Annotated in this window: 56 protein-coding genes and 1 tRNA gene (2 of these 57 cut by a window edge); 37 read left to right on the plus strand and 20 right to left on the minus strand. The window is 40.8% G+C overall.

Annotated elements, in window-relative coordinates:
- Together SY85_RS23950 and SY85_RS23955 are read right to left on the minus strand one after the other, a co-directional pair.
- A protein-coding gene (locus tag SY85_RS23950; RefSeq protein ID WP_066410113.1) for a Crp/Fnr family transcriptional regulator crosses the window boundary here: on the minus strand, positions 1 to 380 show its 5' portion. The gene continues 202 nt to the left of window position 1, outside the view; 380 of the gene's 582 nt are visible here — the first part of the coding sequence; it begins with the start codon at positions 378 to 380; its stop codon lies off the left edge, out of view.
- A 337-nt stretch (positions 381 to 717) separates the two neighbouring features.
- Positions 718 to 1,956 carry a M20 metallopeptidase family protein gene (locus tag SY85_RS23955; RefSeq protein ID WP_082886674.1) on the minus strand — a complete coding sequence of 413 codons (1,239 nt, stop codon included), beginning with the start codon at positions 1,954 to 1,956 and terminating at the stop codon, positions 718 to 720.
- Positions 1,957 to 2,637: 681 nt separating this feature from the next.
- Here SY85_RS23955 and SY85_RS23960 point away from each other — a divergent pair.
- The 11 genes from SY85_RS23960 (at position 2,638) to SY85_RS24015 (ending at position 11,725) form a co-directional block, all read left to right on the plus strand.
- On the plus strand, positions 2,638 to 3,231 hold the full coding sequence (locus SY85_RS23960) for an ester cyclase (protein ID WP_066408655.1): 594 nt from the start codon (positions 2,638 to 2,640) through the stop codon (positions 3,229 to 3,231).
- Between the two features lie 244 nt (positions 3,232 to 3,475).
- A complete protein-coding gene (locus SY85_RS23965; protein WP_082886675.1) occupies positions 3,476 to 3,826 on the plus strand; it encodes a carboxymuconolactone decarboxylase family protein in 351 nt (116 codons plus the stop codon).
- 80 nt (positions 3,827 to 3,906) lie between these two features.
- The gene (locus SY85_RS23970; protein ID WP_066408659.1) at positions 3,907 to 4,212 is read left to right on the plus strand and encodes a phosphoribosylpyrophosphate synthetase; all 306 of its coding nucleotides are present in this window, start codon (positions 3,907 to 3,909) and stop codon (positions 4,210 to 4,212) included.
- 541 nt (positions 4,213 to 4,753) lie between these two features.
- Positions 4,754 to 5,938: a DJ-1/PfpI family protein gene (locus SY85_RS23980; protein ID WP_066408667.1), complete on the plus strand. Its 1,185-nt coding sequence runs from the start codon at positions 4,754 to 4,756 to the stop codon at positions 5,936 to 5,938.
- A gap of 61 nt (positions 5,939 to 5,999) precedes the next feature.
- A complete protein-coding gene (locus SY85_RS23985) occupies positions 6,000 to 6,425 on the plus strand; it encodes a DUF6010 family protein (protein WP_335583207.1) in 426 nt (141 codons plus the stop codon).
- A gap of 140 nt (positions 6,426 to 6,565) precedes the next feature.
- The gene (locus tag SY85_RS23990; RefSeq protein WP_066408673.1) at positions 6,566 to 7,480 is read left to right on the plus strand and encodes a GlxA family transcriptional regulator; all 915 of its coding nucleotides are present in this window, start codon (positions 6,566 to 6,568) and stop codon (positions 7,478 to 7,480) included.
- 990 nt (positions 7,481 to 8,470) lie between these two features.
- On the plus strand, positions 8,471 to 8,815 hold the full coding sequence (locus SY85_RS23995) for a hypothetical protein (RefSeq protein WP_066408675.1): 345 nt from the start codon (positions 8,471 to 8,473) through the stop codon (positions 8,813 to 8,815).
- A 98-nt stretch (positions 8,816 to 8,913) separates the two neighbouring features.
- Entirely contained in the window at positions 8,914 to 9,342 is a 429-nt protein-coding gene (locus SY85_RS24000; RefSeq protein WP_066408677.1) for a DUF2147 domain-containing protein, read from the plus strand.
- A gap of 64 nt (positions 9,343 to 9,406) precedes the next feature.
- Positions 9,407 to 9,895, plus strand: coding sequence for a heavy-metal-associated domain-containing protein (locus SY85_RS24005; protein ID WP_158513029.1), 489 nt, complete (start codon positions 9,407 to 9,409; stop codon positions 9,893 to 9,895).
- Between the two features lie 31 nt (positions 9,896 to 9,926).
- Positions 9,927 to 10,736, plus strand: coding sequence for a hypothetical protein (locus tag SY85_RS24010; RefSeq protein ID WP_066408681.1), 810 nt, complete (start codon positions 9,927 to 9,929; stop codon positions 10,734 to 10,736).
- A gap of 143 nt (positions 10,737 to 10,879) precedes the next feature.
- Entirely contained in the window at positions 10,880 to 11,725 is an 846-nt protein-coding gene (locus SY85_RS24015) for an alpha/beta fold hydrolase (RefSeq protein ID WP_226998945.1), read from the plus strand.
- A gap of 407 nt (positions 11,726 to 12,132) precedes the next feature.
- Here SY85_RS24015 and SY85_RS24020 read toward each other — a convergent pair.
- From SY85_RS24020 to SY85_RS24030, 3 genes are all read right to left on the minus strand, one after another.
- Positions 12,133 to 12,214: transfer RNA gene (locus SY85_RS24020), tRNA-Leu, on the minus strand.
- A 51-nt stretch (positions 12,215 to 12,265) separates the two neighbouring features.
- The gene (locus SY85_RS24025; RefSeq protein WP_066408683.1) at positions 12,266 to 13,183 is read right to left on the minus strand and encodes a DMT family transporter; all 918 of its coding nucleotides are present in this window, start codon (positions 13,181 to 13,183) and stop codon (positions 12,266 to 12,268) included.
- Between the two features lie 38 nt (positions 13,184 to 13,221).
- Positions 13,222 to 14,034: a 2,3,4,5-tetrahydropyridine-2,6-dicarboxylate N-succinyltransferase gene (locus tag SY85_RS24030; RefSeq protein WP_066408688.1), complete on the minus strand. Its 813-nt coding sequence runs from the start codon at positions 14,032 to 14,034 to the stop codon at positions 13,222 to 13,224.
- A gap of 68 nt (positions 14,035 to 14,102) precedes the next feature.
- Here SY85_RS24030 and SY85_RS24035 point away from each other — a divergent pair, with 68 nt between their 5' ends.
- The 7 genes from SY85_RS24035 to SY85_RS24065 all read left to right on the plus strand — a co-directional run bounded on the left by SY85_RS24035 (position 14,103) and on the right by SY85_RS24065 (position 20,842).
- Positions 14,103 to 15,263, plus strand: a complete 1,161-nt coding sequence (locus SY85_RS24035; RefSeq protein WP_066408691.1) for a glycosyltransferase family 4 protein — start codon at positions 14,103 to 14,105, stop codon at positions 15,261 to 15,263.
- Entirely contained in the window at positions 15,256 to 15,831 is a 576-nt protein-coding gene (locus tag SY85_RS24040; RefSeq protein ID WP_066408693.1) for an L-threonylcarbamoyladenylate synthase, read from the plus strand. Before SY85_RS24035 ends, SY85_RS24040 begins: the two co-directional genes overlap by 8 nt.
- A 495-nt stretch (positions 15,832 to 16,326) precedes the next feature.
- Positions 16,327 to 17,856 carry a CCA tRNA nucleotidyltransferase gene (locus SY85_RS24045; RefSeq protein ID WP_226998946.1) on the plus strand — a complete coding sequence of 510 codons (1,530 nt, stop codon included), beginning with the start codon at positions 16,327 to 16,329 and terminating at the stop codon, positions 17,854 to 17,856.
- A 48-nt stretch (positions 17,857 to 17,904) separates the two neighbouring features.
- A complete protein-coding gene (locus SY85_RS24050) occupies positions 17,905 to 18,468 on the plus strand; it encodes an IS1096 element passenger TnpR family protein (RefSeq protein WP_066408697.1) in 564 nt (187 codons plus the stop codon).
- Positions 18,469 to 18,527: 59 nt separating this feature from the next.
- On the plus strand, positions 18,528 to 19,436 hold the full coding sequence (gene miaA / locus SY85_RS24055) for a tRNA (adenosine(37)-N6)-dimethylallyltransferase MiaA (protein ID WP_066408699.1): 909 nt from the start codon (positions 18,528 to 18,530) through the stop codon (positions 19,434 to 19,436).
- A gap of 54 nt (positions 19,437 to 19,490) precedes the next feature.
- On the plus strand, positions 19,491 to 19,946 hold the full coding sequence (locus tag SY85_RS24060; protein WP_066408701.1) for a lipocalin family protein: 456 nt from the start codon (positions 19,491 to 19,493) through the stop codon (positions 19,944 to 19,946).
- 125 nt (positions 19,947 to 20,071) lie between these two features.
- Entirely contained in the window at positions 20,072 to 20,842 is a 771-nt protein-coding gene (locus tag SY85_RS24065; RefSeq protein ID WP_066408704.1) for a prolipoprotein diacylglyceryl transferase, read from the plus strand.
- A 550-nt stretch (positions 20,843 to 21,392) separates the two neighbouring features.
- Here SY85_RS24065 and SY85_RS24070 read toward each other — a convergent pair.
- Positions 21,393 to 22,958: an OmpP1/FadL family transporter gene (locus SY85_RS24070; RefSeq protein ID WP_066408706.1), complete on the minus strand. Its 1,566-nt coding sequence runs from the start codon at positions 22,956 to 22,958 to the stop codon at positions 21,393 to 21,395.
- Between the two features lie 97 nt (positions 22,959 to 23,055).
- Positions 23,056 to 23,772: a hypothetical protein gene (locus SY85_RS24075; RefSeq protein WP_066408708.1), complete on the minus strand. Its 717-nt coding sequence runs from the start codon at positions 23,770 to 23,772 to the stop codon at positions 23,056 to 23,058.
- A gap of 273 nt (positions 23,773 to 24,045) precedes the next feature.
- Here SY85_RS24075 and SY85_RS26265 point away from each other — a divergent pair, with 273 nt between their 5' ends.
- The 3 genes from SY85_RS26265 (at position 24,046) to SY85_RS24085 (ending at position 26,061) form a co-directional block, all read left to right on the plus strand.
- The gene (locus SY85_RS26265; protein ID WP_335583197.1) at positions 24,046 to 24,867 is read left to right on the plus strand and encodes an aminoacyl--tRNA ligase-related protein; all 822 of its coding nucleotides are present in this window, start codon (positions 24,046 to 24,048) and stop codon (positions 24,865 to 24,867) included.
- Positions 24,846 to 25,523 (plus strand): proline--tRNA ligase anticodon binding domain-containing protein, encoded by a 678-nt coding sequence (locus tag SY85_RS26270; RefSeq protein ID WP_335583198.1) that lies wholly within the window; start codon positions 24,846 to 24,848, stop codon positions 25,521 to 25,523. The genes SY85_RS26265 and SY85_RS26270 overlap by 22 nt, the downstream gene beginning before the upstream one ends.
- A gap of 82 nt (positions 25,524 to 25,605) precedes the next feature.
- Positions 25,606 to 26,061 carry a DUF5362 family protein gene (locus SY85_RS24085; protein ID WP_148661283.1) on the plus strand — a complete coding sequence of 152 codons (456 nt, stop codon included), beginning with the start codon at positions 25,606 to 25,608 and terminating at the stop codon, positions 26,059 to 26,061.
- Between the two features lie 45 nt (positions 26,062 to 26,106).
- On the opposite strand, the gene SY85_RS24090 is transcribed toward SY85_RS24085, so the two are convergent.
- A complete protein-coding gene (locus tag SY85_RS24090; RefSeq protein ID WP_066408711.1) occupies positions 26,107 to 26,904 on the minus strand; it encodes an RDD family protein in 798 nt (265 codons plus the stop codon).
- A 91-nt stretch (positions 26,905 to 26,995) separates the two neighbouring features.
- On the opposite strand from SY85_RS24090, the gene SY85_RS24095 reads away from it, so the two are divergent.
- Genes SY85_RS24095 through truB form a run of 6 tightly spaced genes read left to right on the plus strand, consistent with a single transcriptional unit; the run spans position 26,996 to position 33,029 of the window.
- Complete coding sequence (locus SY85_RS24095; protein ID WP_066408713.1) at positions 26,996 to 27,979, plus strand: stage II sporulation protein M; 984 nt, start codon at positions 26,996 to 26,998, stop codon at positions 27,977 to 27,979.
- Entirely contained in the window at positions 27,972 to 28,784 is an 813-nt protein-coding gene (locus SY85_RS24100) for a hypothetical protein (RefSeq protein WP_066408718.1), read from the plus strand. Before SY85_RS24095 ends, SY85_RS24100 begins: the two co-directional genes overlap by 8 nt.
- On the plus strand, positions 28,781 to 29,992 hold the full coding sequence (locus tag SY85_RS24105; protein WP_066408726.1) for a DUF4350 domain-containing protein: 1,212 nt from the start codon (positions 28,781 to 28,783) through the stop codon (positions 29,990 to 29,992). The genes SY85_RS24100 and SY85_RS24105 overlap by 4 nt, the downstream gene beginning before the upstream one ends.
- A gap of 1 nt (position 29,993) precedes the next feature.
- Positions 29,994 to 30,971: an AAA family ATPase gene (locus tag SY85_RS24110; protein ID WP_066408729.1), complete on the plus strand. Its 978-nt coding sequence runs from the start codon at positions 29,994 to 29,996 to the stop codon at positions 30,969 to 30,971.
- Between the two features lie 10 nt (positions 30,972 to 30,981).
- The gene (locus SY85_RS24115) at positions 30,982 to 32,307 is read left to right on the plus strand and encodes a DUF58 domain-containing protein (protein ID WP_099459458.1); all 1,326 of its coding nucleotides are present in this window, start codon (positions 30,982 to 30,984) and stop codon (positions 32,305 to 32,307) included.
- 26 nt (positions 32,308 to 32,333) lie between these two features.
- Positions 32,334 to 33,029: a tRNA pseudouridine(55) synthase TruB gene (truB, locus tag SY85_RS24120; protein WP_066408733.1), complete on the plus strand. Its 696-nt coding sequence runs from the start codon at positions 32,334 to 32,336 to the stop codon at positions 33,027 to 33,029.
- On the opposite strand, the gene SY85_RS24125 is transcribed toward truB, so the two are convergent.
- A complete protein-coding gene (locus tag SY85_RS24125; protein ID WP_082886677.1) occupies positions 33,013 to 35,379 on the minus strand; it encodes a BamA/TamA family outer membrane protein in 2,367 nt (788 codons plus the stop codon). The two genes, truB and SY85_RS24125, sit on opposite strands and share 17 nt — an antisense overlap.
- Before the next feature lie 17 nt (positions 35,380 to 35,396).
- Between SY85_RS24125 and SY85_RS24130 the strand changes: the two genes are divergently transcribed.
- Complete coding sequence (locus SY85_RS24130; RefSeq protein WP_066408737.1) at positions 35,397 to 36,128, plus strand: TrmH family RNA methyltransferase; 732 nt, start codon at positions 35,397 to 35,399, stop codon at positions 36,126 to 36,128.
- Between the two features lie 68 nt (positions 36,129 to 36,196).
- On the opposite strand, the gene SY85_RS24135 is transcribed toward SY85_RS24130, so the two are convergent.
- Entirely contained in the window at positions 36,197 to 37,432 is a 1,236-nt protein-coding gene (locus SY85_RS24135) for an ABC transporter permease (RefSeq protein WP_066408738.1), read from the minus strand.
- A gap of 160 nt (positions 37,433 to 37,592) precedes the next feature.
- Here SY85_RS24135 and SY85_RS24140 point away from each other — a divergent pair, with 160 nt between their 5' ends.
- Both SY85_RS24140 and SY85_RS24145 read left to right on the plus strand, forming a co-directional pair.
- Entirely contained in the window at positions 37,593 to 38,921 is a 1,329-nt protein-coding gene (locus tag SY85_RS24140; protein WP_082886678.1) for a type IX secretion system plug protein, read from the plus strand.
- Between the two features lie 352 nt (positions 38,922 to 39,273).
- Positions 39,274 to 40,380, plus strand: a complete 1,107-nt coding sequence (locus SY85_RS24145; protein ID WP_066408741.1) for an MBL fold metallo-hydrolase — start codon at positions 39,274 to 39,276, stop codon at positions 40,378 to 40,380.
- 600 nt (positions 40,381 to 40,980) lie between these two features.
- On the opposite strand, the gene SY85_RS24150 is transcribed toward SY85_RS24145, so the two are convergent.
- From SY85_RS24150 to SY85_RS25755, 3 genes are all read right to left on the minus strand, one after another.
- Entirely contained in the window at positions 40,981 to 41,697 is a 717-nt protein-coding gene (locus SY85_RS24150; RefSeq protein ID WP_066408745.1) for a pyridoxine 5'-phosphate synthase, read from the minus strand.
- A gap of 26 nt (positions 41,698 to 41,723) precedes the next feature.
- Positions 41,724 to 42,518, minus strand: coding sequence for a DUF2452 domain-containing protein (locus SY85_RS26015; protein WP_226998947.1), 795 nt, complete (start codon positions 42,516 to 42,518; stop codon positions 41,724 to 41,726).
- 291 nt (positions 42,519 to 42,809) lie between these two features.
- A complete protein-coding gene (locus tag SY85_RS25755) occupies positions 42,810 to 42,956 on the minus strand; it encodes a hypothetical protein (RefSeq protein WP_158513030.1) in 147 nt (48 codons plus the stop codon).
- 217 nt (positions 42,957 to 43,173) lie between these two features.
- Here SY85_RS25755 and SY85_RS24160 point away from each other — a divergent pair, with 217 nt between their 5' ends.
- Positions 43,174 to 43,635, plus strand: coding sequence for a DUF4268 domain-containing protein (locus tag SY85_RS24160; RefSeq protein ID WP_066408748.1), 462 nt, complete (start codon positions 43,174 to 43,176; stop codon positions 43,633 to 43,635).
- A 5-nt stretch (positions 43,636 to 43,640) separates the two neighbouring features.
- Here SY85_RS24160 and SY85_RS24165 read toward each other — a convergent pair whose 3' ends face one another.
- The gene (locus SY85_RS24165) at positions 43,641 to 44,627 is read right to left on the minus strand and encodes a DUF1028 domain-containing protein (protein ID WP_066408751.1); all 987 of its coding nucleotides are present in this window, start codon (positions 44,625 to 44,627) and stop codon (positions 43,641 to 43,643) included.
- A gap of 101 nt (positions 44,628 to 44,728) precedes the next feature.
- On the opposite strand from SY85_RS24165, the gene SY85_RS24170 reads away from it, so the two are divergent.
- Positions 44,729 to 44,968, plus strand: coding sequence for a hypothetical protein (locus tag SY85_RS24170; protein WP_066408753.1), 240 nt, complete (start codon positions 44,729 to 44,731; stop codon positions 44,966 to 44,968).
- A 1-nt stretch (position 44,969) separates the two neighbouring features.
- On the opposite strand, the gene SY85_RS24175 is transcribed toward SY85_RS24170, so the two are convergent.
- Entirely contained in the window at positions 44,970 to 47,588 is a 2,619-nt protein-coding gene (locus SY85_RS24175) for a T9SS type B sorting domain-containing protein (RefSeq protein WP_066408756.1), read from the minus strand.
- Positions 47,589 to 47,719: 131 nt separating this feature from the next.
- On the opposite strand from SY85_RS24175, the gene SY85_RS24180 reads away from it, so the two are divergent.
- Both SY85_RS24180 and SY85_RS24185 read left to right on the plus strand, forming a co-directional pair.
- A complete protein-coding gene (locus SY85_RS24180; RefSeq protein WP_158513031.1) occupies positions 47,720 to 48,139 on the plus strand; it encodes an ASCH domain-containing protein in 420 nt (139 codons plus the stop codon).
- A gap of 44 nt (positions 48,140 to 48,183) precedes the next feature.
- A complete protein-coding gene (locus tag SY85_RS24185; protein ID WP_066408768.1) occupies positions 48,184 to 49,464 on the plus strand; it encodes a metal-dependent hydrolase family protein in 1,281 nt (426 codons plus the stop codon).
- A 65-nt stretch (positions 49,465 to 49,529) separates the two neighbouring features.
- Here the strand turns inward: SY85_RS24185 and SY85_RS24190 are convergent, their stop codons facing one another.
- The gene (locus tag SY85_RS24190) at positions 49,530 to 50,270 is read right to left on the minus strand and encodes a metallophosphoesterase family protein (RefSeq protein WP_066408771.1); all 741 of its coding nucleotides are present in this window, start codon (positions 50,268 to 50,270) and stop codon (positions 49,530 to 49,532) included.
- Between the two features lie 4 nt (positions 50,271 to 50,274).
- The gene (locus tag SY85_RS24195) at positions 50,275 to 51,018 is read right to left on the minus strand and encodes a nucleotidyltransferase (protein WP_066408773.1); all 744 of its coding nucleotides are present in this window, start codon (positions 51,016 to 51,018) and stop codon (positions 50,275 to 50,277) included.
- A gap of 103 nt (positions 51,019 to 51,121) precedes the next feature.
- Between SY85_RS24195 and SY85_RS25760 the strand changes: the two genes are divergently transcribed.
- Entirely contained in the window at positions 51,122 to 51,262 is a 141-nt protein-coding gene (locus SY85_RS25760; RefSeq protein WP_158513032.1) for a hypothetical protein, read from the plus strand.
- Between the two features lie 248 nt (positions 51,263 to 51,510).
- Here the strand turns inward: SY85_RS25760 and ahcY are convergent, their stop codons facing one another.
- Positions 51,511 to 52,839 (minus strand): adenosylhomocysteinase, encoded by a 1,329-nt coding sequence (gene ahcY / locus SY85_RS24200; RefSeq protein ID WP_066408775.1) that lies wholly within the window; start codon positions 52,837 to 52,839, stop codon positions 51,511 to 51,513.
- A gap of 115 nt (positions 52,840 to 52,954) precedes the next feature.
- On the opposite strand from ahcY, the gene SY85_RS24205 reads away from it, so the two are divergent.
- On the plus strand, positions 52,955 to 53,443 hold the full coding sequence (locus tag SY85_RS24205; RefSeq protein WP_066408778.1) for an Lrp/AsnC family transcriptional regulator: 489 nt from the start codon (positions 52,955 to 52,957) through the stop codon (positions 53,441 to 53,443).
- Between the two features lie 44 nt (positions 53,444 to 53,487).
- On the opposite strand, the gene SY85_RS24210 is transcribed toward SY85_RS24205, so the two are convergent.
- Complete coding sequence (locus SY85_RS24210; protein ID WP_082886679.1) at positions 53,488 to 54,153, minus strand: GNAT family N-acetyltransferase; 666 nt, start codon at positions 54,151 to 54,153, stop codon at positions 53,488 to 53,490.
- A gap of 364 nt (positions 54,154 to 54,517) precedes the next feature.
- Between SY85_RS24210 and SY85_RS24215 the strand changes: the two genes are divergently transcribed.
- Positions 54,518 to 57,286, plus strand: a complete 2,769-nt coding sequence (locus tag SY85_RS24215) for a hypothetical protein (protein WP_066408780.1) — start codon at positions 54,518 to 54,520, stop codon at positions 57,284 to 57,286.
- 262 nt (positions 57,287 to 57,548) lie between these two features.
- Here the strand turns inward: SY85_RS24215 and SY85_RS24220 are convergent, their stop codons facing one another.
- Positions 57,549 to 57,671 carry the 3' portion of a valine--tRNA ligase gene (locus tag SY85_RS24220; protein WP_066408781.1) on the minus strand. 2,508 nt of this gene lie beyond the right edge of the window, so only the last 123 of its 2,631 coding nucleotides appear in the window; its start codon lies off the right edge, out of view; its stop codon occupies positions 57,549 to 57,551.

The raw sequence follows: 57,671 nt of genomic DNA on the forward strand, positions 1-57,671 counted from the left end.
AAGCGAATCCAGCTTTCATATTTGGGCAGTGTTTTTAATAATTCTTCATGTGCGCTTTTGCTGATCAGAACCAGCTCACAATCTTCAATGGCATCTATTGTGTAGGTGGCCGGTTCCATGGTTAAGAAACTATACAGATCAGCGATGAGCCATCCCTCCAATGCAAATTGAATGATATGTTCTATACCTTTTTCATCAATGGAGTAGGATCTTAATACGCCTTTCTCTACAAAGGCAACAAATTTGCAAACATCGCCTTCCTGTAGTAGGTATTGTTTTTTGCGCAGCTTTTTGGGGGTGAGATGATTTTTAATAACGACAATATCTTCCTCGCTAAAATCTACGGTGTTTTTTAGTGTTTGAAAAAATGCATTGTACATCGGATTCAAATTATGAATTCTATAAAAAGGTGAACAGTAATGTTCATTTTTCTTTTTTGTAAAAACATAGCACATTGCGGCTGAATCATATCAAGGTTACAGCATTGCCGGTACTGATCAGCGATTGGTTTTGATAATACTGAAGGACTTATAGTTCTAATATGGCCAATGCATACTAAAGCATTTTTGGAAAAAGACCGGCTTTCCCATTGTAGCTAAAACTACAAACCTGGCATCTTTGATATTGGCGTGAGTGTCGTCATTCAGCATTTTTGAAACCAATATTATAGCTTGCTTGTACTATGCATTTGAACTGTATTTGGCCCCAAACACTTACTTACTGGTTCAGGTAATCTAAAATAATCTGTACCTGTACTTTCACACCGTTTTGCAAAGCCTTCTCGTCCAGATTGAATGCCGGATTATGGTTTGCAACGCCATTGCCTACACCCAGCGTGAGAAAAACTTCTGGTGCTATTTGTTTATAATAAGAAAAGTCTTCACTGGCCGTCATCATGGGCGCGTCAAATACATTACTTTTCCCAACTGCTGAAACCGCGCTATTCTTTGCCATTTTATTTAAGGCTGGATCATTTTGAACAGCAGGATAGTTGTTCTTGTAATCCAAGTTGTAAGTTGCACCATATCCCTTTGTAATATTATCAATCAAAGATTTAATCCTGGTTTCTACTAACTTTCTGGTAGCATCTGAGGTTGTGCGGATAGTGGCGCCTAATTCAGCCTTATCCGCAATCACATTGGGCGCATTTCCAGCCTGGAACTTACCAATGGTAACAACCGCCATTTCACCGGGCGGTACATTTCTTGAAACAATCGTTTGCAATGCATTGACAATTTCAGCAGCTATTACAATAGGATCAATACCAAGGTGAGGCATTGAACCATGTGAACCTTTTCCGATAACTGTCAAACTGAATTCGTCAGACATTGTTGAAGCGGCACCATCTGGCAAGATACCAATATGACCTGCCGGGAAATTAGGTAAAACGTGCATTCCGAAAAAAGCATTGACATCTTTTAGCGCGCCGGATTTGATGATATCTTTAGCTCCCCCGGGTGCTTGCTCTTCTGCATGTTGAAAAATAAAGTAAACCGTTCCTTTGATTTGGTCTTTCATTTTTGATAATGTAGCTGCAGTAGCCAGTAACATGGCGGTATGCGCATCGTGACCACAGGCATGGCTTATGTTTTCGTTTTTGGAAGCAAATGCCAAACCCGTTTCCTCTTGTACAGGTAAGGCGTCCATATCGGCTCTGAAGGCAACTGTCTTTCCTGGTTTTGCTCCCTTTAGAATACCAACTACACTTGTTTTAGCAGGTTTTAGAATTTTAATATTATTGAATCCTTTTAAAATGCTTTCAACATATTCACTTGTGCTCTCTTCTTTAAATGAAACTTCCGCATTTTCATGAATATGTCGCCGCCATTTAATCAGGTCATCGGTTGGAATGTTTTTGACCCATGCCGGTCCAGTAGCATTCGTAACTTGATTTCCTTGTGCGTGCAGGAGAAAAAACGTTGTCGTCAGAAGAAGTGTACTAAGTATCCTGGTCATAAATCATAATTTGGTGTCGAAAAAATCTTGACTGATTGAGCGTTGATTTGCCAAATAATTAGCTTCTCTTTCTTTGGAATTTGGGGTGGTTTCGTGCAGATGCCAGCATTGTTACCTTTTCTTATTTCTAAAGGGAACAACCTTGTTGTAGCGTATAGGACAGCTGCCATTTAAATTACAAATCTGCGGCCAGAAAGTAACGTTGTGTTAGTTATTAGTGAAAGATTCAGGCTCAGCAAACACCAACAGTGGTTTGCGCCCTCTTGTAACTATTGCTTTGAACTCCTCGCTGAATAAGAGGTAGTACGTTTTGCATTGAAAACTAACCTAATCTACACAGTTTATTTCTCCTTCGCGTCGGTTTACTTACCATTATGTAATAAGTTGTTGGCGCATCTATTGCATATAAAACAAAATGTACATTACCGGCAGAAAAGTACAGTAGCATGAAATAAATGAAGAGTAAAAAATCACTGAACATTTAATTCAGTGTAATGACGAAAACAGTAAAGTTTTATTTATAACTGCTTTTACAGCAAATGGTGTTCAGCATTTAAATGCCACCACCTCATCAAGCCAAAGATTATATATCCGGATTTTGAAGACGATGGCTATAATCCTATCAAATATGGCATAGTTGATACCTATTCATCTAAGTTCGATTACTTAATACCTCGCATTATGAAAAAGGAAAAAACAGTTGCTAAAGTCTTTGAAGTATCAATAGGCTTTGTAACACTATTGGCTTGCACAGGTTGTAGTAACAATAGGACCGATAATACCTCTGCTACCACAGATAGCAACCGAATGAATAAACCAGCCTCAACAGCGGGCGTAAACGATGAAACAGTTGTAAAAAATCTTGCAAAGTTTGACACGTTAGACTATATTGTTTTCTCGCGTCGCGATTGGGACAGGTTTCATGAAAGCCATAGCCCAAACATTAAAGTTTATTTTCCCGATGGTCATATGACAAAGGGTTTTGATGTGCATATCAAAGACATGGACGCTATGTTTGTGTATGCACCAGATACCCGAATTACAGCACACCCTATTAAAATAGGCAGTGGAAATATTACGGCTGTTACAGGCGTTATGGAAGGCACTTTTACTAAGCCAATGCCGATGGGTAATGGAAAATTTATTCAACCAGCGGGTAAGGCCTTTAAAATTCCAATGTCATCTTTTGGAGTTTGGCAGAATGGTGTGATGGTGGAAGAGTATTTATACTGGGACAACAAGACATACATGCAACAAATGGGCATTGGCCAATAATTGGATATTTGCTCTTTTGCATATTTGCCAGGAGAATGCAAACAGAGATGCCAATAGAGCCCGGTTTTCAGCGAATGGCAAGAAACATGACTTCAATAAAAGATTTACTAGCTACGCTTGCTCTGATTAAAGATGTTAAATCGCTGAAATCATATATAGGTCTTCTACCGGTAACATTTAAGCTCCCGTCATAGATGAGAGATATCCAAATGCTTTAAAGACGTTAACCTTAAAACAATATATCATGATGCTTAATTGGACCGAATACCAGAAACAAATAGCTGCAAACAATGCACAGATCGGAAGGATCAATCATGAAATTTTAAAAGGGTACCGGGGATTGAGCGAAGCCGGAAACGCTACAAACCTATTGGGGGCAAAAGTGCGTGAACTGATTGCCCTGGCTGTGGCCGTAACCCGGCAATGTGATGGTTGTATTATCACTCATACGGATGCTGCTATAAAGCAAGGCGCTACAAGTGAAGAGATTGTAGAAGCATTAAGTGTTGCCGTGGCTGTAAACGCCGGAGCAGCTCTAATATTTTCATCCCGGGTAATGGATGCCTTCAATGCAAAGGCAACAGATAATAAGTAAGCACTGTGGGAGCAAGTTCTTGTGACCTTGTTTATTACAAATTTTGCTTTATCATTCAATTGATGTTTAAAAGTATAGATATGAAACCCTACACTACACTTTCTGAAACCATGAATGCTCTTCGCCAGCAGGGATATACAGAAGATTTTAACCTGCTACAAAACTGTCTGGAGTGTCGTAACGGACAGTTCAAAGTATTTGCAGAAGATTTCAAGGTAGACAATTACTTCCGGTTTGAAGGCGAAAGCAATCCTGATGACTCAGCCATACTCTATGCCATTTCATCTGACCGTTACGGGTTAAAAGGTGTACTGGTAAATGCTTATGGTATTTATAGCGAACCGTTGACAGATGAAATGCTGGAGAAGCTGGATGTAAGAAAGTAAACTGCCGGTGTGTGGCCTTTTCAATAGTTTCAATAAAGCTTGTCACTTACACAATTAAAATAACATTTCTAAAAGACTTCATGAACATTTTTAACTGTGAAGTACTGTAGTGCATAAGAAAAGAGCTATAGATTGAATCCTTATAAAAATAATTACGCCGGAATAATAGTATTCCGGCATAATGTTTTGTGCCCATGACTGGATTATTAAAACTGATCCAGATATTCCCACGAGGGACTTATCCAAAGGCTCTTGCCGCTATTGCGGCTTTACCTATTTATTTTATTCGTATTGTTCCTAAAAAAGCCCTCCGATTTTATCGGAAGGCCTTTGTGCCCAGGACTAGCCTCAGTTCGAACTTTTGGCTGGAAGACTTGAAAGCGATTGCTGAGTATCAATGATTTCAAAAGAGCTTATTATCAAATAAGTAAGTCTACAAATAGCTAAAGCTCCATTATTGTCCGAATCTGACATGTAGCTGTCTGCAATCTGTTTTTTAAGCTTACCAACTTTGTGATACAATAATTTATAAAGCCATAATATGAAAAACTTAAAACAGATCCTTGTTTCTGCTTTTACTACAATACTTATAGTAAGCCTTGTTTTATATTTTACAGTTTCTCATGTTTTTGCTCAAAATCTTAAGACCTATAAAGGTGACAACAACTTCTCTTGGTCAGTGCCAAAGCTGGATAGCGCTAAAAAGACAGTTTTCATAATAGCTAGTAATGCAGGAACCGAGATGTTTGATTTTATGGCGCCTTATTATTTATTTAATGCGACCGGACAGGCAAATGTTTATGTAGTAGCCGAAAAGAAAGCTCCCGTGTTATTAGTTAATAGTTTGTTCATACTTCCTCATTACACTTTTTCTGAGATTGATTCGATGCAGATCACCCCTGATGTGATTGTTATACCCAATGTAACGATACATTTAAAGGAGCCGCCAAAAGAAATCATTGTTAACTGGGTTAAAAGTCAATGTAAGGAAACAACCATATTGCTGGCCATCTGTGATGGCGCTGCAACGGCAGCAGCTACTGGCCTATATGATGGTAAGCCACTAACGACACACGCTTCTGACCTAGGCAAGTTGAAGAAGAAGTTCCCTAAACCCCTTTGGGTGGCAAACACCAGCGTTACCGAAAGTGGAAATTTATACAGTACAGCCGGGGTTTCCAATGCCACAGAAGGGAGTCTTACTGTAATCAAGAGAGTATTTGGCGAAGAAACCATGCAGACCGTTAGAAAGGATATACATTACCAGCAGGATACGATTAAAGTGGCTCATCAAAGTAAGGTGGTGACCACAGGAACCATTACCCGGATTATAGCTAAAAAAGCATTTCAAAAAGATTATAAGGTAGGCGTATTGATTTCGGATCACGTGAATGAGTTTGAACTAGCCAGTTTATTGGATACCTATACACGAACGTTTCCCGCATCTTTAAATACTTTTACTATAAATGGAGCCCCTGTTACTTCTAAGTTTGGTTTACAGCTCTACCCAACGGGAGAGGTGAAGAATAACAACGTAAATGAACTTCATGTTATAAATGCCCGAGCATCCCAGTTAGCTGGCCATCCACTATTTCCCAAGGCAAAGGTGGTAGCCTACACCACTGCATCTGCGCAGTATCCGATTGAACTATACCTGGATAGAATTGGGCTACTTTACGGCGACAAGTTTAAAAGCTGCGTTAAGCTGATGTTGGACTACAATTAACCTTTGTACCTTTTGAAAGGGTATTATAGATTCATGCATAACAGATAAACAACTTTTAATGATGGCTGCATTTTATGGCCTTTTAACGGGTTTGGGGATTATCTTTTTAACGGTACTACTCGTAAAGTATTTCTCAACCAAACTTATGGCAGCTACGATTCTGTGTGCTATTGCCTTTATTTATGTTGGCTTCTCATTGCAAGGAAACACTGTTAGCTACATCATATTGGTTGTGTTAGTGGCTGCCTTATTTTACTTCCTGGCTTTAATGGGGTATACAAAGTCCCCTGCTTTGATTGGGTATGGCACTTTGCTTCATGGAGTTTGGGATGTCTTTCATCACCATGGATTCATAATTAAGGCCAGCATTCCAGACTATTGGCCACTATATTGCCTAGTAACTGATTTGGTAACAGGAATTTATTTTGTCATGTATTTTACAAGGCGGAAAAAGGAAGATCAATTGAATAATGTATTCCTTAAATGACACCTAGCTTTGAGAAAGGTATTTCTTAGCTGCGTAAGTAGATACGCTCTTTTTTCCTTGATCTTTACCGCCTGTAGTAAATGGCCTTTCCTATTAGAATAAGAACTGCCAATAACTCGATTAAATTAACTTTATAATACATGAAAAGGTTTGCGTTTATTATTCCTCCAAATGTCGAATTATTGGATTTGGCTGGACCTGTACAAGTATTTACGGAAGCCAAATTTTATGGCTTTGAAGCCGACATACGTTTTTACAAGTTAGAGGATGTAACTGTATCAACTGCAGGGTTGGAATTTGGTGACCTTGCCAATTTTAAGAGCGCCAACGTAAAAGAAGGTGATTATATTTTTGTGCCAGGAATGAACTTTGACTATGTCGAAAGTCTTTCTTTTCGGGCACAAACGGAGTTTTTCAATTGGCTTAAAGGATGTTCCCAAAATAAGATAACGGTCTGTTCTATTTGTAATGGTGCCTTTGCCTTAGGGCATGCCGGCCTTTTGAAGGATACACAGTGTACCACACATTGGCGGAGAGTAAAGGCACTCCAAGAGCAATTCCCCGAAGCAAAGGTCATTTCGGATGTCTTGTACATTAAGAGTAATAACGTGTACACAAGCGCCGGTATCAGTGCCGGTATTGATCTGGCATTAGCTATTTTAGAGGATCTAAAGGGGCCTTTCTTTACGCATAAAGTCGCCAGAGGGCTTGTCGTATATCACCGCAGAAGCGGGACACATAAACAGCAAAGCATTTATTTGGATTATAGAAATCACATTAACCCGCAAGTCCATGAAGTGCAGGATTATTTGATTGAGAACCTCTCTAAGGAAAATAACATAGAGGATTTAGCCTCACTTGTTGGCATGAGTCCAAGAAACCTGAGCCGGGTTTTTAAAGAGAAAACCGGATCTACTATTTTGGAATATCTCACTTTGTTGCGCAAAGAATACGCAAGCACCATGCTTAATAACCCGGAATATACCATTGAATACATCGCTGCCCAGTGCGGCTTTAAATCTGCCCGGCAACTGCAGCGCTTATTAAAACAATAAAATCCTGATGATCCATAAAGTCTGGCCGGATTTGGCATTTTCCTGTCCCTATTTATACGTTTAATTACCCCTTCTAACTTCAAGGTACTACCAGGTAATCGGCGTATAACGTTAGACCAGGTATAAAGAACCTTCAACTAGCTTACTTATAAAATCTTACTTCTATAGTTAAGATAAGTATCAGCCTTTATTTGTTAAACTAATAACGGGAGGCAGGTATTTGATCAAAGGTGTAGACATTTCGTTTTTAATTGCAAACTCTAACTCTTGATATTTCATTCCGTTTTCTGCTAAGCAAAAGAATATGTTTACAAATGATATCCAGATAGGTTGAAAGCTGTATAAACCATTTAAGCAATTTTAAATGGTTTATACAGCTTTCAATGCTGATCTTATTTAGAAATCTCTTTCAACTAAGCCTAATCGTCTGCTTCTGTAGCAGCTTTTCCCGTAGTATAATTTAGTACTGATAAAGTCTTAAAGAATCATACCATATATACAAGGCTTATACTTTTACCATTTTAAGCTAAGCTGTTATCACCGCACAAGAACCTTTCATTTTGCATCAGCTAAAAGAATAAGTTGAGGGTTGCACCACTGCTGTTCATCTACATTATTAATTTAAGAAAATTACTAGCCTAACTACCTCATGCTTTAAAAAGATGGCTGCAGTGAAATGTAAACTATTAAAGTAAGTACTACCAAAATTATATAAACTTTCCCCAAGATCTTGTAACAGTAACGCCAACTATCGCTTCTACTTTTGTTTTATCAAATCATCTAAAAAAATAAATGTATGAAATCAGTAATTAAGCACCGGAACCAACTTTTACAAGACAGCGTAAAATGTAGTAACCCCAATTGTACTTGTGTTGAGTGCAACTGCGGTAGCAACTGCACCTGTAAAACATGTAAAAATTAAAATGATTCACTTCTTCAAATAAGCCACTCTGATGGGAGTGGCTTATTCAACCATTTAAAATGATAATCATGAAAAAAGTATTCGTAATGGTATGTCAATTTGCAACTCTTTCCCTGTTTGCACAAACTAATTCGACTAAGATTGAGCAATATTGCCAGGTAACTGCAACACCTCGGCTACTAAGCAATAAAGTAACTATTGATATTGATTATGGCGAAGAAAAAAGCTTTTGGATAGATATGCGTCTTCGAGAAGTTGATGGTAAACTAAAAAAATTTAATACCGTAATTGATGCCTTAAATTTTATGGGTAGACAAGGATGGATCTTCATAAATGCCTACCCTGTTACCAATGGTAGTACAACGGTTTATCACTATGGGTTTAGAAAACAATTTTCTAAAGCTGCGTTATAGTAGGTTGTCGTTTTAATGTTGTCCTTTTATGACATCTATTCTTCCTCAAATCACCTGCAAGCAGCCATAGCTTTACATTACAATACCAAACAACTCAAATGAAAAAAGCAACATTCACCCTCATTCTCACTCTTATCTCTTTATTTACTCTTAAAGTATTTGCTCAAACAATGCAAGACTTACCGGATAAAATATTGGGTGTCTACTGGTCTCCAAAAAAAGATGCGAAGATTGAAATATATATAAATGGCAATCACTATTTCGGAAAAACTATCTGGACAGCTGTATCCCGAAAAGACACTCAAAATCCAGATCAGCGGTTACGAAAAAGAGACCTCCTGGGTATCAATCTCCTTACAGATTTTTCCTATGATGATGGCGTATACGTAGATGGGCAAATCTATGATCCTGAGAATGGTAAAACCTATAGCTGCAAAATCAGTTTCAGCGGTCGCAATCTTAAAGTGCGTGGTTATATTGGCATCTCACTATTGGGCAGGACAGAGACATTTGAACGTGTATTGTAAGCTTTATGTATTGTGCTCGCCGATCCCAAATAATATTTCTTGTCCATCATTTAAAATGAAAATAATGAAACATATTTTTCTAATCATTGTCCTGGCTGTTTCAATGACAGCGAAAGCACAGGTCAGCCGGGTTTCTTTACAAGCCAGTGGATTAACCTGCAGCATGTGTAGTAATTCAATAAATAAAGCGTTAAAAACACTTGACTTCGTTGCACATATTGAGGCAGATGTTAAGCATTACACCTTTGATATCTCTTTTAAGCCTGATACATTTGTTGACTTTAATCAGATACGAAAAAAAGTAGAAGATGCTGGGTTTTTCGTGTCCAGTTTCGTTGCCGTTATTGATTTTGATAAGTTGTCCTTCTCTACTAACCAATCGGTTAAAATCGCTAACCAACAATTGGTTTTTGTAAACAAATTAGACCAACCACTCCGGGGAACACAAAAGATTACATTGTTGGACCGGGGATTTGTCTCTTCTAAACAAGCCAAAGCACGCCCTCTTTTCATGTCTATAGAAGATATAATTACTTATCATGTAACTCAATAAATGAGCCGGTCACACTGTTAAACAACTAGAAATGAAACTTGCCTTTTCTCTTTTTTCCCTTTTGTTCTCCCTGGTAGCTATGTCACAAGAGTTGTATACAGCCACAGAACCAGCTAGTAATAGAGCGGTAGGGAGCCTTGGCGTCCGCGTGGATAACTCCATCATGGATGAAGTAAATTCCTCTAAAACGAATTATCATTTAATTCCTGATCTCATGTTCGGTATTTCTAAAACTGTTATGGTTAGTGGGGGTGTTTTCTTTAGTAACCGGAGTCAGTCCTTTGAGTCAGAAGGAGGAACACTTTATGCGAAATACCGTTTTTTAAGCAAGGATGCTGTGCAAAAGCATTTTCGCATGGCTTTATTTGGGAGACTAAGCTTTAATAATAGTGATGTCCACCAGGAAGAGATTAATATGTATGGGCATAATTCTGGTGTAGAGGTGGGAACAGTAGCTACCCAATTACTTCGTAAGGTTGCGCTGTCTTCCAGCCTTTCCTTAGTAAAAGCGGCGGATAACGGGAATAACAATAAGTTCGTCTACGGCTCTAAACAAAGTAAAGCTGTTAACTATACTTTTTCTGTTGGCCGGTTAATGTTACCGAAAGAATACAAAAATTACAAGCAGACCAATTTTAATGTTATGCTGGAATTTTTAAGCCAGTATAACCCTGGTTCTGGAAAATACTATCTGGATGCGGCGCCTTCTTTACAACTAATATTTAATAGCCAAGGCAGGCTGGATATTGGTTACCGTAAGGAGCTTACTAGCAGCCTGATCAGGACCGCCCCTAATGGATTCTTTGTTAGAATAGAATACAATCTTTTTAATGTTTTTTGAGATTACTGCGGCCTGATAATCAATAAGGCTTACAGGTAAATCTTCTCTAATCAAACAATTTTATGAACCTTAATAGTTTGTACCCTAACAAATAAATTTAAACAGGCTTATTTGAAATACAAATCAAACACATTTAATAAATCTTGAAAACAAAAGTAAAAAGCGATTATAGGAAAGCCCTAATTGACAAGATGGGGGTTTCGATTCGGCAAGGTGAGGTTAGGATTGATTCCGTTAAAACGGCTTATCTATCTGCAGGGAGTGGTAGTTGCGTCATTTTTCTGCACGGTGCTGGTGCCGGTGGAGTTACCTGGTACCCGACGATTGCTGCTATTGCTAAACATTTTCATGTATTGGCCCCAGATATCGTGGGATATGGAGAATCTGACAAACCCAACGCTCCGTATGACCGTCCTTATTTCACAAAGTGGCTAAAAGGCTTCCTGCTGGAAATGAAGATATCAAAGGTTCATATCGTTGGATTGTCTCAGGGAGGAGCTATAGCCTTACAGTTTGCCATTGATCACCCAGAGATGGTGGATAAGCTAGTTGTAGTTGACTCGGCTGGCTTAGGGGCGAAAGTTTCCCTTTGGCCATTTATTGGAATGATTTGGATGAATACTTTTCCATCCTCGATGGCAAATCGTTTTAATTCTTCTTATATACTTCATCGGCCGGAAAATAGAGACCCAAACCATAGCTTCTATTCCATAGCCGTGCTTAAAGATAAAGGAGGAAAAAATGTGTTCAAGCAAGGTAGAGGTGCTGCTGTATCGAAAATTTCTGAAGAGTCATTGCAGCAAATTAGAAATGAGACACTTATCATTTGGGGAAAAGATGATCAATTGTTTCCTGTTGAATATGGTGAAAAAGCCGCTAAAATAATTCCCAATGCAAAATTTCATTTAATTGAAGATGCTGGCCATTTACCATTGATGGATCAACCAGAAAAGTTCAATAACATTCTAACTAATTTTTTAAACAAATAACAGTGAGAGTTTGAACAGCTAGGGAAGAGGAGCAAACTTTTTAAGGATTACAATAAACCCTTTTAAAAGTTTCTTTTTAGTTCAATCACTTAGGAATTGATAATATGAACTACGAAAAAGTCACAGGCCTAACCGCCCTTTAAACTTTTGTCTGGATCTGAATTATAGCTGTTTGAAGTGGATTTTCTAGGGTAGAAACAACGATCCTCTGATTATGGGAAAGAGTTGTATCATACTTGCAAATCAAGTCAGAATTATCATTTGGAAATATTATTATTCCAACATATTATTTCTGCGCAAGCCTAGGCGTGGAGCCTTTCTATGAAAGGGCAAAATAAGCTTTAAACCAAATTCTGCTTGATAAGAAATACTACGCCGAAATAATATTATTCCGGCGTAGTATTCAGTGCCCAGGACTGGATTCGAACCAGCACACCTCGCGGCGCCGCCACCTGAAGACGGTGCGTCTACCAATTTCGCCACCTGGGCAACGAGTTGGGGTTGCAAATATAATTCAATCTTGTATATGAAAAGAGAATTCTATTCCGCATTTCTTTTCCATCCTAAGAGGCAGATGCCAATGATAACCAACAGGGTACCAAACAGTTGCAGGGGCGTAATTTGTTCGCCCAGAAAATAATGCGCCTGAAGGATTGTAGAAATAGGGCCAATACTGGAAATGATGGCCACATTGTTAGTACCAATGCGCTTCATTCCGTTGGATAACATAAATGAGGGTATTACCGTAGCTATTATTGCTAACAAAATACCATATACCCAAAGTTCATGTCCTTGTGTTAGAACAGTATAATTCCCTTTGGCCAGGAAATGTATAAGAATCCCTCCTGTAGCGGCTAACATCGCGTATGCTGTGAATTTATTAGACCCAATTTGCGGAATAATACGGCCACTGCCGGCAATATAAATGGAATAGGTAACCGCACAGAGGAAAACTAAAAAACTGCCCCAATAGAAATTAGAGTTGTTTACATCGAGCTGCAGTTCACTGGCAAAGGCCACCCCTATACCCGCATACGTTAGCAGCACGGCCCATTGTTGGCTGCGCTCCATACGCTCATGAAAAGCAAACCGGTTAATAAGCAAGGCAAAAGTGGGGTAGAGGAAAAGGATTAGTCGTTCCAATCCGGCAGAAATGTATTGTAATCCTAGAAAGTCGAACAAGCTACTGAGGTAATAACCTGTAACACCTAAACCCAATGTTATGAACCACTGGCGGGGTGTCATCTTTTTATTACCGGTGCGACTACTGATAAAAAAAGCAGTAAACAAGTAAAAAGGTAGAGAGAAGGCCATGCGTAATGTTAACAGCGACAGTGCATCGACAGGTGTATGTGCAAAGGCCAGCTTGACCAAAATGGCCTTGGTTGAAAACAGTATAGCACCGGACAGTGTAATGAGGAAACCGGCTAGCGTTAGTTTTTGCTTTACATCAGGCATGGAACAAACAAAAGCCCCGCACTGCGGGGCTATCTATATTAAACAGCTACATTAAAATCGCGAAGGGCATCATTCAAGCTGGTCTTCAGATCGGTGCTGGCTTTACGCTGACCAATGATCAGGGCACAGCTAACATTGTATTCACCAGCAGGGAATTTCTTGGTATAGCTACCAGGAATCACCACACTACGAGCAGGTACTACACCTTTCATTTCCTTAGGCTCGCTTCCACTCACATCAATGATCTTGGTTGATTGCGTCAATACAACATTGGCACCCAATACCGCTTCTTTCTCTACACGTACACCTTCTACCACTATACAACGAGAACCGATAAAGCAACCATCTTCAATAATAACAGGGCTGGCTTGCAATGGCTCTAATACACCACCAATGCCTACGCCACCACTTAGGTGAACATGCTTGCCGATCTGTGCACAGCTACCAACGGTGGCCCATGTGTCTACCATGGTGCCTTCGTCTACGTAGGCACCGATATTTACATAAGACGGCATCAATACCACGTTCTTAGCAACATAGGCTCCATAGCGGGCTACGGCATGTGGTACGGCACGTACACCTAATTCTTTATAGTTCTTTTTCAGCAACATCTTATCGTAAAACTCAAACGGTTCTACGTTCCAGGTTTGCATGGGCTGAATACCAAAATATAATAAGATGGCTTGCTTTACCCATTCATTTACCTGCCAGTTGTTGCCTGTAGGTTCTGCAACACGTAAGCGGCCTTTGTCTACTTCTTCAATTATTGCACGTACAGCCTCTTGATAAGCAGCCTCACCCAGCAACTCACGATTTTGCCAAACTTTCTCTATCGTTTCTCTCAATTGCATGTCGAATTTTTTGCAAACATAAATGAACTGGGGTAATTGCTATTACTTTGCGGCCACAAGAAGAAATCATGAACATTGGGTTTGATGCCAAGCGCTATTTTCATAATAATACCGGTTTAGGGAATTATAGCCGTACACTAGTGAAGGGGTTGGCGCAGTATTATCCTGAGAATGAATACTTTTTGTTCAATCCCAAAGCTTCAAGAAGGATTCAAAAAGAAGTCAATACACATGTTCATGAGGTACTGCCAACCCGTTTTTTAGACCGTAAACTTTCTTCTTTGTGGCGTAGCAGCGGTGTTAAAAAAGATCTGCGAAAACACAAGATTGATCTGTATCATGGGTTGAGTCACGAAATTCCAGTAGGCATACAACAAACAGGAATAAAGTCGGTTGTAACCATACACGATTTAATATTTGAACGTTATCCTGAACAGTTTGGAAAAGTAAATGTGCAGATCTACCGTAAAAAATTTACCTACGCCTGTGCGAATGCTGATCGGGTAATTGCTATAAGTAAGCAAACCAAGCAGGATATTATCGACTACTACCATACCGATCCTGCCAAGATTGACATTTGTTACCAAAGTTGTAACCCTGCTTTTGCGGACGAAATAGCTTCTGCAACAAAAGAGCAGGTACGTAAAAAGTACAACCTGCCACCAGCGTATTTTTTATATGTCGGTTCTATAATTGAGCGAAAGAACTTATTGAATATCTGCAAAGCTATTAAGCAGCTACAAGGAACGCTGAACATACCGTTGGTTGTAATTGGAGGAGGTAGAGGGTATAAAGAAAAAGTATTGCAGTATATAGCGGCCAATAATTTACAGCAGCAAGTGATTTTCCTAAATGATACACCAGCAGCTAAAAATGATGCAGCCTTTCAAAAGCCGGAAACTTTCGCAGCTATTTACCAGATGGCCATAGCTATGATCTATCCTTCTTATTTTGAAGGGTTTGGCATTCCGGTGTTAGAGGCCTTGTGGAGTCGACTGCCTGTAATTACTTCGAATGTTTCATGTATGCCAGAAACAGGCGGAAAGGCTGCCTATTACGTTAATCCTGATAAGCCGGAGGAGATTGCAGAAGGTATGATGGCGATCTATAATAGCATGGAGCTGCGAGCGAAAATGGTTCAGGAAGGTATAGTACATGCACATAATTTTACCTTAGAAAAATGTGCGGCCTCTGTTATGAACGTATATCAAAACTTGTTACATGGCTGAATTTTTTGAAGACGATATTAAGCGTGCTATCGACGTGATGCAACGTGGCGGCGTGATTCTGTACCCAACCGATACTATTTGGGGATTAGGATGTGATGCTACCAATGAGCAAGCCATAAAACGTATTTATGAGATCAAGCAGCGCGATGATAGTAAAAGCCTGATTGTATTGATGGCTGAAGAAAAGGATGTGCTGCAATATGTAGCAGCTCCTGACCTGGCGGTGTTTGATTTTTTAGAAGAACAGGAACGACCAACTACCATAGTGTACGAACATGCAGTAGGTTTGCCTCACAACCTTGTAGCAACAGATGGTTCCATTGGCATTCGATTGACGCAAGATCTTTTCTGCCGTCATTTGATCAAACGGTTCAAAAAACCAATCGTTTCCACATCAGCCAATATTAGTGGCGAGCCATCTCCTCAAACCTTTGGGGATATAAGTCCGGCTATTAAAGAACAGGTAGACTATATCGTTAGCTGGCGCCAGGATGATGTAGCGCCAGCGCTTCCTTCTCAAATCATCAAATGGAATAATGATGGAACGCGTATTGTAATACGATCATAAATTCTGTATTGTTCGAAAGACTTAAAACTAAGCATTAGTTGTTGATTTAACTGTTTTTGCTCGGGTGAGTGGTAGTCAGTTTGCTAATGCAAGTGTTCCTTCACTCTTTATCTTTTCAACTTTTTTCCTTGATGAAAAAAGTTGAGCAAAAAAATCAATCCCGAAGTGTCGGGACAGCCCAAACCGCTCCGCGTGTCTGATCGCCCACGCACAGCACCCCTCCGCTATATTGATCAGAGTTTAGGATAGGTGAGTCGTTGTAAACGTACCTTTCCCAACGTTGGATACAGTGAGCATGGTAGGTAACATCAGCTGCTGGTGGCAGATACTGCAGGCGCTGTATATTCCGCCCGCCTCTGAAAGTAAAGTCAGTTTTTAAGCTCGGGGCGCAATATAAGGCGCTGGACGACTCAGATACTTCTATTTAGGGGCTTGCTTTGAGTTAAATGCTTTCCTATATGATGTTGGTGTAAGATAGGAAATGGGAAATTCGAAATGCGAAAACCGAAATTTGAAATCAGAAATCCTCAAATCAGACATCAGCCATCCGATCTTCATGATCCTTCCATCAATCCAATTCATCCGAGGTCTATCTTTGCCGCCATGGACATCCAGTGTACTGAACATGAGTTAAGCGTTCTGAAGAAAGTGGCTTTTGCGGCCCATCAGTTACATATGCCCTGTTATTTGATCGGCGGCTTTGTACGGGATAAGATATTAGGACGGCCAACGAAAGACGCCGATTTCGTTTGTGTAGGTGATGGAATGGCATTGGCGAAAGCTGCTGCCCATAACTTTCACCCGGCACCTCGTGTCAGTTATTTTAAAAACTTTGGTACTGCCCATTTCCGCCTTAATCATGGGTTTGATATGGAATTTGTAGGCGCTCGTAAAGAAAGCTACCGATCTCATTCCCGAAATCCAGAAGTTAGTCCGGGTACCATCACCGACGATCAGAACCGGAGGGATTTTACGATTAACGCCTTGGCTATTAGTTTAAATGAAGGAGACTATGGCAAGTTGGTAGATCCCTTCAATGGGCTTGATGACATGCAGCAACAGCTAATCAGAACTCCAATGGATCCTGACCAAACCTTTAGTGATGATCCCCTTCGGATGATGCGGGCTATTCGCTTTGCCTCCCAATTGAAGTTTCGGATTGAGCCTGAAACCTTTCATGCCATTACCCGCAATAGGGAGCGGATCAAGATCATCTCGCAAGAGCGGATCACTGTTGAACTAAATAAGATCATTCTGTCGCCCCAGCCTTCTATTGGATTCAAGCTACTTTATGATTCTCAGTTGCTGCACCTGATCTTTCCCCAAATGGTTGATCTGGCAGGTGCAGAGTTTATTGAAGGTAAAGGGCATAAGGACAATTTCTATCACACCCTACAGGTATTAGATAATGTAGCCAAGCGTTCCGGCGATCTATGGCTGCGCTGGGCTGCTATACTCCATGACATTGGCAAGCCTGCTACCAAACGCTTTGAAGATGGCCACGGCTGGACCTTTCATGGTCATGATGCAGTAGGGGGGCGTATGGTGCCTAAGATCTTTGTGAAGCTGAAATTGCCACAAAGCGACACGATGAAGTTTGTGCGGAAGCTGGTAGAACTGCACTTGAGGCCCATCAGTTTAACGAAAGAAAATATCTCCGACTCAGCCATTCGCCGTTTGCTATTTGATGCAGGCCCTGATTTTGATGAGCTTATGATCCTGTGTGAAAGCGATATCACCTCCAAGAACAAGTATAAGGTGAACCGGTACCTTGAAAACTTTGAATTGGTAAAACGCCGCTGTGAGGAAGTAGAGGAAAAGGACCGGATGCGCGCCTGGCAGCCACCGATAACTGGAGAGTTGATCATGGAAGTCTTTGGTATACCGCCTTCCCGTAAAGTGGGGGATATAAAAGACGCTATCCGTAATGCCATTCTGGATGGCATAATACCGAATGATTATGAGGCAGCTTTTCAGTACATGCTCAAAAAAGGAGAAGAAAATGGCTTGCAGCCTGTTAAGTAATCGGCTTTCCCTTATTTTTGGGTCTATTCTTGTTGGTAAACTACGTACATGGCTATTCTAAAACTAAGGGTCTATTTTGAAGAAGACGACAGTATATACCGAGACATTGCAATCAGGCATACACAAAGCTTCAAAGACCTACATACTGCTATTCTGAAGGCTTTTGAATTTGATTCGAAGTTCGGCGCTACTTTTTTTCGTAGTAACGACAATTGGCAGCGTGGGCGTGAAATATCATTAGAGGTTTATAATAAAACGTATAAGGCTCCGCCGCTTTTAATGGCTGATACAACTATTGGTTCAGAGATCCGTGATCCAAACCAGAAGTTTATCTATGTATATGACTTTGCCAAAAACTGGACATTCCTGGTGGCCTTGATTGGTGTAACCAAAGAAGAGAATCCAAAATTTACTTATCCTACTGTTATTCGTACGGAGGGTATTGCTCCAAGTCAGTATGGCACAAAAAGCTTACTGGGTGATCGCTTTACCGATGTAGAAGAGAAGTATGATCTGGCTAAAGGCACTGAAGGCTTTGGTACAGAAGGAGAGGAGGGTGTTGGAGATGAGTTTGCCAGCAGTGGTGAAAGCGGAGGTGATGACGATTATTAAAATCAATGAACTAGAATAAGATAACAACTCCGCCCCTGGCGGAGTTTCTTTTATAAAGCATGTTGGACAATAAAACTGTTATCATTATTGCGGGACCTACTGCAGTAGGTAAAACAGCCTTGGGTATTGAGGCGGCCCAATACTTTCAAACGGAGATCATTTCTGCCGACTCGAGGCAGTGTTATAAAGAGCTGAATATTGGAGTAGCCCGGCCTTCGGTTGAAGAGTTGGCTGCTGTACCCCATCATTTTATAGCTTCTCATTCCATAACAGAAAAAGTAACAGCCGCTACTTTTGAACAATACGCTTTGGAAAAAGCGGGTCAGTTGTTTCAGAGCAACGATGTGGTGGTAATGGTAGGGGGCACAGGATTATATATAAAAGCGTTTTGTGAAGGATTGGATGAAGTGCCCGAGGTGTCGCAAGAAATAAGAGAGCAGATCATCCGCAGCTACCAGGAAAATGGTTTGGAATGGCTGCAAAGGGAGGTACAGGAAAAGGATCCGCAATTTTATGCGGTAGGAGAAACGCAAAATCCTCACCGACTGATGCGAGCATTGGAAGTAATAGAGGCAACAGGACAGTCGATCATTGATTTTAGAACCGGGGGCAAAAAAGAGCGCCCTTTCAACATTATAAAAATTGCTTTGGATTTGCCGAGAGAGCAGCTTTATGACCGCATTAATACGCGGGTAGATAAAATGATGGAGCAGGGATTGGTAGAAGAAGTGCGATCTGTAATACCCTATAAAGAGAACAATGCCTTACAAACAGTAGGATATAAAGAAGTCTTTGCTTACCTGGATGGTGAAGTAAGCTTAGAGGAAGCCACTGTATTGATCAAACGAAATACAAGGCATTATGCAAAGCGCCAGCTAACCTGGTTTCGAAAGGACTTAGCTTATAACTGGATAGCACCCGAAAAAGACCAACTGAAGAGCTTGCTAAACCGCATAAATAAAGGGTAGGAAGCAATTGACAATGCAATATCGCTTTCATACATTTATTGTAAATATGTTCGTATGAAACGTATGCTCTTAACCCTTACGACCTTTTGCCTTCTATTCCTCACTAATTGTAGTAAAGACGATAGCAACGATAGCAATACAAACCAGCCGCCTGCATTAACCAAGGAATCATTAGCTGGTAATTATAAATTAACAGGGCTATTTGTAAAGTTAAATGCAATTCCTACAGAGCAAGAAGTGACAAATAACCTGGAAGCCTGCGAAAGGGATGATATTTATAATTTAAAAACAGATTTTTCCTACACTTATACAGATGCGGGAACGAAGTGTACACCTCCAGGAGATGCTACCGGTACGTGGGGGTTGCCTGGAAATAATAAAATTGATTTGGATGGGTCAAGGTTTGATGTAGTGAAATGGGATGGAAAAGAGCTGCAAATTAGTCAGCAGGGAACAGACCCTACTACAGGTCAACAGGGGACTTTACGGGTAGTGTTTACAAAGCAATAGATTGAAATTAGAAAGGAGCTCAAAGGAGCTCCTTTCTAATAAATGTGCGGCGGAATACTTTACAGATATTTTTATGTATTCAGAAGCCTGTTGTTTTAGTATTTTAGGCCCTAATTCAAGACGCTATGAAACCAGTATTATTTGAATGGAACGGATTGGCGGTCCACTCGTATGGACTAATGATTGCCTTGGGGGTAATACTGGGTGCCTGGTATTTAGAAAAGCAGGGGCAAAAGGAAATAGGCATGACCTCTAACCAGGTAACGCAATTGATCGTTCTTTTGTTTGCAGCTGCCTTTATTGGCGGAAAGCTGTTTCTCCTCTTTGAGCGCGATCACTTCAAGATCGGCGATTTCTTTTCCGGTAGTGGATTTGTCTTTTATGGCTCCTTTATATTGGCTGTGCCGACCATGCTCTGGTTTTTTAAAAAGCACCGATTTCCTGTTTTTCGCACGCTGGATATAATGGCGGTTACTACCTGCATTGTTCACGCTTTCGGTCGGGTGGGTTGCTTTATGGCGGGTTGTTGTTATGGCAAACCAACTGGAACGAATTGGGGCGTTGCCTTTACAGATCCGGCCAGTAGTGCCGAGCCGTTACATATCTTATTACACCCGGTACAACTGTATGAAGCAAGTTATATATTACTGGTAGGCGTGTTTCTATTAGTGATTCGCCAATACTTTAGAAGGTTCTACGGACAATTGTTTTTGACATACCTGCTGCTGTATGCTATTGGAAGATCTGTTTTAGAGACCTATCGCGGTGACTATGTACGTGGGTATGTGTTTGGGCATGTTTCTAATGCCCAGTTTACGGCTATTTGTATCACCGTTTTTACGACGGTCTTATTTACATGGTTGTATCGATCTGGAAGGTTAGTTCGTATAAAGTAAAATGGCTAAACCGGGATTTGGGGAGATTAAGGTATGGAAGGAGAATTAGCTAATTAGCTGATGTGAAGATTAGCTAATGGAGTTGACAGGTTTACAAGTTAAAAAGTTGACAAGGAAGGAGGAATAATGAATGATGAGTGAAGAGTGATGAGGGTTTTGTATCTTTAGAACTCTTCTTTTCAGAGTAATACTAACTCTTCTTATTACACTTTTCTATACTATTTCTTATGGTTTACTGAGATGATAAGGTAGCCTGATACGAGCCAAGATACGGGTGAGGTAGGGCCGAGATACGGGTGAGATACGGGTGAGATACGGAGTTAAGTAGGCTGCCATACGGAGTAACCTAGTCTTCCATACGGAGTAACCATGAAGGGACAGAGGCGTAGCCATGAAGGAACTATGGAGTAGCAGGCTAGGTAGATAGGAGGACGAGGCATGTTTACAACTCCGAAAAGTAATTTGGTTAGGACGGCTTATTATCATCTTGTATAGTCATAAAAAAAGGCGCTTTAAGCGCCTTTTCCCGTTTATAAATAAGCCTTGGTTGTTAGAATTTAAAACCTACCGTTAGCAGCACATTGCCTGCAGTATTTTTAACCTGGGCGCCTTCGTAGGATGCATATTGTAATCGGTAAGGGAAGTTAACATCTTTATTGAGACTGTGAACATAGGTTAGATCAATAAAATAACCCTTATCGCGATAGCCAAGGCCGCCACTCAGGTTCAGCTTATGGCCATTTTCGCCTTGATTATCTTTATAAGGGTTGCCATAATAAGCTGCACCGGCGCGGAACATAAGGGTGGTAAACTTCAATTCTCCACCCACTTTAAAGTTGAAAGCTCCTTTATAGGCTTTATCAATGGCCTGGTTCAAGGTTTTCAGGTATGATCCATCTGAAGAGCCGCCGCCTTCTTCTGAATTATCTGTTTTATAGGATGAAGCTTTATAGTTTACATACTCCACATCAGCCGTTAAAAAACCACGTTGTTTGGTTACATCTTCAATCTCACGAAGTACATAAGACACACTACCCATTACGCGGTAAGGGGTAATCAACAAATATTTGTATTCTGCCGGGGCATTATAGGTATAATCAAGTGAATAATCGGTATACACTACATTGTCGCTACGTTCCACATCGGCTGTAACATAGGATTGATATTTATCGGTAAGGCTGTAAATAGTAGGTGTGTGAAAAGCCAAACCTACCCGCCAGTATTCAGCTGGCTTGTAAATCAACCCCAACTTAGCATTAATACCAGCGCCTTTTGTTGTTGACTGCTCATTAATAATGGCATAGTTAAAATGGTTATTTGGATTCTCCGTAGCATCTGCTTCCGTAAAATTGGACGTCTTGTCGTAGTTTAAGAAGGGGATACCAATAGAGCCACCCAGCATCAACTTGTCGTTAAAGTTAGCAGCCAGACCTAGGGCAAACTCATAAATGCCACCGCGCGTACGGAGTGTTTGCTCTTGCAATAAGCCTGTACTTACAATATTGGCTGCTCTACTTTGAAACTGGTAGTTGTTTGCCGAGCCACCAGCAACGGTGTCTAACAAGTAGGCATTGAAAGCCAATGCTCCATTAAAAGGCGTTTGGTTATAGTAATCGGCTAATTGATTAGCGTCTTTGATATTGTTATTCTGGATGGTTTCTAAGTATTGCTGTGTATAGGATGATTTGGTATTTAACCCTCTATAAAGGAGGTCGCTGTTAAACTTGCCCATTGTATTAAAAGCAATACTAAAGGCGGTATTACGAACTTTTTTGTTTGGGTTACCGCTTGATCCAGCTACAAAGCCAGTCGTTCCCATGACAAAGTTGTTGTACTTGTCACTTTCTTCTCTGCCCAGGTAAGTGCTTTTGTTTTTGCCAAATCCATAGCCAGGGGAGAGGACAAAGTCTCCAGTTTTATAAAAAGCTAAACCAGCGGGGTTTACAAAAGTGGCAGAAAGATCCCCGCCCAATGATGTCATGGCGCCACCAACTGCTTGTTGACGGGCTGTGCCGCTGGGAACGAGCCAGGAAAAGCGTAAGGCATCGGCAGGCTCTTGTGCCGAAACAGTATATGCTGATGCGATCAGTAAACAGGCAAGCAATTTTCTTTTCATAAATACGATTTTGCTAGGTAGCAATGAGTTTGAAACAGGGAACAATGGAATCGTTGTTTTCATCCTACGTTTCTATTGCAATAAGTAATTACAATAACTAAAACTTCCTGGTAGGAGCATTACTACTGGTTTTAGTACCGCTGCTAGAAGATCCAGACGAAGATGAGGAAGACGATGAACTACTACTTGAGCTCGAGGCTTTTGTTGGCGGGTTACTCCAGCCTCGTTGGGTAGAGCTATTATCTGTTCCAAATATGCGTCTTAAATCACTACCTGCATTTCTGGATGGAGTTGTAGTGCCGCGATTTCCATAGTCGTCGTAAGCGCTTGTTTTTGCGTTTGGTATTTTGGAGTTGTATGTATTATTATTTACCGGGTTATCAAATACGTGCAGGTTATACGTACGTGGGCGGCTGTAAACAGGCGCTTTTGGATTAGCAATGTAAACGCAAGAACCGTAAGGATTATAGTAGTAATTCCAGTAATTGCGGTAGTCGGAGTAATTAGTATAATATGGGCTGTAATAATTATAACGGTCATAGCGGTATGCATACGGGTCGCGATAGTAGTCGTCTAGGTAAGACCAGCGGCTTCGGTTGCGAACCATATAACGTAAGTACCGATCATTTTCATAGTTATAGTAGTCGTCATTGCTACGGTAGCGGCTATCATCTTTCTCTTCTACACTTACATATTCCGCTTGAGGACGGGCGGGAGAGTAATAAACATCATCGGGTGTTTGTCCTGACTTGTAAGCAGCTGTACAACTGCCCAACAAAAGAATTGAAGACAACAGGGGTAAAAATGATTTCATAGTAGATGTTTTAATCGGTTGAGAGGGATGTGTTACTTTTGCTCGCACGAAAGCAATGCCATCGCCTAGTAAAATTCTGCAATTCGCTGTTAAACAATTGATAAAGATTAGTCATAGATTAATAGATGTAAGGCAGAAATCAAAGCATTTTGGATTGTGTCCAAATCTTTAATTTAAAAGAATGACGCTAAAGTGTCATTCGCGGTTGTAAGTGATGATGAATTACTTTCGGCTTTCATAAACACAAACAAAAACGTAGAATTAATAAATAAGATGAGTAAAGCAATTACAACAAGACAAGAAGATTATGCGCAGTGGTATAATGATTTGATCTTAAGAGGCGGTCTGGCTGATTATTCAGCTGTACGTGGCTGTATGGTGATCAAGCCGTATGGCTTTGCTCTATGGGAAAATATGCGCGATGAATTGGACCGCATGTTCAAAGAAACAGGTCATCAGAATGCCTATTTCCCCTTATTTGTACCAAAAAGTTTGTTTGAAGCCGAAGAAAAGAATGCGGAAGGCTTTGCAAAAGAGTGCGCTGTTGTAACACACTATCGCTTAAAGACTGACCCAAATAATAAAGGCAAATTGATTGTAGATCCGGAGGCAAAGCTGGAAGAAGAACTGGTGGTTCGTCCTACCAGTGAAGCCATTATCTGGAACACTTATAAAGACTGGATCCAGTCTTACCGTGATCTGCCCATCCTGGTAAACCAATGGGCAAACGTAGTACGTTGGGAAATGCGTACACGTTTATTCTTACGTACGGCTGAATTTCTGTGGCAGGAAGGTCATACTGCGCACGCTACAGCAGAAGAAGCCATTGAGGAGACTACGAAAATGCTGGATGTTTATGCCCACTTTGTGGAAGAATACATGGCGGTGCCTGTAATAAAGGGTGTGAAATCTCCAGCAGAACGTTTCGCAGGCGCTGAAGATACCTATTGCATTGAAGCCTTAATGCAGGATGGTAAGGCGCTGCAGGCAGGTACATCGCACTTCCTGGGACAAAACTTTGCTAAGGCCTTTGAGGTAAAATACCTGACCAAAGAAAATAAGCAAGAATATGTTTGGGCTACCAGCTGGGGGTAAGTACCCGCTTAATTGGGGCATTGGTAATGGCACACAGTGACGATCAGGGATTGGTATTGCCGCCTCGCATTGCTCCATTACAGGTAGTGATTGTTCCTATTTATAAAGGAGACGAGCAACGCGCCGAATTAGGCGAAAAGGCTAATGAGTTAATTAGCCAGTTAAAAGCTATGGGCATCCGCGTGAAGTATGATGATAATGATAATACACGTCCAGGTTGGAAGTTTGCTGAATATGAACTGAAAGGGGTACCTGTACGCATTACACTTGGTGCAAGAGATATCCAGAATGGTGTGGTTGAAGTTGCCCGTAGGGATACTAAAGAGAAAAACAATGTGTCTTTTGAGAACCTGGCACAGCATATACAGGGCTTGTTAGAAGAGATCCAACAAAATCTGTTCAACCGGGCCAAATCCTTCCGCGACGAACATACCACTTCTGTAGATACCTGGGAGGAGTTTGTAAAAGTATTGGATGAAAAAACTGGGTTTGTTGCTGCCCATTGGGATGGAACCGAAGAAACAGAAGCGGCTATTAAAGAGAAAACTAAGGCAACCATACGTTGCATTCCTTTAAATAACCCGCAAGAGCAAGGCAAGTGTATTCTTACGGGAAAGCCTTCTTCTCAAAGGGTATTATTTGCCAGGGCTTATTAAGCTTTGTGGAAAAGAGTTTAAATTAAAATTTGCGCAGCTTTGGCTGCGCATTTATTTTTATAAACATCAACAATTCAATATTATGGAATACGACCAAACTACGGCTTTATTTAATTTAAACGTTGACACGGTAACAAAGGCGCATCTTTCCGAAACGGCAAAGTGGGCCAGATTTCTTTCTGTTGTAGGTTTTGTATTATTAGGCTTATTTCTTTTAGGAGGGATAGCTGTTTCGCTTTATTCTGAACGCCCCTTAAATAATTATGGTGGTAATGCTGCATTCAGCGCTTATGGTGTAGGAATGTCTTTTATTCTCTTGTTTACTGGTGTGATCTGGTTTTTTCCACTTTTGTTTCTATACCGTTTTGCATCACGTATGAAAACAGCTTTAAATGGGAATGATCAAAATGCACTCAATACATCTTTCCAAAATCTAAAGATTTGCTTTAGATATGTGGGGATTATTACAATCATCATTTTAGCACTATATGCATTACTCTTGGTATTTGCAATAGTTGGTGTGGCGGCATTCTCATAACAGAATCAAGATTAATTAAAAAAGCCCCGCATTTACGGGGCTTTTTTAATTAGCAGATAGATAGTTGTAATCTTTCATGAGCACTTCCAGGAAATCAAAAGCGGACATATGGCTTTCAATCTTTAAATGGTTCTTGATCTTATCAGCAGCCCGCTCTGCCATGTCATAATCATTTTGTTTTCTGGAGGCATCTAAAATGCCTTTTAATGCATTAATATCCCGGTCGCTCAATTGCATGACTTGCGGAAAGGACGGGGTATAGTTATCATTAATATGCAAAAAAATAGTGTCTTGTATATCGGCTTTTTCTTTACTGAGGATCAATAAGGTATGAGCTAATATATCGCCCAAACGCTGATTCTTTTTAGAAGCATTAACCAATATGATATCAACAATCAGCAAGCAAAAAGCTGCTGCTACTTCCCACATGAAACTGGTGCTACCGCCAAAGCCTGTAGGGGCATTAATCACAATAACAAGCACCATAATATCTGATGTTCGTATAAACCAGCGAATTATATACTGACTAATGCTGGGCTTACTGCCATTTTCGCTGATCACACGTAAACCCATAAGGCGTTTGCCTACACTTTGCCCCTTCATTAATATCTCGCTAATAAGATGATAGGCGAGAATTGGCAAAATCAGTACTGTTTTAAGTACCGAAAAGGCTTCATAGTAGCGAAAACCCCAATCGAATGAGTCAAGTATTTTAGAAACAATGTAGATGTAAAAGAACATGACAATAACATCCAATACCCACGCAAAGAGTCGTCGGTGAAATGGAGCCGCTGTAAACTCCAGGTCTATGTTGAAGTTGGTTGCAATGCGTATTGTAGACATATATGTTCTGCAGATCTAGTAATTATAAAAATAACTCTTGTAGAGTAACCAACCTTAAAAATTACTATTTTCATTTCTCAAGCTTATAAGAGTGCGTGAAGGTTTATTTATAAAAAAGCATAAAGATCGTTGGGAGCGTGTTGAACATGGCTCAGTAACTGATCCTGACCAATTGGCTAAGGACTTTACACAATTGGTGGATGATCTGGCTTATGCTAAGACCTTTTACCCAACCAGTAGAGTTACGCATTATATAAATGCATTGGCATCACGCATTTATTTGGGTATTTACCAAAACCGAAAAGAGCGCTCTAACCGCCTGGTGCATTTTTTCAAATATGATGTGCCTTACACGGTAGGTAAACATCATTCCGTTATGCTTTTTTCCTTGAGCATCTTTATCCTCTTTGCATCAGTTGGGTTCTTTTCTTCATTGCATGATGATACGTTTGTTCGTCAAGTGTTAGGTGATAGTTACGTAGATATGACCTTGCAAAATATTGAAGAGGGCAATCCCTTTAATGTATATGCTGATAGTAACCCTTTCTTCATGTTCATACGTATCATGATCAACAACATCATGGTATCGTTCTTTTATTTTTTCAAAGGAATCCTGTTTGGTGTACCCAGTATTGTGTCATTGGCTAAGGAATCCATGCGCATAGGAGCTTTTGAGCACATGTTCTATACCAAAGGGTTGGGAGGACAAGCTGTGGTAACTGTTTTACTGCATGGTTTGTTGGAGTTGACAGCAATAATTATTACTTGTGGTGCTGGTGTTGTAATGGGCAAAAGCTTTTTGTTTGCTGGTACACAAAAGCGTATTGATTCACTAAGGCAAGGCGCTAAAGATGGGGTTAAGATCGTTGTAGGTTTGATGCCCGTTTTTATGGTAGCGGCCTTTATTGAAGGATTCATTACCCGCTATTATAAAATGCCATTGTTTATGAGTTTGTCAATATTGCTGGTGTGTGGCTTGTTTATCATTTGGTACTTTGTATTGTATCCTATAAAATTAGTTCAACAGTCAGCAGCCGAAACTTTAGTTGCAGATAGAAAAACCATTCATGCTTAAGTTAACGACATATCTCTTTATATCGCTTTATACACTAGGTGGCCTGCAGGCGCAGGACATTGCTACGGATACGGCTTATGCAGCACCCTCTGGTGACACGGTGGGTTCCATAAAGGAGATTTTGGAAGAAGGTGATGATGAAAAGTCATCAGACCAAAGTCAAAAGACATTCAATTTTGATCCTATTTTCCCAATGGACAAAGAAGCTGTTGTTGCCAGGAAGGTCGATGATAGTACCGTGAATAAAATGCGGAATGACGATAATTTCTGGTATGTCAATCTAGCTCCAAAACGAGAAGAACCAAAGCTTCAGCAAGAATCGGCCTTAGAGAAACTGGCTAAACAGAAATGGTTTCGCAATCTTCTTTGGGTTTTAATAGTTGGTGGCTTTGTAGCAGTTTTGATATGGTTCATTGTTTCCAGTGATATTCAATTATTCAAAAAACAATCTGTTGCTATTATAAATGAAGAGGAAGATGATCTTATTAATCAAAGCATCTTTGACATTTCTTATGACCATGAGATACAAAAAGCGATTAACAGTCAAAACTTTCGACTGGCTATCCGGTTGTTGTATTTACAAACATTAAAACGATTGGCTGAAGAAAACATTATACAATATAAACAGGAGCGTACAAATAATGATTATGTAATGCAGTTGTATAATACAGGTTATTATAAAGATTTCTTCCAGCTTACGCGTCATTTTGAATACACCTGGTACGGTCAGTTTGCAGTAGCTCAAACCAGTTTTGATGTCATCAAGTCTGATTTTTATAGTTTTAAACAACGCTTCTTATCGTGAAAAAAGCATTTCCATATATACTAGGTGTGGTGCTTTTTATAGCATTAGGAGGCCTATTGTTGATCACTGCGGCTAATCGACCACGTAAAATGAATGAGCGGATCACGCTAAAAGAGGTTGATAAGATTCCTTATGGTTTTTATGCGGCCCGCCATATGATCCATTCGCTATTCCCAAATGCAGAAGTATTTGTTGATAAACGAACACCAGGTTATTGGGACTCCGTATCGGCATATAAGTCTAACCAGGCTGTATTTATTACCGGAATGCGCATGAATGCAGATGAAAGCGAGTTAAAAGAATTGTTGGATTTTGCCCGTAAGGGAAATTATGTCTTTATCATTACTCAGGATATTTCTTATAGTGCAGCACAGTTTTTTCATACAGGCGACCTGGTAAGCGATGACGGTTATTTTACTGGCGAAAGCGATAGCTTGCAAGTGCAGTTACGCCAGCCACGATTTGAGAACACGAAGCCCTATGTTTATCCGGGACGTCGCTTTGCCTCTTATTTTGAAGATGTAGACACAACCAAAGTAGCTGTGCTAGGTACTAACAAAAACAATAAAGCCAATTTTGTTCAGTACAAAGCAGGCAATGGCGCTATTTTCATTCATACAGCACCCATGGCATTTAGTAATTACTTTATTCTCCATAAGAAGAACATCAGCTATTTTGAAAATGCCGTTTCCGTTATTCCGTCTACAGTAACTAAAGTTTTGTGGAATGAGTATTATCTGTATAAAAAGGCTGATCAGCAGGATAATGAGCCTAATTGGCTGAGTGTTTTAATGAAGTATGAAGCGTTTCGATGGGCTCTTTGGACCGCAATTATTACATTGTTGCTGTATGTGTTAATGGAAATGCGTCGTAAACAGCGTGTAATCCCTGCATTACAGCAACCCAAAAATGAATCACTGGATTTTGTAAGAACCATTGGGCAGCTTTACTACGACCGGAAAGATCATGCTGATCTTGCGCGTAAAATGAGCACCTACTTTCTGGATTACGTTCGCAACCAGTATAAAGTATCTACCAATTCGCTGGATGATAGTTTTATTCAAACTTTGCATGCTAAAACGGGTTATCCTGTTCATGAGATAAAGAGCATTATTGATTTCATTGGTCTGGTTGAAACCAACGCGATCAGTGAACATCAATTGAATCAGTTTTATAACCAATTAGAATCATTTTATCAAAATACCTGAGATGGAAACACAATTGTTTGAACAACGTACGGACCTGTCTGCATTGAGTGAAGCTGTAATGGCGGTTCGGCAGCAGATTAAAAAGGTGATTGTTGGGCAAGATGAGTTGGTTCGTTTAGTCATCACAGCCATATTAGCTGATGGCCATGTTTTGTTAGAGGGAGTGCCAGGTGTGGCCAAAACATTATCAGCGAAACTGACGGCTCGTAGTTTGGATGTCAACTTCTCTCGTATCCAGTTTACACCTGATCTAATGCCATCTGATGTATTAGGTACGCCAGTATTCAATCCTAAAGAAGGCACATTTGATTTTAAGCGTGGTCCCATTTTCAGTAATGTGGTTTTAATAGATGAGATCAACCGGGCTCCGGCAAAAACCCAATCAGCCCTGTTTGAAGTGATGGAAGAACGACAGATCACTATCGACGGGAAAACGTATCCCATGCAGCCACCGTTTATGGTGATTGCCACGCAAAACCCAATTGAACAAGAAGGAACTTACCGCTTGCCGGAGGCGCAACTAGACCGTTTTTTGTTTAAGATCCTGGTTCCATATCCTACTGAAGGAGAAGAATTGGAAATACTGCAACAATTCAACCAAATGGGCAATACCAATGTGATTGCAGCTATTGAACCTGTGTTAAAAAGAGATCAAATAGCTACTATCCGTCAACAGGTAAAAACATTGATAATAGATGAAAAGCTATTACAGTTCATTGCCAAACTGATTCATCATACACGTAACCATAAGTCCATCTACTTGGGCGCTTCTCCACGAGCTTCATTAGCAATTATGAATGCGTCTAAAGCTATGGCTGCTATTAATGGTCGCGACTTTGTTACACCTGATGATATTTTGGAGGTGGCAGTGCCTGTACTTCGTCATCGTATTATTTTATCTCCTGATAAAGAGATGGAAGGCGTTTCCGAAGATGCAGTTATTAAACAAATCATCAATTCTTTAGATATACCACGTTAAGACAGTGCCTGTGCTTCAATCTTATTATTTCAGACCGCTAGTATATTACGTTGGCTTTGGAGCTGCCGCAATATTTATTTTAAGCTACTTCTTACCGGTGCTTTTCCCGTTGGGAGTGGCTGGTTTGATTTGTTTGAGCATAGCTATTTTAGTTGATAGCTTTTTGTTATATGGGAAGAAGCAAGGATTATTAGCCGCTCGCCATTTACAGGAACGTTTTAGTAATGGCGATGAAAATAAAGTCCAAATTCATTTAGAGAATAACTATGGCTTTTCTCTTCGTTGTCGTGTTATTGATGAATTACCTTTTCAATTGCAAGAGCGCTCCTGGGAACGATATGTTGAAGTGAATAGGGATGCGACCCAGGATGTTTTATACAGTGTCACTCCTAATGAGAGAGGGGAGTATCATTTTGGCGATATACAAGTTTTTGTATCGAGTCCATTAGGTATAATTTGTCGTAAATATTCTTTTCCCAGCGGAACAACTGTAAAAGTATACCCTTCGTTTTTTCAGATGCGTCGCTATCAATTGTTGTCGGCCGCCAATCGCTTACAAGAAGCTGGTGTAAAGCGTACTCGTAGGTTGGGCCACAGCCTTGAGTTTGAGCAAATAAAGGAGTATGTACGTGGCGACGATTACCGTACTATTAATTGGAAGGCTACAGCAAGGCGTGACGGCTTGATGGTAAACAATTTTACAGACGAGCGCAGTCAGCAGATCTATTGTGTAATAAACAAAGGGCGTATTATGAAGATGCCTTTTGAAGGGCTGACTTTATTGGATTATGCTATCAATGCTTCATTGGTACTTTCCAATGTGGCTCTTATGCGTCAGGACAAGGCCGGTTTGATCACCTATGCCGAAAAGCTTGACACGTTTTTGCCGGCAGATAAAAAGGCCTCGCAGCTAAACCTGATATTGGAGTCTTTATATAAGCAAACCACCAACTTCTTGGAGCCTGATCTGGAAAAGCTCTTTGCTGCCATTCGCAACCGCATCACTCAACGGAGCTTACTAGTGCTGTTTACTAATTATGAGTCAATGGAAAGCCTGCATAGGGATCTGCCTTCGCTAAAGCGGATCGCGCACTACCATTTGCTGCTCATTGTATTTTTTGAGAATACTGAGTTACAGCAGCTTATAACCAGTGAGGCAAATAATACTGAAGATATTTACATCAAGACCATTGCCGAAAAATATAACCATGAAAAAAGGCTTATGGTAAAGGAACTTCAGATGAATGGTATTTCTGCAGTGTTAACACAACCTCAAAATCTCACGATTAACGCTATAAATAAGTACCTGGAGCTAAAAAACAGGCAGTCTATCTAAGTCATTGCGTTACTTTTGCGCCGCTTATGCATACTCCTGAACACAATCCATTTGCCGAGGGTAAAGTCTTATTAATAGACAAGCCGCTTTACTGGACCTCTTTTGATGCCGTACGCAAAGTGCGCTACCTGGTGAAAACCAAGAAAGTGGGGCATGCCGGTACGTTGGACCCGTTGGCTTCTGGCCTATTGATCATTTGCACAGGCAAGTTTACCAAGAAGATCAATGAGTACATGGCACAGGAGAAGGAGTACACAGGGACAATAACATTAGGAGCAATTACTCCAACCTACGATTTGGAAAGTGAGCCTCAGGATCTCAAGCCAGTTGACCATCTTACAACTGCTCAAATAGAGGACGCGACTAAGCCTTTTATCGGGCAGATACAACAAGTGCCACCCATTCACTCTGCTATTAAGAAAGATGGCAAGCGGGTTTATGAGCTGGCGAGAAGAGGAGAGGACGTGAAATTAGAACCTCGTGCTATTACCATATCGGCTTTTGATATCACAAAAATAGACGGGCCAATCATCCACTTTAGAGTGGTATGTTCTACTGGCACCTACATCCGTAGCTTGGCCAATGACTTTGGCGCCCAATTAGGTTGCGGTGGCTATTTAAGCAGCTTGCGCAGAACGCGTATTGGAAACTTTAGTGTAGAGGATGCACATTCTATTGAAGCCTTTGAACAGGAAATAAGGGCAACTAGAACGGATAAGTAACACCTAGCTGGAATTGGCCACTTTCTTGTCCCTTACCAAAGCCCCAGTTGGTAAACCACTGATTATTGGTTTCTTGCGATGGGTCTTTTGCTTTAAACGCATAATCAAGACGGATCAGAAAATAATTCAAATCTACACGTAATCCGGTACCCACGCCAACAGCCAGATCCCGGCCTAGCTTATCTAACTTAAACTGACCGGCCTGGTCCTCTTTAACGTTTTCAAAATCAGAATTGTTACGCAAATACCAAATGTTGCCAACATCCGTAAATAAAGCACCGTTAATCTGTATTCCTCTGTAGTTGGCTATATAAAAACGGTATTCTCCATTTAATTCCAATTGCATATCGGCAAATCGGTAAGGTGCTACTGTGTCGGCTGTTGAGAGTTTTGATGAACCCGGCCCTAACTTACGGAGTTGCCAGGCTCGCATACTATTGGCACCGCCTGCAAAGTAAGCTTTGAAGAAAGGCAGGTATTTTTTTACGGTATCTAACTCATAGCCAACACCTCCAAAAAAGCGAAATACCAACGCTGATCGACGAATGCTATAAGTGCGTCTTACGTCCACATCAAGCTTTATAAAACGATAAAGATTAGAATCTAAAAAGTCTGATTTGATGAAGCCCGCTAAAAGACCCGATGCTTCAAGGCCAATACGTTTATAGTCTGTAATACTGTAATTGCCACGGCCTTTTTCAAGTATTTTGCTTTTAGTTTGGGCCAGACTAGCAATGGATGAAATGATAAACCCGTCGTTATAGATGTAGCGGTAGGACTGATTCTTTTTAATCAAGTCTGTTAACCCTGGACCTTCTACTACTTTTGTAAATTCCACATTGGGAATACGGATCGTAAGAAATTTATTATTCCAATTCGCTTCATACCCCCAGGAGGCGTTTATACTTTTGACATCAGCAAAATCAACTCTTTTAAGATAATTGCCAAACAAGACCAATGAGGTTCTTGCATTTTCTCTTATGGCATAGGGTAGTTGTTGAATGCGAGGAATAGCACGTGGAAAGTTGATAACATGTCCAAGTGCAAATTGCAATGTTGGCTCTTTTTTAAAGTCGCTGCCAAAACGAAATGTCGTATTGGCCTGGTTGGCGCTGCGAGCAAAGTTCCGGTTCTGCAGGTTTAAGTTCAAGCCAAAAAGATTCCCCTGTGAAATCAGGTTACCACGGTTATTGCTGCCTTCAATACTGTAATCAATTGCATATTTAGCAGCAGGCGTAAGTCTCACAACAAAATCTACGGTATCAGTTGTGCCCCTGGGTATTTGATCAATGGTCACCAATCGCCACGCACCAACACGGTTAAAGCGGTTAATGGTGCGCAGGTAATTGCTTTGGCTGTATACATCACCTCTTCTCAAATAGAGATTTTCTGTAACAGGGCGGTCTTTAAACTGGTCATAATAACTAACAATGGTAGCCCTTCTACGGTGACGTATGATTGGCTCGTATTTAGCGGTGTCCTTGTTTAAGTCGGGGTAGATGGTAACGTTACCAACATGATACTTGACAAGGTGCATGGTGTCTTTACTGGCACGGAGACGAAATGTAACATCGGCTGTTGGATTCAAGCGGCGTTGTCGTAAAGCTTCTAATTGTTGCGCCTGCTCAAATGGATCCAGTGTAGGGCGTAAGAATGCTTGGCCTACTGTATCCCATACTACTAAGATCTCTTCCTGTGAAAAACGCAGGTAACCATTGTTGCGATAATAATCTGTCAATCGGTCCCGCTCAGCCGATAATAAAGACTTCGAAAATGGGCCGCCTTTTTTTAAATACGATTGCGCTAACGATTGGCGGGTTAAATTTTCAAGGTGGTCTTCTGAGAAATTATTTGCGATCGAGTCTTGCCCGATTGTATACCCAATAGAATCCAGGGTAAACAGTTTACCTGGAGTTACACGAAAGTTGACATGTGTTCTGTACTGATCTCCAATACTATCAATTTTTACCTCATAGCGACTGGTGTCGCGGTAATAGCCCTCGGCATTCAATAGCGCCTTCATGTAGGTTAACGATTTATCAGCGTTCAAACTATCATAAACCGGAGGTTTTTTTAATACATTGTAAAACAGGCGTGGACCCTTATCCCAACCTACCAGCTTTTCAATTGTTCGCACCTGAATGCTATCATCCAGTTGTTTTTCTAATTTGTTTACCAGGTTCTTTCTTTCTACTGTAGTCAGTGGCGTTTCCAGTTCAATATTGGTTTCGTAAACAAAGGGTTTACGTACCGGATAATCCTTAACAACGGAGCAAGAAACAAATAGAACCAGTAGCACAGCTAACCAAGTAGTATTTTTGAAGCGGTAAAACGGAGATAAGTCATTCATATAATACGTGCCGTGCTATGCTCAATAAAAAGGTGGTCAAAGATATTCAAAGTTTAAACCTGAAAAAACACAGGGTTGAAACAGGGTTATTTATAGCAGAAGGCCCCAAAGTGGTGCGCGAACTGCTGCAATTAATACCCGAACAGTTTCAACGTATCTACGCTACAGATACTTGGCAAAAAGAGCGAAAAGACTGGACTCCTGTGCCGGTTGAGACGGTTACTGAGGATGAATTACAAAAAATTTCACAATTACAAACTGCCAACCAGGTACTGGCTGTATTAAAACAACTACCGGTGGAGAAGCCTGTTATAGAGAATGAATGGGCATTATACCTGGATACTATTCAAGACCCCGGGAACTTTGGAACCATTATCCGCATTGCCGATTGGTTTGGAATAAAGCAAATTATTTGCAGTAAAGGATGTGCAGACCTATATAATTCCAAAGTCATTCAATCAACAATGGCCAGCATAGCAAGGGTAAAGGTTTGGTACGATGAAGAAGAAAACTGGTTAAGCCAGCAATGGTTGCCTGTTTTAGCGGCTACGCTAGGCGGCCAATCTATTTTTGAACAAGAGACCATTACTGCAGGTATACTCTTAATCGGTAATGAATCTAAAGGCGTTCGTCCTGACTTTATTCAAAAAGCTACGCATCAGATCACGATCCCTCGTATCGGTGAGGCGGAGTCGCTAAATGCAGCGGTGGCTACTGGTATTATTTTATCGCATTTAGTGAAGGGGTAATCAATTAAGTGTAATGTCTGGTATTGGCTAACCAATTTCAAACCTCAAACTTCAAATCCATAATTTATTTAACTAAATCGAATAGCTTTAATTGGCTGTACGCGTTTTACAATCAGAGATGGTATTAGTAGCACGATTAAGGAAATAAGTAAAGTACCTGCCACTACCATCAACACTTGTGTGGGTTCAATGCGTACTGCGGCAGTTTCCATATAGTACTCTGCTTCTTTCAATCGGACAAAGCCTGTTTTTTGCTGCAACCATAACACGCTCAAGCTAAACACTGTACCTACAGCGATGCCGGTAAGGGTAATGAGTGCTGAATGGTGTAGAAAGATCTTCTGAATAGTCCAATCGGTAGCACCAGTAGCTTTTAGTATACCGATCATGTGTATTCGCTCCAGTACCAAAATGATCAGGCAGGTAATGAAATTGATCACCACAATTACGATCACAATAGCAATAAGGATTTGACCATTATAGCTAACAATATTCAACCAGTCAAAAATATTCGGATGTATTTCTTTGGCTGTTTTGGTTTCCCAAAGCAGTGGAAACTTGGGGGTGTCATAGATAGTATTACTAACCCGATCCATTTGATTGTAATCTTTCAGAAATACCTCATACCCGCCAATTTCATTATCCTTCCAGCTGTTTAACCGGCGAATCAGTTTGATATCACCAAGCGCAAAGGTCTTATCGTATTCTTCAATTCCCGTTTTATAGATACCTACAATCGTTAGTTTATCTGGACGTAAAGTGCCATCAGGACGTACAAAATAGAGTAAGATGCGATCATCAAGCTTTAAACCTAGTTGTTTGGCCGTGTACATAGAGATTACTATTTCACGACTATAAGTACTATCGTTAAAACGCACCCATCTACCTTCTATCTTGAAGCCTGACAAATGTTGAAATCCTGCCGAGTCTTGTAGCCCCTTAAGTAACACCCCTTCCATTTCACCCGACGTCTTTAAAATGGCATACTTCGTAGCAAAGGGATTTATGCTGGTTACCTGTTTATTTTGCTTAACGACTTGTACCAGCCTGGGATCGGCTTCAATGGGCAATTCCTCTGCAATGTTCGCCTTCATGGGTTGGCGATATTGAATTCGTATATGTCCCCAAAACGAAAACACTTTTTCACTCACCACATCCCGAAAACCATTGACAAAGGACAATGTAATGATCATAGCTGCTACACTGATAGTAGTAGCGGCAATGGACAAACGGATAATAAACCGCGAAAAGGAACGCTGCTGGTTAAAGGCTATACGGCGGGCTATGAAAGAAGATATATTCACTACGCTGCTTACGTTAATTAAAATGAGTTTAAATGCAAAGAATTCACTCTTTAACGTATCAAAAATAAGACGAGCCCATAAATTGCTGTACTTTCATTTATAATAAACCCAACGACACTTCGTTTAGTCTATATCTCCCTTACAGGTCAATATTACAAATATGGAAGATAATTTTACCCGTGTAACCATCTTCAAGACGCTTTTGATTGGCTTTCTGTGCTTTTGTATTCTAAATATCAAGGTTACTGCTACTCCTGCAATCGACCCTGAAACAGGAGTTTCTCCTGCGTACGTAGGTGTAATTAAGTCGATAAAGCTTAATAAGCCGGGAGATCAATCTTCGTTTCCTGTGCTGTTGCTTAATAGTGCAGATGTATTAGAACTGCATTTCGATGACCTGGAGGGCGGGGTAAAAAACTATTATTACACGTATCAACTTTGTAATGTAGACTGGACACCAAGTGTTTTAACTACGTTCGATTTTATCAGGGGGTTTCAAAATGTGCGTATAAACACTTATCGTAACTCTTCTATTGCTACTACACGTTATACACACTACCAGGCTCAAGTGCCCGACCGCAATTCATTTCCTACGCGTTCTGGCAACTATTTGCTAAAGGTTTTTATCAATAATGACACTTCAAAGCTGGCCTTTATCCGCCGCTTTGTAGTGGTAGACAACAAGACCAAAGTGAGTGCGCAACTGCAGCAGCCCTTCGGTGCACAGATTAGTCGTACACATCAGAAACTGCAAATTGGCGTAACTACGGATAATCGCATACAAGCATTCAGCCCGCAAGACCTGAAAATAGTAGTGTTGCAAAACCGTAACTGGAGAACCTCGCTTTTTATTGACAGGCCTACCATAACCAGGGGTAATTATTACGAGTATAGCGATGAAGGTATAACGGCAATGCCGGCAGGAAAGGAGTGGCGTTGGATTGATGTACGGAGCTTACGGTTGCAAAGCGATCGTATGGAACGTATCAATACCCGGCCCGATACTACGCAGGTCTATGTGAAACCAGAATCGTCCCGCAACGGACAGGTATATGTATACTACCGCGATCTGAATGGAAATTATACGCTTGAAACATTAGAGGGCGTCAATCCTTTTTGGCAGGGTGATTATGGTAATGTGCATTTCTCTTTTATGCCAGCAGGTGGTCGACCGTTAGAAGGAAAGGATGTATATGTTTTTGGAGAACTGAGTAATTATGCCAGTAATGGGGAAGGGAAGATGCAGTTCAATGAAGAGACTAAGCGGTACGAAACCACACTTTTCTTAAAACAAGGGTATTACAACTATTCTTATATTACAGTCCCCACAAATGATACAAAGGCTTATCCCGATTACAGCCAGACAGAAGGCAACGATTGGACCACTGAGAATAACTATGTAGTATTAGTCTATTATCGCCCTTTTGGTGCACGTGCTGATGAACTGATAGGGTTTGCTACTATTAATTCAATTTTTCAATTGAATTAAGAAACGTATTGCAGTAAAGGCAATACGTCCCTTTCCTATTATTTTGAAGCAACTGAGCGTTTCCTATTCCTATTATCTGCTGAAGTTTTTGCCAGATAGCTACTAAAGAGAGGGGTATAATCTGCCCCAGTCATATAGCAGGGCGTCGAAGGCAGAAAGTCGATAAAGGGCAAAGTAAACTAGCTTATAGGAAAGTTGCCTATAAAATGCAGTAATCTAGTTGCCAACTAATACAATTTCAATTTAAAAGCCGCATTACACTTTGTAAAAGACTGAATTTCAGTCCTTGTACCCCAACTGATGGTATATTATTTGTGCCCGCATGATTAATTCTTCACTTAAACAAAGAACTATGAATAGGGCTATTATTGATAAGCGCGAGGTGAGTGCATCACAGGAGAGAAGTATTGCCAACAACATCTGGCTCGTAGCGCCGGGTGTGTGGCGGATGAAGGAAATCTTTGTAAATCTATATCTTATACAAAATAGAGATGGAACGGACTGGGTATTGGTAGACACGGGATTAAAGAACACCGCATCCAAGATTAAACAGATGGCTACTGAATTATTTGGATCCCGGGGAAGTAAGCCAAAGGCAATTATAATGACTCATGGACACTTTGATCATAGAGGTTCGTTATTAGAACTGGCCAATTATTGGGGCGTACCTATCTACTGTCATCACATGGAGCGGCCTTACCTGACAGATAAAGCTTCTTACCCACCACCAGACCCTTCAGTAGGGGGAGGCTTGATGGCCCTAATGTCCTTTGCCTACCCGCGTAAACCTATTAATGTAGGAACCTATTTACGTGAGCTGCCAGAAGATGGTAGTATAGCAGAGCTGGACGATTGGCGCTGGATCCATACACCGGGCCATACACCTGGTCATATCAGCCTGTTTCGTGAAAAAGATGGAGTACTGATAGCGGGCGATGCGTTTGTAACTACCATGCAGGAGTCGGCATTAGCTGTTATAACACAAAAGAAATATGTATGTGGCCCACCTAAATACTTTACTCCTGATTGGGGAGCCGCAGCCCGCTCAGTGCGAGCTCTGGCAGCCTTAGAACCCAATGTAGTAGCCACCGGACATGGGCGTGCTATGTATAATGATGAGGCACGCAAGGAGCTGCATAAGCTCACAAGGGAGTTTTGGAAATGGGGTATACCAGCAACAGGCCGTTATGTAAAAGAGGCTGCTACGTTTGATGATAATGGTATCCCTACCCATATTCCTCCACACAGAGGTACAATGATTAAAAAGGTAGCTATAGCTGCGGCCTTGTTAACCATCGGTTACCTCTTATTGAGGCAGCGTAGAAATTTGAAAGGAATTAATAAACAAGTAACAGGAAAATTAGGTAAAGCGTTAGTTACAGGCTCTTTAGCCACGCTAGGGGCTACAGCACCTGCGTCGCCAGCTTTGCCATCGGTGCCATTGATACCGGCAATTTAGATGTCGTGAAAGGTGAGTGGTGATTGAGGGAAATCGTGAAACGCTAAACGTGAGACGTTAATGCGGCCAGCGCCCGCCCCTTAAGGGGAGAAGGCCTACACAAAAGACCAAACGCTCTTACATAATAAAAGCGCTCCCTATGTGGAGTGCTTTTTTATGGCAAGCCAGATCCTTTACATGATAAACGCCCCTAATATTTCCCCTCAATTCTTCCCTTTTGTCATCCTGCCTTCAGGGTAGCTTCATAGTACATTCATAGTAAAGCCTATGTAAAGCCATAGTAATGTCATAGTAACCTGTAGGTTCACCCGTACTTCACCCGTACCTTACCCGTACCTCACCCGTATCTAGCCCCGTATCTAGCCCCGTATCAGGCTATCTATGCACCGTATCAGGCTATCTACGCACCGTTATAAACTCATAAGAAATAGTATAGAAAAGTATAATAAGAAGGGCTGAAAACACCCTAAAAGAGAAGAGCCTAAAGATACAAAAAGCAGGTGGTTCAACCTTCAGGAGAGCATCACTTGCTAAAAAGGCTGTTTAGCTTGCAGCTTGCAGCGTGAAGCGTGCAGCTTTCCCCCCTTTCACGTCTCACGATCAAGCTAACTGTTCCTTGTATTGTTTGATCGTATTCTCAAAGCCCATATACAATGCGTCGGAGATCAGTGCGTGACCTATGCTTACTTCGTCTAGGTGAGGAATATGTTGTTTTAGATATTTAAGATTATGTAGATCCAGGTCGTGACCGGCATTAATGCCCAAGCCTAGTTCTTTAGCTCGGTTAGCAGCATGTACGTATGGTGCTACCGCAGCTTCTTTATTCAGTAAGAATTGGGTAGCATAACCTTCCGTATATAATTCAATACGATCGGTGCCTGTTTCTGCTGCACCTTCTACCATAGCTACAATTGGATCCACAAAGATGGAAACGCGAATGCCCGCTTTCTTAAATACACCAATGATCTCTTTTAAATAGTCTTTATGTTTAATGGTATCCCAGCCGTGATCGGAAGTGAGTTGGCCTAGCTCGTCGGGTACTAGGGTTACCTGATCAGGCTTAACTTCCAGAACCAGGTCTACAAACTTTTGCTCGCGCGAGTTGCCTTCAATATTGAACTCTGTAGTAATGATCTTTTTTATCTGCCTTACGTCTTCGTAACGGATATGACGCTCATCAGGACGAGGGTGCACCGTTACACCATCGGCACCAAACTTTTGTGCATCTATTGCTGCTTTTACCACATCAGGATTATTGCCACCACGACTATTTCGCAGGGTGGCGAACTTGTTGATATTAACACTCAGCTTTGTCATAATACAAATGTAGTTGATTGGTTGTGTTATAATGGGCGCTCTTTCCACGTATGATCAGCCAGTAATTGTACCGCCGCTACAAACTTCTTGTAGGGCATACCGGCGCCCCACTCGGTGGGCGAGATCAATGATAGGGTATGGGTGTTATCATTCTTTTCATACAAATAATAAACCTGGCCGATCTCTGGTTTGAAAGACAGCTTGGCACTATAGATAAGCTTTGATAGCTCTTTGCGTTGGTGTATTTCCTGTGCCGGCTGTGCCAATAGTTCAATCTGCTTGCGGATCTGCTCTAACTGCATATGGGTTTGCTCCTCCATAGCAGTTAAAGCCTTGTGACGTATGACGCCTTCTTCTGTTGCTTTAACAATGGCACCGGCCGCAGATGCGCCGTAAGGAAGTACGCTCATTTGTTTATGGAATACTTCAGTGTTCGTATAGCCTTCTCCGTTTGAGTGGGTGCCTTGTTGGGTGATTTTTAAAAAGCCATTTGGCAGTATTTCGTGTGTTATGTGAAGAAAAGTTTGGCTGTTCTTGTAAAAGTGCAGCTCCATGTTTACGGTATCAATAAAATGAACTTGCACTTCATGGGCTAACTCAACATTTTCGGAAGGGTGTATTTCACCATCTGCTTCTACCAGATAATCCGAAACAAAACTTTCATTTTCCAGTGTAACCCAGCTCTGATGAATGCGTATGGCCTTTCGATTATCAATAGCCTCAATTTGGTATATGCCACTTTTAGGGCGCGTACCCCATTCGTAATTACCTTTTTCTGGAAATAACTGCCAGCTTCCCAGAAAATTATATGCTTGAACCACAGTTGTTTTAATTAATTCTGAAGTGCAAAAGACATGACTATTTTATTCATGGTCAAACGAAATAATAGAATGTGCAGCTTATACATAATTAATATGAATAAACTTGCATACAAATCATGTCCCTTTTTGTACAATTATTCTGATTATATGGCGTTTCATTGTTTTAATACACCACTAAGAATTGTAAGTGTAGTTACTTTAAAGCAGTTGAGTCTGTTTCATCAGGTGCAGATGTTTCCATAAAAAAGCCTCGCTTTAAGCGAGGCTTTTTTATGTCTTATAGTACTTGAATTAAATCTCCATATAGCTGGATACAGCAATATAAAAGGTGGTTCCTATGAAAAGTAGAAATAATAGAATAATTGTAATAGTTGCCCCTAAATAGAATTCTTCATTAGGTTCGGTCTGGGCGTTTACTTTTTCCAAAACTGACTTCATATTCCTGGGGTTTTATACTAAAGGATGGTATAAAAGCATGCCATTTTTAGTAAAATGGGAATTCTTCCCCTGCTTTGTTATAGTTGAGTAAGAGCCTCCCCATTCCCGATAATAATTCAGCAACGGATGGACAAATTGGGGGATAGCGATAAAAAGCGAATGATCATATACTTGATCTGAGGAGAAAAATCTACCACACTACTTATTTTTGAGGCCTATGTACTCCCGACAGGAAGCTTCGCAATTACGACAGGAGTTTTGGACAGCCTTTGGGCAATATATGCAGCCTATTCTTTCCGCAGAGGGTGGAAAGGTGAATTGGGTTAATTATAAAACTGGAGAAAAGTATATCTATTTTAAGATGCAGGCAGATAAAAAAAAGGCAACTATTGGAATAGAGCTTTCTCATCCAGATCCTGGCGTTCAACAATTATACTTTGAGCAGTTTCAAGAGCTACGCAAATTTTTAGTGATGGAAACAAAAGAGGAGTGGGATTGGTTATTACATACGTATGATGATACGGGTCGCCAGATTAGCCGTATTGAAACAACGCTGTCGTCTGTCAATATTTTTAAACGTGAGGATTGGCCAGCGTTGATCTCGTTTTTCAAACCACGTATTATAGCACTGGATGCTTTTTGGAGTAATGTAAAATACAGTTTTGAAGCTTTGCGATAACAGAATTAAGGATTTAAAAGGCGCTGCAGTTCGGCTTGGCTCACTGTTAGGAGATTTACTTTAGGCAACCGCCGGGTTAGCTCTTGCCAGTTGCGATCTTTTGCATAAATCTTCTTTAACATGGGGATGGCTTTCTCTACTTGTTTATTATTGGCCAAGGTAATTGCTGTCCAGTATTGCATTTCCAGATTCTGTGGAAACATTTTCATAGCGGCATTGTATTCATTCATAGCCGTCGTCATATCGTTTTTCTCTACTGCTAGATCGCCATTGTTCATGTGTTGATAAGCTTGATGAACAGAATACAAACGGCGAAGTTCTTTAATAGGCTGAGGGTTGTCATCTACCCGCAGGTCAACTGTGCGCTCATCCCAAGTTTTTCCTTCCGATTTGCCGGGCACGACTAACAAGGCCGCTGATTGCTGGCCACGTATATCACCACCAGCTTTCTGTGCTGCTTCCAAGGCAAGGAGTAGACGTTCTCCCAGTGATTTGCCCTTGGTACTTTCAATGGAAGCTGACATAGCTTTTGAAACATTTGGCGTCAACATCATATTGGATTGTACAGAATAGCTGCTACCTTGAATATGAGTTGCGTATTGAATACAATTCTTGCCTGTATGTGTTGCTACATTCCCTTTTGTATCTACAATGGCAACCTGGCGCACCTCACGACCTTCATCATCGCTTAATAATTTATCCAAGGCCTGTTGTGCAGTTAGGCCGGACTTAAGAAGTTCCAAGCCACGTATACCAAACGATTTGTTTGTAAATGATTGGGTGGCAATTGCACCTACGCCAGCTTCTGCCCAGCTAACCGCTGTACCAACGGAGAACCAGTGGCTTTCAACAGCAACTCCTAACTCACCTGTTGCGCTATCTCGTGCTACAATAGAAAAAGTATGAGCTAGTCGATTGTCTTGTTTGTATACCTGGGCTTGAGTTTGACATTGAAGGAGCGCGTAGCCTATGAGGAGAAATAATGTTTTCATGCTTCAGCGAATGGACTTTAAAAATAATAGAACCATTTGAGTATTTGCTAGTGCTAAAAGGGTATTGGCAGTAAAATTGAAACAGTTGTTCAAAAGCAACATTGAAAGTCATTGCTTATATAGTAGTATTGATCTGTTTTGTGGGTTGCACAAGCAACGGAGATAGTAAGGAAGGCCCCGTTTCAACAGTTGACAGTAATACTGTGGAGGCATCTGATACTACACCTTCTATTCTTTACTTAGATAATCCAACGTCAGATAGTTTCCCTGTAGCAATGGACTCAGCGGGTGCCATCATTGAACCACAGGATACACAATATACCAAAGAGGAATCAAAATGAGCTATTGTATGAGTGTCGTTGTTCCCTTTTCTATAAAGGATTTTCCGGTATAGTCTGTAGCTTTTACCATCCAGACATAGGAACTAGATGGCTGTAGTTTACCATTAATTTTACCATCCCAGCCTTTACCATTTTCGGTTGTGCTAAAGACGAGTTGGCCCCATCGATTATAAACATAGAAAGCTTCAATGCTTTTGATACCAACTGCAATGGGTCGAAGAAGATCGTTTTTACTATCGCCATTTGGTGTAAAGGCCGTTGGTACAAATACCGAAGGTTTGGTAGTAAATACTTTAATCGTTATAAACGCAGAGTCAACACAACCTTCTTCATTAAAGATCAACAAACGATAGCGAATTCCATCTGAAGGGGCCTCATAAGTGGCGACAGGGTTGGAAATAGAGGTAGAGGAAAGACCTAATCCCGGTGACCAAATATAAACGGCGCCAGGTGAAGCGTTTAATTGTAACGGCTGGCCAATAATAACCGCTGTATCTCTGCCGGCCGTGGCAGCTATATCAGGAATAACATCTACAAGTACTGTATCATAACTTGGTTTAGGACATCCTTTATTATCTGTAGCCATGGCTATATAAGCTGTTGGGCTTAACGGGTTGGCAATAGGATTCAATATGTTAGAATTCGATAGCGTTTCGGCTGGTGACCATTTAATCGAATTGCCATTGGTTTGCGCAGCTAACTGTGTGGTAGTGCCGTAGCAAATTCTGTCGTCTGGTCCCGCACTGATCGTAGGATATGGAATAGGCGTAATGGTTACTTGCCCAGTAGAAGAACAAGAGCCAATGCTGGCAGTTAAGGAATAAGTGGTTGTATTAAATGTGACTGCAGATGGGCTGGCCAACGAGGCGTCGTTTAAAGTTGCTGCTGGTGACCAGCTATAGGTAAAGGCATCTGATATGCACCTTAATTGAATAACATCACCTTGGCATACGGTTGAATCGCCCATTACTTGCAAGGCTACTTTATCGGTTACACGTACCAGTACGGTATCTTGATTGATACAGCCATTATCGTTAAGGGTGACAATAAAGAGTGTGTTTTGCTTTGGAGAGGCAATTGGATTACTTGTGTTAGCATTTGTAAGTGTAACAGCAGGCGCCCAGCTAAATGTTCCGGTGCCTTCGGCTTGTAGCTGTACATTATCTTTAATGCAAATAAGCGTATCGTCAAAGCTTACGTTTATAGGTGGTTTATCCATAATGCCAACCAGCTTCGTTATGGTATCTACACAACCATTTGAATTGCCAACAATAAGTTGGGCCACCCGCTCGCCAATAGAAGGATAAGTATAGCTTGGGTTATTGGTACTGGAGGCGATATCATTGGGATTAGCAAAGTCACCAAAGTCCCAGTCCCAGGCATTTACCGAACCATAAACAGCAGTTGAAGCATCTCTAAAGACCGTAGGTTTATTTAGACAAATGCCTGAAAATGTAAAGTCCGGTTTAAAGCCAGGGTACACACGTATTAGCGCGCTTGTTGAATCGGAGCAAGTTTCATTAAGGTTTATAATCAGCTTTATTGTATAAAGTCCGGTATCCTGAAATGTATGATTGAGAGCCATTGCTCTCGAGGCAAATATCTGTTGACCAGTACTATTTTCAATAAACCAGTCTTGTGTATGAATTAATGAGCTGGTGGACCGGTTTACGATAGAGATACTTTTTGTGTCCCGGCAAAGCTGATATTCTGGATCAAGTATAGCTCCGGCCACCTGGCAAGGAGCAATATTGATCTGAACATCTTTTCGTTGAACGGCAATGACCCTCCCATTGCGTATTTCTTCTACACATACCGTTACCACATAGGCGCCTTCTGAAGGCGCAATGCCCGAGATTAATCCTGTATTGGGATTTACTGTTGGAGTACCTAGTGGATTTGTTCCGGCAAAACCACCTCCATATGGAACCTCTTGAAAAGGCGGGTTTACAGTGGGAGAAGGAGAATTGCCTCCGGCAGTAATGCCGCTACGATACGCATTGCAAAACGAGTAGCGTAGTCGGTCACCATCTTTATCTTCAGCCGCAAAACTGTATGCAAAGTTGTTGTTTGCACAAACCACTACCAGATCGCTTCCAATAAAGCGAGCGCTGTTGTTTGTGGGACCATTATCTACTAATCCCGTACCTGGTATTTCTGCTGTATAGGTAGCACCGATTTGTGAGTATCCCGGTTGTAGGTTGTTAATGCCGGCTATGCGGAAGTTTACCTGGCTTGCTAAAACATATCCAGAGATGGAAGAAGGAAGTGAAAGCGAAAAATTATAATAACCAACTTCGTAGCAAACAAGTGGGGGATTGGTGATACAGGGATCTGGGTTGGAGATTTGGATGGTTTCTTGCTTGGTAAGGGTAACGTTCATGTCTCTTACCCTACTGTTACTGGCTTTATCAAAAATGGAAACAACTGTTGGATTATTAAAGGAACGGCCGCTGTTGCAGCGCATGTAAAATTTTAGTGTAACATTATAGGTATGCATGCCATTGAAAAACCCCTCGTATGTATAATACATCTCTCCACCTGTAATGTGGTCAGCCTTGCATAGGTAAGGCATAGTAATGCAAAGCAGAATAGTTAAGAGTGTGCCTATACTTTTCATCGAACCGGTTATAAGTGGTACTAGAAAGGGTTGCTTGTTTCGGCACAGGATATGGTGGCTTTTCAAAGAGTAATATAATTTACGCTTTTTAGCGTTATTATCCTATTAATTCAATACGTAAAATGAAGGTCTTGAGTTTGCTGCAACCTTGGGCAACTTTAGCTGTTGCAGGTGCAAAGAAATTTGAGTGTCGTTCCTGGCAAACTGAATACAGAGGAACAATCATAATTCATGCCAGTGCCAAGAAGCCAAATAAACGGGAATGCCAATTTTTCGAAGAAGATGCATACTTTAAAAAGTACATTGAGGACATGGCTTATTTGCCTTATGGAGCTATTATCGGGAAGGTGGAATTAATAGATATATATCGCACTGAATGGTTGCTGCAAAACATAGAAATAATCTCATTTCATAATTGGGCGCAGGAACTAGCATTTGATGATTTTTCTCCAAATAGATATGCCTGGCACTTTGAGCAAGCTGAAATGTTTTCAATGGTATTGCCTATAAAAGGGCACCTGGGACTTTGGGAATATAACGGACAGCTATAAGTAACGATTTCATACAGTATATTTAAGTAATATAAAACTGGCACATGAAGAAACTCTTTACCCTATTATTTTCTATTGTATCCTATGGGGCTTTTGGGCAAACCACCTATTTATATTGCGGAAAGTTAATTGATGGTTTAAGTGCGACTGCGCAGCAGGAAGTGACCATCGTTGTTGATGGCAATAAGATCATCGAAGTGCAAAAGGGCTATCAAACACCACCATCGGGTGTTGCCGTAATTGATTTAAAAAAGAACACGGTAATGCCAGGGTTGATTGATTCGCATGTTCATATAACCAGTGAAACCAGTAAGAACCGATACACAGAAGGTTTTACGCTAAATACAGAAGATTTTGCATTCAGGTCGGTAGGATATGCAGAGCGAACATTGCTTGCCGGTTTTACAACGGTAAGGGATTTGGGAGGTTCAATTGCATTGGGCTTGCGTAATGCCATTAATGGGGGCTATATAAAAGGTCCCCGAATTATTGCAGCTGGAAAAATTATATCAACAACGGGAGGACATGGCGATCCTACCAATGGGTACAATCATGAGTTAATGGGTGACCCAGATGCAAAAGACGGGGTAATAAACAGTCCTGATGAAGCCCGGAAGGCGGTAAGGCAACATTATAAAGAAGGTGTAGATGTAATTAAAATAACGGCAACGGGCGGGGTATTAAGCAATGCAAAAGATGGTGCTGGCGCTCAATTTACAGAAGACGAGATAAAAGCTATTGTAAGCACGGCAAAAGATTATGGTTTTAAAGTGGCAGCACATGCGCATGGTGCAGAAGGCATGAAGCGCGCTATTCGTGCCGGTGTAACATCAATTGAGCATGGTACTTTTATGGACGATGAAGTGATTCGCTTGATGAAACAATACGGTACATATTATGTACCTACGATAACTGCAGGTAAGTCAACAGCAGATTCTGCCAAGATACCGGGCTACTATCCACCCTTAGTTGTGCCCAAGGCCTTAGAAACGGGGCCTAAGATACAGGCAACCTTTACCAAAGCTTACAAAGCAGGAGTGAAGATTGCTTTTGGAACCGATGCTGGCGTATATGCGCATGGGAAAAACTACAAAGAATTTGAGTATATGGTAGAAGCTGGTATGCCGCCAATGGAAAGTATAAAAGCAGCCACGGTTTCTGCAGCTGATCTGCTAGGCGTTTCTGATAAGGTTGGTTCTATTGAAAAAGGTAAGCTTGCGGATATCATTGCTGTGGATGGCGATCCTCTTCAAGATATTAAAGTGATGGGTAAAGTGCAGTTTGTAATGAAAGAAGGGAAGGTTTATAAGTCAGTAAGTTTATAGGTCAAAATATTAATTATAAAAAAGCCGGTGGATAAAACTACCGGCTTTTTTTATAGCCAGGTTTATTAAACTTCCAAAAGGTAAAAGGGAACATCATAGCCATGCTTTTCTAAAATTTGTTTGGCTACATTATACACTTTAATGCCGCTGCTTGTAGTGCCTTCCAGCGTGCCTACATGTGCATGACCATGAAAGGCGGCAACTACTTGTCTTCGGTTTAACGGCTCCGATAAACGAGATGATCCCAGGAAGGGATAGATCACTTCAGGTTCACCAATTATCGTTTCTTTAATTGGGGCATAATGCATAATGGCGATCTTCTTAATGTTTTCGTTTTCCTGGTCTAAACGGGCCAGTGCTCTGTCTAAATGCAGTGCTTCATCTACCGCTTCCTGTACAAAGGCTTTCATAGCCCCTTCGCCAAACATGGATAACATATGAGCATCAAAGCCACCACCGAAGCCTTTTACACCGGCAAAGCCAATACCGTTAATGACAACTGCTTCGCCATCCAGCATATGCACTCCCTCTTTTAAAAGAATCTGGCGAATCAGCTTGTGGCGCCCTTTTTCAAAATCATGATTACCTAATACGGCCACAACTGGTACAGTGCATGCTTTTAGCTCTTCGATTAGTATTTGCGCTTCTACTTCATCTCCGGTATCGGTCAGGTCGCCACAAATGGCCAGAACGTCTGCCTGGCGCGATACTTCCTTAAAATAATCCACCCATTTGCCGCGGTCAGTTTCGCGTACATGTATATCGCCAACAGCTGCTATTTTTACTGTTTTTTTCCCTTCCTCCATAGCCTTAAACCGTTTTGATGGTAATGACTTTGTAATCCCATTCTTTGATATCAATCTGATACTGCGTTTGATCAATAATGGGGCCACGACATACTTTTTCCCAAGCTGGAGGAATATCGTATTGTTCTTTTGCTCGGTCCATAAGGTCGTCAAACAGCCATTTAGGTATGATGTCGTGAAACTCTGAAGGGTAGACAAATTGAAACTGGAGTATTTGGGCCAATAAGATATGCCAGTGCCTGTCAAGGCGGGAGTAAATGCGTTTCCAGTCTAGCTTCTTGCCATATTTTAGCATTACGTGGTTAACATCGGCTCCATCATAACGTTCCCTGTTTTGTACATAGATCTTACACCAGATTAGTTCTTCTGGCGGTATAAATTTTACTTTGACACCGGCGAATTCACCTTCAATAGCATATTCGTACCATGAGTCGTCTACCGTACAGATGTTGTTCACCGTATCAAAGATGATATCAATAAAATAGTCACCCTTGAAAACCTTGGCGAGCCAGCGGACATCATAAAGCTGGGTTTTATAACCCTTTTCGGCAAAATGCTTTAAGATCTTTGGGTACTCACTTGCCTTGCAGAAAACATCCAGATCCTTAGTGTCTCGGTAGATGCCCGTATAGTTAAACATGGCAAATGCTCCACCAAGCATAAAGTTGGAGCCGCTTTCCTGCAATAAATCCAATGCCTCCCTATAAAAAGCATGTGCTTCTTTTCTTTGCTCTTCAGTAACTATCATACATGTATATTAACACTCGTCAATAACGCCTATCCTTTTGGGACGCAGACATACGTGCAAATACTACTGAATAAAAGAATGTGCCAAGCATACCAGAGGCGCTGTGAACCAATGGCAAATAGCTATGTCTTTTCTGGAAAAATCAGAGAAGGTTGTCTCTGTTCATCTTAAAGAGAATTACCATAAAGGCAATAAGAACGATCAAAACAGCATCAATAACCTTGTTTTTATCAACCTGCTGTAAAAGTTTTTGCAATAGGTTCATAGGAGTACGTGGATTTCTGCAGACAAAATAATTAATGGCGCTTGAATTAGGAAATGGTAAAATGCGGTTATAGGTGAAATCTATTATGATTTAATAGTAATAGGGGAGGCTGTTGTATGATTCAGGGTCAGTTGCGTTAATTAAGAGCGGGAAAGTGTATGAGTCAAATTAGGCAATAAAAAAGCCCTGTAAAATACAGGGCTTTGGATCAGTTTTATTTTCAGTTATTAATAACGGTAATGTTCTGATTTGAAAGGACCATACTGAGGTATGCCTAGGTAAGCAGCTTGCTCTTCAGTCAATTCATCCAATTCTACACCAATTTTAGCTAAGTGTAGACGAGCTACTTTCTCATCCAAATGCTTTGGCAGAACGTATACTTTGTTCTCGTAGTTTTTACCATTTGTCCATAATTCAATCTGGGCCAAAGTTTGGTTGGTAAAGGAATTACTCATTACGAATGAAGGGTGGCCAGTAGCACAACCTAAGTTTACCAAACGACCTTCAGCTAATACAATAACATCTTTACCGTCGATGTTATAAATATCTACCTGAGGTTTGATAGTATCTTTTGTATGACCGTAGTTAGTATTTAACCAAGCCATATCGATTTCGATGTCGAAGTGACCAATGTTACAAACAATGGCTTTATCCTTCATCAGGCGGAAGTGCTTTTCAGTGATCAGATCGCGGCAGCCAGAAGCCGTAACAACGATGTCAGCTTCTTTTACAGCATCAACCATTTTCTTTACTTCAAAGCCGTCCATAGCAGCTTGTAACGCACAGATAGGATCGATCTCTGTAACGATTACGCGGCAGCCAGCACCTTTTAAAGAGGCGGCAGAACCTTTACCTACGTCGCCATAGCTACCTACAACAGCCACTTTACCAGCCATCATTACGTCTGTAGCGCGGCGGATAGCGTCAACCAAAGATTCTTTACAACCGTATTTGTTATCAAACTTAGATTTAGTAACTGAATCGTTTACGTTGATAGCAGGCATTGGTAAAGTACCTTTCGCCATTCTTTCATACAAGCGATGTACTCCTGTAGTTGTTTCTTCAGAAATACCTTTTACGTGTTGAACCAGTTCAGGGTATTTATCTAATACGATATTGGTTAAATCGCCACCATCATCCAGGATCATGTTCAATGGACGATCAGCTCCACCAAAGAACAAGGTCTGCTCAATACACCAATCCGCTTCTTCGATTGTTTGGCCTTTCCATGCAAAAACACCGATACCAGCTGCTGCAATAGCTGCTGCTGCGTGATCTTGTGTAGAGAAAATGTTGCAAGAGCTCCACTTTACTTCAGCACCTAAAGCCACAAGTGTTTCAATTAAAACAGCAGTTTGGATGGTCATGTGAAGACAGCCAGCAATGCGGGCTCCTTTTAAAGGTTGAGAAGGACCATACTCAGCACGGATAGCCATAAGACCTGGCATCTCTGCTTCTGCTAAACGAATTTCTTTGCGACCCCACTCGGCAAGGCTCATATCTTTCACCTTATATGAAAGGCTGAAGTTGATGTTGGATTGCGTAATTGTAGACATAAAAAGAATTTGAGCGACAAAGGTAATTAGATAGGATAAGTTTCTCTAAAAGGTTGACTAAATAGAAAAATTTTCTTTCTGATCTGTATTTTGCAGCATAAACTCCTTTACAAAAATGGCAAAAAGCATAAAAACAGAGGAAATGCCTGCTCTGGACAAAACAGACCTGGCAATTCTTAGGCTACTACAGCAAAATGCCCGTATTACGATTAAGGAAATTTCAGAAAAAGTACATCTCAGCAGTACTCCTGTTCATGAACGTATACGGAGGATGGAAGAAACGGGTGTGATCAAGCAATATGTGACACTTTTGAATGGAGCTATGCTTAAAAAGGGGTTGATGGTTATCTGCTACCTCACTTTGCGACAGCACAGTAAAGCGGCTGGGGATAAGTTTATAAAAACCATCATGCAAATGGATGAAGTGATAGAATGCTTAACTATTTCTGGCCAGTTTGATTTTATGCTAAAAGTAGTTGCTGAAAATATGGATGCTTACTATGATTTTCATGTAAACCGTCTTGGACAAATTGAGAATGTGGGAAATGTGCAGAGTGTATTTGTAATGGGTGTTATTAAGCAATCGCACCAACTTGTATTTTAAGGAGTGTTTAAACCTGAAAAGGTAAATGTCAGGAAACTAATTAGTTAAAGCGATCTAAGTATGCTTTGGCTTTGTGGAATCGGTGCTTGCTGTGATAGCTTTAATTCCATGACAAAGTCATTTATAAAATAGCCATTACCCACCTCCGAAAATTCTGTTTTTGCAACCGTGAAGCCTAGTTGCTCATAAAAAGCTTTAGCCGGATTATACTGATTTACATTTAGTGTTAGAGCGGCGGCTTTTTTAGCTGTTAATTCAGCTATTATCTTATCCATAGTAAACTTGCCAGCACCCAAGCCTTGATAGGCTGGTAAAATATAGATTTTATGAAGCTTGTAAACAGATGGGGCTACTTCACTATAAGAGGCAAATCCTATAGATTGATTACCAGCATTAATAATATGATATTGGTGTCCGATAGTCATTTGTCTTTGTAGGGAAGCTTCGCTGAACCATTTGTTCAACATATAAATAACCTGTTGAGGAGAGTAAGTTTCAGCATAGGTTTTAGGCCAGATCTCTAATGCCAGGTTTCGGATACTGTTAATATCATTTAAGTTGGCGTGCTGTATAGAAAAGTTATGGGTTGTTTTTTCTATTGGAAAGGAGAGCTTAGAATAGTTGTTGTATGAAACGCGTTTGTATCTTACATACCCATATATGCCTAGTGCTAATAAAATGATTGCTCCAAAAAGAAAGATTAGGATCATTTAGATTAATTGATAGTTAGCAAACGTCCGTTTAATTATTAGCTATCACAAAGAACAAGCTTTAGGCAGAGGGCGTGAATAGCTTCATGTATAAACTGCTTTTTTTGCGTTATCATTTAGCCTCCTTTGTGATTTACGTGTGAAATCAAGCCCATTATGAACATGGCACAACTATTTTAAATGTCTTGAAGGAGAGCCATAATTTGATCAACCTGATACTGCAACCATAAACGAGGAGCATGCTCAGGTTTTTAATTATTTTACTTTTTTACTTGCGTGGTTATTTAAATTCAGGATTACCCGGTTTCAAAGGGTAAAAGCTACAGATTGTGTATATTGTTAATTCCTATTAATCAGTACTATTATGTTTCGATCGTTAGCGGCTATATTTTTATTTCTATCCTCAGCTACTTTGATCCATGCCCAGCAATTCGGAGGCTTTCCCTCCAATACTAAATGGAAACAAATTAATACCGATACAGCGCGGATAATTTATACGCCGGGAGCTGAGAACGAGGCTAAGCGGGTGGCCACTATTATTCATAAAATGGCAGCTGAAGAGAATACAATAGGCGGTGCTTTGAAAAAAATTAATGTAGTACTACAAAGTAGAACCACGATGGCAAACGGTTATGTAGCATTAGCTCCCTACCGAAGTGAGTTTTATTTAGTGCCAGGTGGAAATATATTTGATTTTGGAAATTTACCCTGGCAGGAGCAGCTGGCTGTTCATGAATACAGGCATGTTCAGCAATACAATAATTTCAATAGAGGCGGCAGTAAGGTACTGGGTGTGCTATTTGGACAGGAAGGAAGGGCTGTAGGAAATGGGCTTGCTATACCTGATTGGTTTTTTGAAGGGGATGCCGTGTATATGGAGACTGCGCTTACGCCACAGGGTAGGGGGCGCACACCCTATTTCCAAAATGGTTACAAGTCTCTATGGCGAGAAGGACGTAACTATAATTGGATGAAATTGCGCAATGGCTCCTTAAAAGATTACGTCCCCAATCACTATCAACTAGGGTATTTACTGGTTAATTATGGGTATTTAAAATATGGTGCTGATTTCTGGAAAAAAGTTACCGCCGATGCGGCTTCTTTCTCTTCCGTTATATACCCTTTTCAAAGTGCCATAAAACGACATGCAGGCGTCACTTATGCAACGTTTCGAAAAGAAGCACTTGACTACTATAGTCATGAAGTTAGCAAAAGGCGTAATGATGTGAGAAACCGCGAGACGGTAACTAATTATTATTTCGCGCATCCAATCAGTTCAGATTCTATTGTGTATTTGAAAGACAGCTATAAAAAAATACCTGCTTTTTATTTGCGAACACACCAAGGGGAGAAGCGAATAAGGCTTAAAAGTATTGGCAGTGAAGATTGGTTTAGCTATAGAGACGGGTTGATTGCCTATACCGCATTCAATACTGATCCAAGGTGGTCATTAGTAGATTATAATGACGTGGTATTGCTGGATATGCAAACTGGGCAAGAAACCTGGCTAACGCATAAGGGGAAATACTATACCCCTGATATTTCACCGAATACTCAGACAATAATAGCCACTGCTGTTACAGATTCAGTAACCAGTGAGCTTCAATTGATCAATAGAAAGGGCGTTGTTTCAAAATCAATACATGCGCCTCAGGCCTCTTTCTTCTTTCATCCTAAATTTATAGATGACGAACATGTAGTGGTGGGTGTACGCTGGCCAGATGCCACAATGTCGCTAGAGGTGCTGGAATTATCAACTCAGAAAATGGAGGCGCTCATTCCACGTACACTTGCTACAATTGGGTATCCTTTTGTAAACAACAATTCAATTTATTTCACATCGTCATTAGCTGGAACAGATAATATATATGTAGTTCGGCTGGAGGATAAAAAGATATTTCAGTTAACCAATAGCCAAACCGGCTTGTATTTTCCGGCTGTAGCAAACGATTCATTATTTTATAGCGCCTTTACCAGTAACGGCTTGGCATTAAAGAATGAAGGATTAAGCAGCGTAAAAACACAAGAAATTGCAAGTACTGCCTGGAGCAATGTGACGATCCCATATACAGTAGCGGGTGATGCAAATAGAAATATACTACAAGTACCTACGCGCGAATTTCCAGAAAGGCCATATCGAAAAGCAACGGGTTTATTGAACTTTCACAGTTGGAGGCCCGATTATGCCGATCCGGAGTTTAGTTTTTCAGTATACAGTGATAATATTTTAAATACCTTCTCCAGCGAGCTGTTCTACAAGTATAATGAAAATGAAAACTCGCATGCTGTTGGTTTCAATGCCATATACGGCGGCTGGTTCCCTCAAGTAGTGTTTGGTGTAGAACGAATAAATAATAGGCATTTAAAAAGCAGCACTAAAAGCTATATACTGAACCAGACGGAAAGTAATGTGGGCTATGCCATTCCATTTAATTTTTCAAAGGGCAAAACACTAAAGTCGTTAAGCTTAGGCAGCCGGATTTATTATACTACATTGGAGTCTGCAGGAAAGAGCCCCACAAACTTTGCCGGCTTTCAATCTACTTATTTAAGTCATGCTATAGGATGGGTGCAGCAGCTGCCTAGGGCACGCCAACAAATCTATCCTAAATGGGGATATGCTCTTGCCGCTAACTACCGGCATCGCCTAGATGAGAAAGGGTATCAGGCAATAGGAAGCAGTAGTCTTTATTTGCCGGGTCTGTTTCCCAATCATAGTTTGGTAGTACAAGGAAGTATTCAAGAAACGGATACTTCAAATGTGATTTTTTCAAATCGGTTTGCTAACTCTAGGGGGTACTCTGACTATTATTTTTCCCGGATGTGGAAAGTAGGCGCAAACTACCATTTGCCTCTGTTGTACCCAGATAAAGGCTTTGGTAATATTGTTTATTTACAACGCATACGCGGAAATGCTTTCTATGACTTTACCCGTGTATACTCAAATACTAAAACAGCAACCCGTGATCTAAGAAGCGTAGGGTCTGAACTTTTTTTTGATACCCGGTGGTGGAATTCTTATCCTTTAACATTAGGTGTGCGGTACAGCTATCTTTTGGATGCAAATGTTGTTGGCGCACAGAATCCCAACCATTTTGAGATTGTATTACCACTTAATCTAATACCAGATTAAGAAGGGAATGGTGAGTGGTCAATGGTTAGTAAGTCATTAGGACAATAGTGAAGGTTTAGTGGATGTGTACTGAAGTAATAGTGTAGTACTAGTGAAGTATATCTTCAGTAGCTCCCCGGAAAGTAGGGGAGTTAACGGGGAAACTTGGAATTTGTCTTTGGGATATGATATTTACAGCTAACTATAATAAAAAAGGAGACATAGAGATGTCTCCTTTTTTATTATAGTTTCAAGCATTGACGCTCAAACATTGCTATTTTATTTATCCCAATGCTGAGAGGCTTTCAGAAATAGCCTTAATCTTTTCTTCTGCATCCGCCTTTTTACGACGCTCGACATCCACTACTTCTGGCTTTGCATTTAGAACAAATCGCTCATTACTTAA

The organism is Flavisolibacter tropicus (genome assembly GCF_001644645.1).
Lineage (GTDB): Bacteria > Bacteroidota > Bacteroidia > Chitinophagales > Chitinophagaceae > Flavisolibacter > Flavisolibacter tropicus.

Coding starts and splice junctions, on each gene's coding strand:
- SY85_RS23955 (WP_082886674.1), bottom strand. CDS start 1,956: ATGACCAGGATACTTAGTACACTTCTTCTGACGACAACGTTTTTTCTC.
- SY85_RS23960 (WP_066408655.1), top strand. CDS start 2,638: ATGAAAAAGGAAAAAACAGTTGCTAAAGTCTTTGAAGTATCAATAGGC.
- SY85_RS23965 (WP_082886675.1), top strand. CDS start 3,476: ATGATGCTTAATTGGACCGAATACCAGAAACAAATAGCTGCAAACAAT.
- SY85_RS23970 (WP_066408659.1), top strand. CDS start 3,907: ATGAAACCCTACACTACACTTTCTGAAACCATGAATGCTCTTCGCCAG.
- SY85_RS23980 (WP_066408667.1), top strand. CDS start 4,754: ATGAAAAACTTAAAACAGATCCTTGTTTCTGCTTTTACTACAATACTT.
- SY85_RS23985 (WP_335583207.1), top strand. CDS start 6,000: ATGGCTGCATTTTATGGCCTTTTAACGGGTTTGGGGATTATCTTTTTA.
- SY85_RS23990 (WP_066408673.1), top strand. CDS start 6,566: ATGAAAAGGTTTGCGTTTATTATTCCTCCAAATGTCGAATTATTGGAT.
- SY85_RS23995 (WP_066408675.1), top strand. CDS start 8,471: ATGAAAAAAGTATTCGTAATGGTATGTCAATTTGCAACTCTTTCCCTG.
- SY85_RS24000 (WP_066408677.1), top strand. CDS start 8,914: ATGAAAAAAGCAACATTCACCCTCATTCTCACTCTTATCTCTTTATTT.
- SY85_RS24005 (WP_158513029.1), top strand. CDS start 9,407: ATGAAACATATTTTTCTAATCATTGTCCTGGCTGTTTCAATGACAGCG.
- SY85_RS24010 (WP_066408681.1), top strand. CDS start 9,927: ATGAAACTTGCCTTTTCTCTTTTTTCCCTTTTGTTCTCCCTGGTAGCT.
- SY85_RS24025 (WP_066408683.1), bottom strand. CDS start 13,183: ATGCCTGATGTAAAGCAAAAACTAACGCTAGCCGGTTTCCTCATTACA.
- SY85_RS24030 (WP_066408688.1), bottom strand. CDS start 14,034: ATGCAATTGAGAGAAACGATAGAGAAAGTTTGGCAAAATCGTGAGTTG.
- SY85_RS24035 (WP_066408691.1), top strand. CDS start 14,103: ATGAACATTGGGTTTGATGCCAAGCGCTATTTTCATAATAATACCGGT.
- SY85_RS24040 (WP_066408693.1), top strand. CDS start 15,256: ATGGCTGAATTTTTTGAAGACGATATTAAGCGTGCTATCGACGTGATG.
- SY85_RS24045 (WP_226998946.1), top strand. CDS start 16,327: ATGCGAAAACCGAAATTTGAAATCAGAAATCCTCAAATCAGACATCAG.
- SY85_RS24050 (WP_066408697.1), top strand. CDS start 17,905: ATGGCTATTCTAAAACTAAGGGTCTATTTTGAAGAAGACGACAGTATA.
- miaA (WP_066408699.1), top strand. CDS start 18,528: ATGTTGGACAATAAAACTGTTATCATTATTGCGGGACCTACTGCAGTA.
- SY85_RS24060 (WP_066408701.1), top strand. CDS start 19,491: ATGAAACGTATGCTCTTAACCCTTACGACCTTTTGCCTTCTATTCCTC.
- SY85_RS24065 (WP_066408704.1), top strand. CDS start 20,072: ATGAAACCAGTATTATTTGAATGGAACGGATTGGCGGTCCACTCGTAT.
- SY85_RS24070 (WP_066408706.1), bottom strand. CDS start 22,958: ATGAAAAGAAAATTGCTTGCCTGTTTACTGATCGCATCAGCATATACT.
- SY85_RS24075 (WP_066408708.1), bottom strand. CDS start 23,772: ATGAAATCATTTTTACCCCTGTTGTCTTCAATTCTTTTGTTGGGCAGT.
- SY85_RS26265 (WP_335583197.1), top strand. CDS start 24,046: ATGAGTAAAGCAATTACAACAAGACAAGAAGATTATGCGCAGTGGTAT.
- SY85_RS24085 (WP_148661283.1), top strand. CDS start 25,606: ATGGAATACGACCAAACTACGGCTTTATTTAATTTAAACGTTGACACG.
- SY85_RS24090 (WP_066408711.1), bottom strand. CDS start 26,904: ATGTCTACAATACGCATTGCAACCAACTTCAACATAGACCTGGAGTTT.
- SY85_RS24100 (WP_066408718.1), top strand. CDS start 27,972: ATGCTTAAGTTAACGACATATCTCTTTATATCGCTTTATACACTAGGT.
- SY85_RS24110 (WP_066408729.1), top strand. CDS start 29,994: ATGGAAACACAATTGTTTGAACAACGTACGGACCTGTCTGCATTGAGT.
- truB (WP_066408733.1), top strand. CDS start 32,334: ATGCATACTCCTGAACACAATCCATTTGCCGAGGGTAAAGTCTTATTA.
- SY85_RS24125 (WP_082886677.1), bottom strand. CDS start 35,379: ATGAATGACTTATCTCCGTTTTACCGCTTCAAAAATACTACTTGGTTA.
- SY85_RS24130 (WP_066408737.1), top strand. CDS start 35,397: ATGCTCAATAAAAAGGTGGTCAAAGATATTCAAAGTTTAAACCTGAAA.
- SY85_RS24140 (WP_082886678.1), top strand. CDS start 37,593: ATGGAAGATAATTTTACCCGTGTAACCATCTTCAAGACGCTTTTGATT.
- SY85_RS24145 (WP_066408741.1), top strand. CDS start 39,274: ATGAATAGGGCTATTATTGATAAGCGCGAGGTGAGTGCATCACAGGAG.
- SY85_RS24150 (WP_066408745.1), bottom strand. CDS start 41,697: ATGACAAAGCTGAGTGTTAATATCAACAAGTTCGCCACCCTGCGAAAT.
- SY85_RS25755 (WP_158513030.1), bottom strand. CDS start 42,956: ATGAAGTCAGTTTTGGAAAAAGTAAACGCCCAGACCGAACCTAATGAA.
- SY85_RS24160 (WP_066408748.1), top strand. CDS start 43,174: ATGTACTCCCGACAGGAAGCTTCGCAATTACGACAGGAGTTTTGGACA.
- SY85_RS24165 (WP_066408751.1), bottom strand. CDS start 44,627: ATGAAAACATTATTTCTCCTCATAGGCTACGCGCTCCTTCAATGTCAA.
- SY85_RS24175 (WP_066408756.1), bottom strand. CDS start 47,588: ATGAAAAGTATAGGCACACTCTTAACTATTCTGCTTTGCATTACTATG.
- SY85_RS24185 (WP_066408768.1), top strand. CDS start 48,184: ATGAAGAAACTCTTTACCCTATTATTTTCTATTGTATCCTATGGGGCT.
- SY85_RS24190 (WP_066408771.1), bottom strand. CDS start 50,270: ATGGAGGAAGGGAAAAAAACAGTAAAAATAGCAGCTGTTGGCGATATA.
- SY85_RS24195 (WP_066408773.1), bottom strand. CDS start 51,018: ATGATAGTTACTGAAGAGCAAAGAAAAGAAGCACATGCTTTTTATAGG.
- ahcY (WP_066408775.1), bottom strand. CDS start 52,839: ATGTCTACAATTACGCAATCCAACATCAACTTCAGCCTTTCATATAAG.
- SY85_RS24205 (WP_066408778.1), top strand. CDS start 52,955: ATGGCAAAAAGCATAAAAACAGAGGAAATGCCTGCTCTGGACAAAACA.
- SY85_RS24210 (WP_082886679.1), bottom strand. CDS start 54,153: ATGATCCTAATCTTTCTTTTTGGAGCAATCATTTTATTAGCACTAGGC.
- SY85_RS24215 (WP_066408780.1), top strand. CDS start 54,518: ATGTTTCGATCGTTAGCGGCTATATTTTTATTTCTATCCTCAGCTACT.